Annotated in this window: 52 protein-coding genes and 2 pseudogenes; 7 read left to right on the top strand and 47 right to left on the bottom strand. The window is 42.9% G+C overall.

Annotation, left to right across the window (positions count from 1 at the left end; all coding sequences use genetic code 11):
* From KIO97_RS23730 to KIO97_RS23705, 6 genes and pseudogenes are all read right to left on the bottom strand, one after another.
* The coding region (locus KIO97_RS23730; RefSeq protein ID WP_285384116.1) for a type I restriction-modification system subunit M N-terminal domain-containing protein at window positions 1-602 on the bottom strand (602 nt) is incomplete at its 3' end.
* A gap of 160 nt (window positions 603-762) precedes the next feature.
* Window positions 763-974, bottom strand: a pseudogene (locus KIO97_RS23725) (hypothetical protein); the annotation flags it as partial.
* 165 nt (window positions 975-1,139) lie between these two features.
* Entirely contained in the window at window positions 1,140-1,478 is a 339-nt protein-coding gene (locus KIO97_RS23720; RefSeq protein WP_285384115.1) for a hypothetical protein, read from the bottom strand.
* Between the two features lie 2 nt (window positions 1,479-1,480).
* A complete protein-coding gene (locus KIO97_RS23715) occupies window positions 1,481-2,494 on the bottom strand; it encodes an integrase domain-containing protein (protein WP_285384114.1) in 1,014 nt (337 codons plus the stop codon).
* A 1,565-nt stretch (window positions 2,495-4,059) separates the two neighbouring features.
* On the bottom strand, window positions 4,060-5,292 hold the full coding sequence (locus KIO97_RS23710; protein ID WP_285384113.1) for a hypothetical protein: 1,233 nt from the start codon (window positions 5,290-5,292) through the stop codon (window positions 4,060-4,062).
* A 983-nt stretch (window positions 5,293-6,275) separates the two neighbouring features.
* Window positions 6,276-7,433: a hypothetical protein gene (locus KIO97_RS23705; RefSeq protein ID WP_285384112.1), complete on the bottom strand. Its 1,158-nt coding sequence runs from the start codon at window positions 7,431-7,433 to the stop codon at window positions 6,276-6,278.
* A 77-nt stretch (window positions 7,434-7,510) separates the two neighbouring features.
* On the opposite strand from KIO97_RS23705, the gene KIO97_RS27075 reads away from it, so the two are divergent.
* Window positions 7,511-7,744: a transposase gene (locus tag KIO97_RS27075; protein ID WP_373417338.1), complete on the top strand. Its 234-nt coding sequence runs from the start codon at window positions 7,511-7,513 to the stop codon at window positions 7,742-7,744.
* Between the two features lie 364 nt (window positions 7,745-8,108).
* Here KIO97_RS27075 and KIO97_RS23700 read toward each other — a convergent pair whose 3' ends face one another.
* Window positions 8,109-9,071: a hypothetical protein gene (locus tag KIO97_RS23700; RefSeq protein ID WP_285384111.1), complete on the bottom strand. Its 963-nt coding sequence runs from the start codon at window positions 9,069-9,071 to the stop codon at window positions 8,109-8,111.
* A gap of 616 nt (window positions 9,072-9,687) precedes the next feature.
* On the opposite strand from KIO97_RS23700, the gene KIO97_RS23695 reads away from it, so the two are divergent.
* Window positions 9,688-10,467, top strand: a complete 780-nt coding sequence (locus tag KIO97_RS23695; RefSeq protein ID WP_285384110.1) for a hypothetical protein — start codon at window positions 9,688-9,690, stop codon at window positions 10,465-10,467.
* Window positions 10,468-10,909: 442 nt separating this feature from the next.
* Window positions 10,910-11,347: a hypothetical protein gene (locus tag KIO97_RS23690; RefSeq protein WP_285384109.1), complete on the top strand. Its 438-nt coding sequence runs from the start codon at window positions 10,910-10,912 to the stop codon at window positions 11,345-11,347.
* A 200-nt stretch (window positions 11,348-11,547) separates the two neighbouring features.
* Here the strand turns inward: KIO97_RS23690 and KIO97_RS23685 are convergent, their stop codons facing one another.
* The 37 genes from KIO97_RS23685 to KIO97_RS23505 all read right to left on the bottom strand — a co-directional run bounded on the left by KIO97_RS23685 (window position 11,548) and on the right by KIO97_RS23505 (window position 41,944).
* On the bottom strand, window positions 11,548-12,021 hold the full coding sequence (locus KIO97_RS23685; protein WP_285384108.1) for a tetratricopeptide repeat protein: 474 nt from the start codon (window positions 12,019-12,021) through the stop codon (window positions 11,548-11,550).
* On the bottom strand, window positions 12,018-13,007 hold the full coding sequence (locus KIO97_RS23680) for a hypothetical protein (protein WP_285384107.1): 990 nt from the start codon (window positions 13,005-13,007) through the stop codon (window positions 12,018-12,020). The genes KIO97_RS23685 and KIO97_RS23680 overlap by 4 nt, the downstream gene beginning before the upstream one ends.
* Window positions 13,008-13,612: 605 nt before the next feature.
* Window positions 13,613-14,491 (bottom strand): hypothetical protein, encoded by an 879-nt coding sequence (locus KIO97_RS23675; RefSeq protein ID WP_285384106.1) that lies wholly within the window; start codon window positions 14,489-14,491, stop codon window positions 13,613-13,615.
* Window positions 14,492-14,920: 429 nt separating this feature from the next.
* Complete coding sequence (locus KIO97_RS23670) at window positions 14,921-15,988, bottom strand: hypothetical protein (RefSeq protein ID WP_285384105.1); 1,068 nt, start codon at window positions 15,986-15,988, stop codon at window positions 14,921-14,923.
* 118 nt (window positions 15,989-16,106) lie between these two features.
* The gene (locus KIO97_RS23665) at window positions 16,107-16,487 is read right to left on the bottom strand and encodes a hypothetical protein (protein WP_285384104.1); all 381 of its coding nucleotides are present in this window, start codon (window positions 16,485-16,487) and stop codon (window positions 16,107-16,109) included.
* A gap of 36 nt (window positions 16,488-16,523) precedes the next feature.
* Window positions 16,524-16,757, bottom strand: a complete 234-nt coding sequence (locus KIO97_RS23660; protein ID WP_285384103.1) for a flagellar biosynthetic protein FliQ — start codon at window positions 16,755-16,757, stop codon at window positions 16,524-16,526.
* A complete protein-coding gene (locus KIO97_RS23655; RefSeq protein ID WP_285384102.1) occupies window positions 16,744-17,370 on the bottom strand; it encodes a hypothetical protein in 627 nt (208 codons plus the stop codon). The genes KIO97_RS23660 and KIO97_RS23655 overlap by 14 nt, the downstream gene beginning before the upstream one ends.
* Window positions 17,370-17,771 (bottom strand): hypothetical protein, encoded by a 402-nt coding sequence (locus KIO97_RS23650; protein WP_285384101.1) that lies wholly within the window; start codon window positions 17,769-17,771, stop codon window positions 17,370-17,372. The genes KIO97_RS23655 and KIO97_RS23650 overlap by 1 nt, the downstream gene beginning before the upstream one ends.
* Window positions 17,725-18,987 carry a type III secretion system ATPase VscN2 gene (vscN2, locus tag KIO97_RS23645; protein ID WP_285384100.1) on the bottom strand — a complete coding sequence of 421 codons (1,263 nt, stop codon included), beginning with the start codon at window positions 18,985-18,987 and terminating at the stop codon, window positions 17,725-17,727. The genes KIO97_RS23650 and vscN2 overlap by 47 nt, the downstream gene beginning before the upstream one ends.
* Window positions 18,987-20,459: a secretin N-terminal domain-containing protein gene (locus KIO97_RS23640; protein WP_285384099.1), complete on the bottom strand. Its 1,473-nt coding sequence runs from the start codon at window positions 20,457-20,459 to the stop codon at window positions 18,987-18,989. The genes vscN2 and KIO97_RS23640 overlap by 1 nt, the downstream gene beginning before the upstream one ends.
* Entirely contained in the window at window positions 20,449-20,703 is a 255-nt protein-coding gene (locus KIO97_RS23635) for a hypothetical protein (protein WP_285384098.1), read from the bottom strand. Before KIO97_RS23635 ends, KIO97_RS23640 begins: the two co-directional genes overlap by 11 nt.
* A complete protein-coding gene (locus KIO97_RS23630; RefSeq protein WP_285384097.1) occupies window positions 20,696-21,379 on the bottom strand; it encodes a type III secretion system apparatus protein VscT2 in 684 nt (227 codons plus the stop codon). The genes KIO97_RS23635 and KIO97_RS23630 overlap by 8 nt, the downstream gene beginning before the upstream one ends.
* Window position 21,380: 1 nt before the next feature.
* A complete protein-coding gene (locus KIO97_RS23625; protein WP_306417233.1) occupies window positions 21,381-22,070 on the bottom strand; it encodes a flagellar type III secretion system pore protein FliP in 690 nt (229 codons plus the stop codon).
* A 340-nt stretch (window positions 22,071-22,410) separates the two neighbouring features.
* Window positions 22,411-22,677, bottom strand: a complete 267-nt coding sequence (locus tag KIO97_RS23620) for a hypothetical protein (protein ID WP_285384095.1) — start codon at window positions 22,675-22,677, stop codon at window positions 22,411-22,413.
* A gap of 624 nt (window positions 22,678-23,301) precedes the next feature.
* Complete coding sequence (locus tag KIO97_RS23615; RefSeq protein ID WP_285384094.1) at window positions 23,302-23,850, bottom strand: winged helix-turn-helix domain-containing protein; 549 nt, start codon at window positions 23,848-23,850, stop codon at window positions 23,302-23,304.
* A 284-nt stretch (window positions 23,851-24,134) separates the two neighbouring features.
* On the bottom strand, window positions 24,135-24,353 hold the full coding sequence (locus KIO97_RS23610) for a FliM/FliN family flagellar motor C-terminal domain-containing protein (protein ID WP_045373078.1): 219 nt from the start codon (window positions 24,351-24,353) through the stop codon (window positions 24,135-24,137).
* 3 nt (window positions 24,354-24,356) lie between these two features.
* A complete protein-coding gene (locus KIO97_RS23605; RefSeq protein ID WP_373417337.1) occupies window positions 24,357-25,016 on the bottom strand; it encodes a hypothetical protein in 660 nt (219 codons plus the stop codon).
* A gap of 10 nt (window positions 25,017-25,026) precedes the next feature.
* Window positions 25,027-26,028, bottom strand: coding sequence for a hypothetical protein (locus tag KIO97_RS23600; protein ID WP_285384093.1), 1,002 nt, complete (start codon window positions 26,026-26,028; stop codon window positions 25,027-25,029).
* Window positions 26,025-26,414 carry a hypothetical protein gene (locus tag KIO97_RS23595; RefSeq protein ID WP_285384092.1) on the bottom strand — a complete coding sequence of 130 codons (390 nt, stop codon included), beginning with the start codon at window positions 26,412-26,414 and terminating at the stop codon, window positions 26,025-26,027. Before KIO97_RS23595 ends, KIO97_RS23600 begins: the two co-directional genes overlap by 4 nt.
* Window positions 26,411-27,166 carry an OmpA family protein gene (locus tag KIO97_RS23590; protein WP_285384091.1) on the bottom strand — a complete coding sequence of 252 codons (756 nt, stop codon included), beginning with the start codon at window positions 27,164-27,166 and terminating at the stop codon, window positions 26,411-26,413. Before KIO97_RS23590 ends, KIO97_RS23595 begins: the two co-directional genes overlap by 4 nt.
* The gene (locus tag KIO97_RS23585; RefSeq protein WP_285384090.1) at window positions 27,156-28,193 is read right to left on the bottom strand and encodes a flagellar biosynthesis protein FlhB; all 1,038 of its coding nucleotides are present in this window, start codon (window positions 28,191-28,193) and stop codon (window positions 27,156-27,158) included. The genes KIO97_RS23590 and KIO97_RS23585 overlap by 11 nt, the downstream gene beginning before the upstream one ends.
* A gap of 8 nt (window positions 28,194-28,201) precedes the next feature.
* On the bottom strand, window positions 28,202-30,091 hold the full coding sequence (locus tag KIO97_RS23580; protein ID WP_050913584.1) for an FHIPEP family type III secretion protein: 1,890 nt from the start codon (window positions 30,089-30,091) through the stop codon (window positions 28,202-28,204).
* Window positions 30,088-30,684, bottom strand: coding sequence for a hypothetical protein (locus KIO97_RS23575; RefSeq protein ID WP_047478737.1), 597 nt, complete (start codon window positions 30,682-30,684; stop codon window positions 30,088-30,090). The genes KIO97_RS23580 and KIO97_RS23575 overlap by 4 nt, the downstream gene beginning before the upstream one ends.
* A 122-nt stretch (window positions 30,685-30,806) precedes the next feature.
* Window positions 30,807-32,465, bottom strand: coding sequence for a hypothetical protein (locus tag KIO97_RS23570; RefSeq protein ID WP_285384089.1), 1,659 nt, complete (start codon window positions 32,463-32,465; stop codon window positions 30,807-30,809).
* 481 nt (window positions 32,466-32,946) lie between these two features.
* Complete coding sequence (locus KIO97_RS23565) at window positions 32,947-33,516, bottom strand: hypothetical protein (RefSeq protein WP_285384088.1); 570 nt, start codon at window positions 33,514-33,516, stop codon at window positions 32,947-32,949.
* 6 nt (window positions 33,517-33,522) lie between these two features.
* Complete coding sequence (locus KIO97_RS23560; protein WP_285384087.1) at window positions 33,523-33,930, bottom strand: hypothetical protein; 408 nt, start codon at window positions 33,928-33,930, stop codon at window positions 33,523-33,525.
* Entirely contained in the window at window positions 33,923-34,474 is a 552-nt protein-coding gene (locus KIO97_RS23555) for a hypothetical protein (RefSeq protein ID WP_285384086.1), read from the bottom strand. The genes KIO97_RS23560 and KIO97_RS23555 overlap by 8 nt, the downstream gene beginning before the upstream one ends.
* 36 nt (window positions 34,475-34,510) lie before the next feature.
* Window positions 34,511-35,410 carry a type III secretion system protein gene (locus KIO97_RS23550; RefSeq protein ID WP_285384085.1) on the bottom strand — a complete coding sequence of 300 codons (900 nt, stop codon included), beginning with the start codon at window positions 35,408-35,410 and terminating at the stop codon, window positions 34,511-34,513.
* Between the two features lie 16 nt (window positions 35,411-35,426).
* A complete protein-coding gene (sctE, locus tag KIO97_RS23545; protein ID WP_285384084.1) occupies window positions 35,427-36,524 on the bottom strand; it encodes a type III secretion system translocon subunit SctE in 1,098 nt (365 codons plus the stop codon).
* 131 nt (window positions 36,525-36,655) lie between these two features.
* Window positions 36,656-37,801 (bottom strand): hypothetical protein, encoded by a 1,146-nt coding sequence (locus KIO97_RS23540; protein WP_285384083.1) that lies wholly within the window; start codon window positions 37,799-37,801, stop codon window positions 36,656-36,658.
* Between the two features lie 100 nt (window positions 37,802-37,901).
* Window positions 37,902-38,603, bottom strand: a complete 702-nt coding sequence (locus tag KIO97_RS23535; RefSeq protein ID WP_285384082.1) for a hypothetical protein — start codon at window positions 38,601-38,603, stop codon at window positions 37,902-37,904.
* A gap of 168 nt (window positions 38,604-38,771) precedes the next feature.
* Entirely contained in the window at window positions 38,772-39,092 is a 321-nt protein-coding gene (locus KIO97_RS23530) for a hypothetical protein (RefSeq protein WP_285384081.1), read from the bottom strand.
* A 189-nt stretch (window positions 39,093-39,281) separates the two neighbouring features.
* On the bottom strand, window positions 39,282-39,767 hold the full coding sequence (locus KIO97_RS23525) for a hypothetical protein (protein ID WP_047478725.1): 486 nt from the start codon (window positions 39,765-39,767) through the stop codon (window positions 39,282-39,284).
* 37 nt (window positions 39,768-39,804) lie between these two features.
* A complete protein-coding gene (locus KIO97_RS23520) occupies window positions 39,805-40,269 on the bottom strand; it encodes a hypothetical protein (RefSeq protein WP_285384080.1) in 465 nt (154 codons plus the stop codon).
* A complete protein-coding gene (locus tag KIO97_RS23515) occupies window positions 40,256-40,816 on the bottom strand; it encodes a type III secretion protein (RefSeq protein WP_285384079.1) in 561 nt (186 codons plus the stop codon). The genes KIO97_RS23520 and KIO97_RS23515 overlap by 14 nt, the downstream gene beginning before the upstream one ends.
* Complete coding sequence (locus KIO97_RS23510) at window positions 40,816-41,061, bottom strand: hypothetical protein (RefSeq protein ID WP_024703566.1); 246 nt, start codon at window positions 41,059-41,061, stop codon at window positions 40,816-40,818. The genes KIO97_RS23515 and KIO97_RS23510 overlap by 1 nt, the downstream gene beginning before the upstream one ends.
* A gap of 178 nt (window positions 41,062-41,239) precedes the next feature.
* On the bottom strand, window positions 41,240-41,944 hold the full coding sequence (locus KIO97_RS23505; RefSeq protein WP_285384078.1) for an EAL domain-containing protein: 705 nt from the start codon (window positions 41,942-41,944) through the stop codon (window positions 41,240-41,242).
* A gap of 914 nt (window positions 41,945-42,858) precedes the next feature.
* Between KIO97_RS23505 and KIO97_RS23500 the strand changes: the two genes are divergently transcribed.
* The 4 genes from KIO97_RS23500 to KIO97_RS23485 all read left to right on the top strand — a co-directional run bounded on the left by KIO97_RS23500 (window position 42,859) and on the right by KIO97_RS23485 (window position 46,130).
* On the top strand, window positions 42,859-43,170 hold the full coding sequence (locus tag KIO97_RS23500) for an IS66 family insertion sequence element accessory protein TnpB (protein ID WP_285384077.1): 312 nt from the start codon (window positions 42,859-42,861) through the stop codon (window positions 43,168-43,170).
* Complete coding sequence (tnpB, locus tag KIO97_RS23495; protein WP_285384076.1) at window positions 43,167-43,520, top strand: IS66 family insertion sequence element accessory protein TnpB; 354 nt, start codon at window positions 43,167-43,169, stop codon at window positions 43,518-43,520. Before KIO97_RS23500 ends, tnpB begins: the two co-directional genes overlap by 4 nt.
* A gap of 59 nt (window positions 43,521-43,579) precedes the next feature.
* On the top strand, window positions 43,580-45,109 hold the full coding sequence (locus KIO97_RS23490; protein WP_285384075.1) for an IS66 family transposase: 1,530 nt from the start codon (window positions 43,580-43,582) through the stop codon (window positions 45,107-45,109).
* A gap of 112 nt (window positions 45,110-45,221) precedes the next feature.
* On the top strand, window positions 45,222-46,130 hold the full coding sequence (locus tag KIO97_RS23485) for a hypothetical protein (RefSeq protein ID WP_285384074.1): 909 nt from the start codon (window positions 45,222-45,224) through the stop codon (window positions 46,128-46,130).
* 370 nt (window positions 46,131-46,500) lie between these two features.
* On the opposite strand, the gene KIO97_RS23480 is transcribed toward KIO97_RS23485, so the two are convergent.
* From KIO97_RS23480 to KIO97_RS23470, 3 genes and pseudogenes are all read right to left on the bottom strand, one after another.
* Complete coding sequence (locus KIO97_RS23480; RefSeq protein WP_285384073.1) at window positions 46,501-47,895, bottom strand: TcdA/TcdB catalytic glycosyltransferase domain-containing protein; 1,395 nt, start codon at window positions 47,893-47,895, stop codon at window positions 46,501-46,503.
* Between the two features lie 499 nt (window positions 47,896-48,394).
* Window positions 48,395-48,808 (bottom strand): annotated as a pseudogene (gene tnpA, locus KIO97_RS23475) (IS200/IS605 family transposase).
* Window positions 48,809-48,952: 144 nt separating this feature from the next.
* Entirely contained in the window at window positions 48,953-49,483 is a 531-nt protein-coding gene (locus KIO97_RS23470) for a winged helix-turn-helix domain-containing protein (RefSeq protein ID WP_050913596.1), read from the bottom strand.
* Window positions 49,484-49,610 lie beyond the last annotated feature (127 nt).

The following is a 49,610-nucleotide window of genomic DNA, read 5'->3' as shown; positions in this document are numbered from 1 at the left end:
GTAAAGTGCTCACCCGCCTCTTCATTATTCTCTTCGTTGAATTTACGGATCAACTCTTCAAAAACATAACCCATACCAAGGTTGCTAAGAGCTAGCAGTTTGTTGCCCTCAGGATCTTCTTTCACCTCTGGCGTTAAGTTGATGTATGGCGAGACGAATTTCTCTACCACATCTAACAAAACGTCTTTACCTGCCATGTGGCGGATTTGAGCTTTCAGGTTAAAACACTCAACAATCTCTTTTACGTTGTCACTAAAACCGTTGAGGTAATCTTCAAAGTTAGCCAGCAGAATCTGTTGATTATTGGTCGCTGTATTGAACAGCGTTTGCAGGGTCCACTTAGACGTGTTGTAGAAAACATAACCTGATGCAGCGCACAATGGTGCATCATCAAGCTCAGTTTCATTCATCTCTTCTGTTTGGAATTTAACTTCTTCCAATACCGCTTCCTTTGAAGGCTCTAAAAGTGTATCCAGACGGCGTAGCACCACCATAGGCAAGATAACGTCGCGGTATTTACCACGAACATAGACATCACGAAGACAGTCGTCGGCAATCGACCAAATAAATGAAACGAGTTTGTTATGTACTGAGTGGTCCATAATATTCTTCTTAAAACGATAGTTGCTTGAAATTCAAACAATAACAATAGGGATAATTGGGCAGGATTTTACTGACTTTTGGTGCTAGTAGCGAATAAAACATTGGTTTCTGCTCGCTACTAGCCTCTTGGTTTGATCTGCTATCAAGGTTTAAAACGCTCATCTCAACATACTCACTTAGATGCTTAAATGGATAAGGTGTTACGGTTGGTAGACGATGCCTTAAGTGATAAACGTCAAACAAGTTTTCCACCTCTTCAGGTAGTGCACCAAACGAATGTTTTATCAGGTATAAATGGCTAAAGTTTCTATCTTGCTCTGTGGGCTGCCTTTGCCACCAGCAAAGTACATCCCCTGTTCACGGTTATAGAAGTTAGGAGAGATTCAGAAACGAAAAAGCCCCAGCATTTCTGCTGGGGCTTTAGAATGTGGCGGTGAGTGAGGACTACAAACAAAAGTCTTAACCAAATGATTTAAAACAAAAAATCATCATTAATTAGATTTTTTATACATTAATTTATACGTTTTTGATTTTTGTTATTTAGATCTCATTTCATCGGATTTTTTCGGTGATTTAATGCTTCTTTTCTTCGGGATCGGCACTCTTACCTTCAAATCTGTATGCTCAAAAAACCATTTCAAAATTGCGTACTTTTCTTGACGAACTTGCTCGCTGTCTCCTTTACTTCGCTCCCAATACCCGATAATTTGTCGTCGACCTACTCGATTTAGTTGCTCTGCGACATAGGGCTCATGGCGAAAAATGTCATCAAATATCATCAACAAGCGCTTAACTTGCTTCGCTCTGTATGGGATCCCTCGCTTTTGGTACGGAGCCATTACAGACAAGATTTGGCGTTGAGTATGCTTATTCATTTTTACCCCAAATAGCTGTTAGTGATATTGATTCGGTGATGCCCTAATAACTTAGAAATCTTAAAACGAACAAGTTGATCGCGCTGTTTAGCCTCACTCTCAGTGATATTGAGTACTTGAGCGATGTATTGGTGATGGGCTTTACCATGAGCAATGCTAGCTTGAACCGGACAAGGTACATTCATTGCGTTAAAATACGTTTTGCAAGCCCAATACTTTCGCTCGCCATGGCTGGCATACTTTGCATCGACCAACTTAGTTTGACGCCACGCATAGCTTTGAAAGGCCTTTAACGACAAATGAGAAGGAACGAGAGAATCGTGATCCAAAGAATGTTGGAACTCTGCAACCCGCAGTAGTAATTGATATCTTTCATCAGAAATATCTGCCAAAGGTCTCGGCTGCCCTCCTTTAGTACCTTTCACCAACATAGGAACTGAGCCTTGATGTAATGCTTCGAGTACCTTTGTCGCATCAAGTAGCGCAGCTTCTCTAAACCTCAAGCCAAAAAGTCTCTGCAATTGCATCACAAAACCAACCTCCGGAGTCACATTAGCAAGCACTTTGGCATGAAGCTCTTCACTTACAGAGCGATCTTCGTTCGCAATCCCGGATTTAGGAGTAAAGCACAAGTCGCGCGTTGCATTAATCACACACTTTTCATCCCCCCTCGCTTGTGCGAGGGAGCGATTTACATGCGATAGATAATCACGAGCCGTTGCAGACGAGAATACTTCTTCTTGTACATTGTCTTTTAAAAACTCTCCAAAGGACTGAACATGTCGTTTTTCAACCTCGTTGAGACGTTTGATGCTTGTTGTACTTTTGATGAAGTCAATGAAGTGTTTGATTGCGGGCAACCTTGCCCTGTGGGTATTAGTAACTATGCCTCCTTGATTTTCAAAACTGGCATTGATCAATGCTTTTGCCATGTCCCTCGAGCCCAAGTTGAAGTTTGGCTTAGAGAAATCTCTCGGGGTGTTAGTTAAATGCCCAATATAGCTCTTTTTTTGCATTTTTTACTCCTCTTTAATGAGAAGTAAGCTCAGTATTGTCGATAAAAAGCGGGTGATGATTTTATCCTGAAGGAGAATAAATGCAGTAAACATTGCTTGGGTTAGCACCCGTTCAAGTCCAATTAGAAAACATGTTCAGAGAGTAGAAATATAGCGCATATGCTCAGCCATGGGCCGTTTCGATAAATGATGACGTCGATGGGTTTCGGTGTTCCCTCATAATGAGGTCAATGGGCTTATTGCATCCTCACCTTTAGAACGCTTTCCACACTTTGTGGACCTGAGGGCTTGTTGCATCCTCGTTCTAACTAGTGGCACAGTCGACAGCTGAGTTTGGCTTATTGCATCCTCCACTAGTGGCTATATTTTCTCATTCTCTTCACACTATGTATTGAGTTGGCAGTTAGGATAGTAGCGCCCAAATAGTCTTGCCTACTATCGTTCTCAATCACCAAATAGTGCGTGAACTTCTCAACACTTCTGCCAAGCAAGTTCGGTATCTCTTACCACACCAAGGATGTGGCGATGTTTCGTTCTTCGTCTAATTTCTCTAATTAAATTAGACGAAGCAAGTATCGTGGATTTAGTAACTGCGAATCATCTAAACACTCTATTTTCTCGGTCTCTTGGCAAGCACTTTGTGAGCCTCACTTTGAGTTAGGAATCCTTGAAGCCAATGTGAAAAATGTACAGTTTTCATATGTTCCTCCTTACATGCGTATATGCGATAGATTTAAACGACAATGCGTTCGTCATAAGAGTACTCACAAGTGAACTAGAGAAAAAAATGTCGGTTCAAAAATAGATCTTTCCCCATATCGCTGTAACTACATGCGTCCCACTTGTGTCAGCCACAAGTCTTATCGTTGTGACATTTATTTTCGCTAAGAATTGAAATCTTTTGAGGTTTTGGGGCTTGTGAGACTGAAGGTTTCGGTAAGCTTTGGATAAATCAAAACCGAGTAAGGAGCAAACATGAGCACACAAAAACCAAGAGAACGTAAGAGCATGGCAATTGTCTTCATTGAATGTATTGGGCTCACAGTCAAGGTGACATTTAAAATTTTGTTTTTCTTAGTGGGCGTGTCAGCGTCCGGTGATCGTACGAATGACAAGCAAAGCTATGACCGTGAAAGCCACTTGGGGATCTGTAGAAATTGCCATATGTATCACGAATACTGTTCGTGTTCGTACTTTTACCGTGATTGATACTAACAGAGAAGCCTTTACCGGATTTTAAAACTTACCAGTCAGTTTGCAATGAGCAGACATTCAGGAAGTAGAAAAGAGTCTACACATTGCTTCTGGCACAGATGTAACAGGAGATACCTGAATGAAATATAAAGAGGCTTACTTCACAGCTTACACAACACTTTTCTCAACCTACTATGACAGACAGAAATACGCTACATGGACACAATAAAAGACTTAAACTTTTGTACCTAGAAATTGGAGTCTCTTTCCCCCAAAAAATAAACTAAAATGACAAACATACTCGAATAGACTCCCTATAATTTAGGTAGCTTTTTAAAGGCAAGTGAGCTTAGAGTTTTCTGACCTTTAAACTAAAAACCGAAAATAGGGCTATATTCTGGCTTATAGCCTGCTAGTTCAATCTCACGATAAAACATCATCAGGCTATTCTTATCATGAAACTGTTGAGGTGGGTTATTTGGGATGATAAATATAGGCTTATCTAACGCATCAAACCCAGGTGTAAATGGATTCCCAGTTTCATCGTTATGCCAGAATAATCTCCCTCCAGAAAAGCCTTCTTGAGCAACATTGTTATTTAGGTCTTCGATAATCGTTTCAGCAAAAAAATGAATATTCCCTTTATCTCTTGACTCTTCTCCATATTTTTCGACTGGATTAGTTAGAGCTCTTATTTTGCTGTGAATATTTTGATTGTGAGAATCAACAGTTCTTAAAAATCGAGGACGACTTTCTAATGGTCTCTGATTTATACTCTGCTGCTTTCTAGGTATGATACAAAACAAGTCGTAATCTGCGGTAATCGCTTTTCCTTCTGAAGCTGCACCATCAGACTCTGGCGGATTAGTCATCACTTTTACTGCCCCTTTAGAATCAAAAGCCCTACCGTTAGGGTCAATATAAAAGCCCATATCTCTTCCTTGAAGGTGTACGGAATAAACGTTGGGACTTTCTGTTCCTTTTAAACTACCATGCTTTATAGCAAATTGAATTTGCTCTGCAGACAATACTAGGTCAATAGCTTTTGCCCCTTTTTGTTTTGCGTTTTCAATTGCTCGTTGTTGCTTATCTCTCTTTTCTAAAGGAACCTTTGATTTATCTGGGTCTTCATAAATAAACCCTAACGCACCTGACTTAGCTTTCATATGAAAGTTTTTTGTTGGACATCCTTGAAGAAGATTTATCTGTCCATCTGGGCTAGGAGATCGCAATCCAATAACAATACGATACTTATCCGCTGTCTTTTGAAGTGAGTTAAAAAACAGTAAACTCTCAGGGTCAAATCTAGAACCAATCTGAGAGATCGCATTTTTAATAGAAGCCTCTCTATTTACTCCCTTCTTAAGTAGGGGGCGGGCTATAAAACCATACTCTTTTTCAATGACTTTAGTGTCATTTTCTTGCTTTGACTTATGTATTCCGGACCTATACCGAGATGGAGGAGTAGCTTCCAATAAAACAGAAACATTCCGGATTGACTTGATGCCTAAGGAAGGCTGCTGTCCTTTTGGAGAGTTACTTGCCACTGAAACAGATTGAACAGAAGAGTCTGAAGGGGTTGTAGGAAAAGATATTTTCGGCATAAGTAACTCTCCATTTAATAAAGAGACCTTATCATCTAAGGTCAAACATTAACCTCAAGAGATTATTTCTGAAATATTCTGAAAAGTCTTATTTCATTATGTAAATATAAACTTTATACGTTTAACTATTATCTATCCGCTTACTATTCTCAGTGTTAACAGTGAGATAGGTTCAGAATTGACAAGCGCGCAGTCAGCAGAAATTAGATGTTAGCCAGCCTCACAACTGATCACATCCTTCAATCTACTCTCATCCGTTGACTCAAACTGACCATATTTGGGTTTATGTTCACACCACAATAGAGGTTTTATTGACCCCTCGTCGTATTTGATAAACCTTTGTTTCATAACTATTAGAAGCAACCATATACTGCCTCATTTCGCTGTTTAACTTTGTTCAGCCAAAGGTCTCAGAGGATTGTTGGAGGGCCTAAATATAATTTGAAAATCCCCCCCTCCTTACTCACCCAAGCTCTCGACAGCCCCATTTTTATTTCACTTTCCTTACTAGGAGTCAACCTAGCAAAGCTAGCCCAACTACAGGGCATACTTATCGATAGTATTGGCCACATTTCAAGAACAACTTCCACTCTTTATGCTTTAGCTGGCGCTAGTGAGTAATAAAAAGAGTGTTTTGATTAAGTTATCTGCGAAAGCTCCGCTACGAATTGGTCACTTCACGTTACATGACTACAGGCCAAAAAGTGGACATCTAGACAATATAGTGCCCACTTACCTATTAGTTTACCAATTGGAAGGTAAAAGCTAAATCTCAGCGTAGAAACTTTAAGTATAAAATCTATTCCATAACTAGAGCTAAACACACAAACAGAAACGAGATTAATCGACCTCAAACAGAACACTAACCGAGTAATGTAACCCCAAATACAGACCTATTTAGAATGATTGCGATCTTAATCTGGTTTATATTTTGTTTGTTGAGTTACTTTGCATAGATGAATAGATTTCGAACACAAAAGAGTTCAAACTGCCCCTTGTTTCTTGCAAGCCATAATTTGGTACTCCCTTGCATCGAGGATACGGCTCGTTTTAATGAGTGGTTGCACATATTCAGTTATGAACGCTTTTTGTTGCTTGTGAGACGGGATCTCAAGAGCAGCGCGAACAATGCTGTCTATTAGTTCATTTTCAAAATTCGTATATGGTCTAAAACGAGAAGGCAAGTTGTTTGCAATATAGGAACTCCCATTAGGATTTCGAGTCTCTCCCTTCTCCTTATTCTTGTAGCATAACTCTTTGCTTTCAATTCGGTTTGTTGCAGGGTTGAAAACAGAACACTCTTTTTTCTTCCAATCTGCTTCCTGTGGATACCAATACACATCTTTTTCTGCTAACGGGCTGCCCGCTATTAGCCTAAACTCCTTTTCAAGAGTGGCTAAGACATCCTCATCATCGGGCCTTTCAAGCTTATTCATTGCATCCCAAATCCGCTCTGCAATCTTCGAAACTTCTACAAGTTGAGGGTCACATCCCTTCGATTTAAACAGGTCGAGTACCTGACCATTACACATATCATCAGAACGGTACTTATTACTCGGCCCCATAACTATATTCCATTTAGGCCACAGCAATTTTCCAACGGCTGATTCGATTTTCTTCTGCTCCGCTGGCAAGTCTGGTTGACTCAGCATCTCACTGAGTGCTTCTGGGTTAACAGTGTTATTAGATAACATATCAGATTCAATAAGACGATCTCGTATGAGCTTCTCTTTTATACCAACAGCCTTCAAATATTCATCGGCGACTTGTCTACCTCGCTCAGTTTGAACAGCTTTACTCAAAAACTTGGTTAACATTGATTTACCAATAATATGATGGCCCGACATTGGGATTTCCTTCAGCCTATGTTCAACTTTGTATTCTTTAAGCTTTGGGTACATCTTTTTGATGGTGTCGGAGTCTTTGTCTATCCAAGCACGCTTTGTTTTTTGGGGAGCTGCATAGACACTATCCACCATTTTTTTTAATTGCTTCAAGGCGTCGAGCCTCTTTTTATCATTGCCCTGTTCATTAGTAATTCGTTTGATACTTAGTATCATAGCGTGGCGTTGAGATTCCGCACCACCAAATTGGTATGTTGGATACTGGATGCATTGCATCGTGTCATGAACGGATAGCATGTTGTGAAATTACCTTTTGTGTAAATAAAGAGTAAGAGGATAGGTAAAGCGAGCGAAAACAACAGTGAACATTAGTGATGAGTTATTGCATGCTAAACTGTGGCCAAATAGAGCTGATAAGACGGTTTTTGCAACACACTCCTGAGCATGGTTTTCGCATGACCCGCTATTTTGGTTTTCTGGCCAATAGTGTCGTGGGAGAGACGTTACCGGCAGTACAGTGCTCTGGGTATGGCGCGCCACCCAGAGCCTGTTCCCCCGATTCGATGCGGTCAGATGATCAAAAGTTTTTTAAGAGTGGTTCCCTTTGAGTGCATTCTATGTAGTTGCCGACTGCACGTTGCCGTTTTCCATTCTGGAATAGGCCGACAGCCGCTCGTTAATGAGGCACGGAGTAGGCGTGGCGAAGCCATCACGTGGGAGAGCTCTATCCGAAGTCTGATTTGTCGACAATATCAATAAAAAGACTCATTCCAACCATCAGTCTTATGGATAGATCAACCAATATACTCTACCGATGAAGCATACCCATCATCAAAAAACACCGTCTGGGATACTTTAAAATCGCTAAACATCAAGGGTGTCAGCGCTGGCGCAATCGTAGTGACACCAAACTACTCAACATAATGGCGGACCACATAATGCGCACTAAACTAACTTAAATATAGTGGTGCATTAAATAACGACATGGTCAGAATCACTCAACAGTACAACTAGCTGTTCGGCTTGTTCTTCATCTAATTTTCCAGCACCTGTACTGACTGTGGGTTCAAAGAACTCATCCATAACTACGTTGCCTTCACCAAATTTTTTTCCTTCTTCTAATAAAGATTCAACCTCTTCCTTCATCGTAGGATTTTTCTTTATAAGCTCCCGAGATAAATGTAATGATCCCGCTGTCTCTGAAATCATTTTAAAGTGGTTGTCTGGGTTCTCTGTTTGTGAGTTCTTTTGATAGATTACCCCCTCCACACCTTGAAATTTCTCATAACTTGACTTATTAATTTCCTTTAAGATTTTATTTTCACGGTGTGTCGCCAGTGTACTCGAATGGAACCCTTTTTCACCTCCCCATCGCTTAAAAACCACAGGGCCAGCAGTTAGCATATTACCTTTCGAAACGGTCAATTTTTTCGGCAATGGTTTTAATGGAGGATTATCTACATCGTTCCAAACTCCTCCTTTACGTGCAAGCAGTTCGGTTTTTATGATGTCAGCCCCCGAAGCTAAGTGGCTTCTTTCACCATTTTTTGACGCTTGGAATTGTTTGAAACGATCCGTTTGTTTAAATTGCGAAAACCACTTCTCTTTCGTTAAATCTTTGACTTCAACATGTGGTAACTTACTTTGGGCTAGCTTTAGGTCCTCTGCTCTTGTAGGTATAAGATGTAGTTGAGTTTTATACGATGGGTTTTTATTCGCTACTTTTTCTAAGTTTTCATAATGTTTTTTTAGGTTGCTAATATCCCCCTGCCAAAAATGGTGTATTCTTTGAGGAACCTGTTTTTCATTTTTACGAGAATTTAAACAAACATTTCTTACACTGCGGACACCAAAGGCGACCCTACTTTTAGTCCCTGACGAGGATTGAGTGTTGCCCACATTTGTGTTGAACAATGAGTTTATTCGATTAGGCATAAGTTTGAGTTTCCTATATTTATAGATTAATTTAAAAATAAAACAATCACATATTCAACAATTGCTTAACAGAAGTCTAATTGTGTTATTAATAAGTTTGATGAATTTATGTCTATCATCACTCTTGGCCACGATAACAATATAGTTTTTTTTAACCAATGAAATTTTTTGAATTATTAAGAACGCCAAAGCTGATGTTATTTTAGACAAACACCTCCATGAAAGTTAAGACTGAAACACCTAACTATCTAGCCACCAAAGAGGCACGATATTTCAGAAAATTCCACAAATAACCGTTGGAGTAAGCAAGAGAGCTAGGTCATGCTGTAATGATTAATTACCTAAACAGCACACTAGAAATTTGATAGTCAGACCGATGACAAAAGTTCAACTAACCTTCCCCAATACCTTGACTAAGTCAGAGAATTGCACTAGTCCTATACCACATAAGATCCACCTACTATGGTTCGCGGCTTCACCCGAAGCGATAGAACGCAACAGAATTGTCGAGTGGGCAAATAAAAACCCTACTGCTACGATCTATTTGTGGGTCGACTCTAAACACTTTGTTACTGACCACCAAAGTGAGAATAGGTCCGAGAAGAATGATAGCGCAATGAAGAAACATACGCGTATTGTCAAAAGAACACCGAATCTAATGCACATGCTCATGACATCAGAGTACCAACGAAAGAGAATGGACGCCGATACAACTTTAGCTCACTTTCCGCCCAAAATGGCAGCACAAGGTTACTATCGCTCTGGAGGCGTCATCAGTGATTTAAAACGTTTCAATGAGTTGGCTAACAATTTTAAGTCATTGAGTAATGTACAAGTGAAGGATGTTTCAAGTTGCCAAGATATAAGGATGATAAATTGGGATGTCTATCAATATCAGGTAATGAAAAAAGACTTAGAAGCTGCATTGGTCATTGTGAGAGACGAGATACTGTATTGGTACGGAGGTGTCTACGCAGATGCAACACTGACCTGTAAACAACCGTTAATGTTTGATGAACTAAAGTGTCATAAGAGATGGGCACTGCTCGGGGAGATAGCCAATCAAAGCATTGGTAGGCATGGGAAGGAGAACGGCTCTCTACCAGAGCCAGTTATAGCCTGCCATCCGAGAAACATTATGGTCAAAAAGCGCATTGATAACGTCAGAAGTGAATTCCAACATCTAAAGACAAATCAATTTTTAGGGGCTCGTTATTGGATTCACACAAGCCCCTCACTGAACAGAGTCAGGCCCCCCTTGCCGATCAAAAATTCAGTTATTGGTGCCCTAAAGGAATATATGATGGAACACGGCGTCGAGAACGATCACGCAAAAATTGCCAACACTTTCTCCGCGTATTGTACTTTTCCGCTCGGTTACATCGAATTGATATAGGTTAAATAGGCTGACAGACCGAGGAGTCTGGTTAATTGTTTCAGAAGACACCCTATTTTTCCATGTTTATTCATTTACCACTGGTGATTCCTTGAGATTTTATAGTACACACCAAATGGTCGCTTTTCATGAAACAGGCATCCACAACACGCTCGATGAACATGGGATGAGCTATCAACCTCATTCCTAAACGCCATGTAGGCAGCCCCTCCTGGCTTTCAGGATCAATGAATACCTCGATACCCTGATTAAATAAACGACTTAAAGTCAAGATTTTGATGCGGGAAGGTCGCAGGGCTTTCCCCCTGAGTATGCAATTGAAAAACAAGCTCGCGAAGACATCAACAGTACACAAAAAGGCGTTCGCAAGGAAGTCGTTCCGACCATAGGGAGTCATCCAACCACGCGCCTAAGTCATATTCCCAAAGAAGTTTACCATAGTGTGCGAGAGGCGCTCACCCATCACAATGAGATACCAACAGTTGTTCAACCTGAGCGTCACCAGTTACAACTGCACTTGCAACAAGAACAGCAATTTTATTCTTCACGCAAAGCGCAAAGTAATCAAGTATTTCCCCACTGCCTTAGGCAAGTGAATGACAACCTAATTTCTCATCAACACACTAGTTTTCCTATTCAAAAGGCCGAAGGTTACAAGCAGCTAGCAACAGAGGTTTATCGAGGAGATCGTTCCAATACCTCAGCATTTGCGGAGTCTTCTGCTCAGTGGCTAGATGCGTCCAAAAACGCATCTACACAAAGAGGTAAAATTGATTGCGCGGTAGGTGCGGGCATGAATTTGGGAGGAGCTCTATTCGTAGGTGTACTGGACAACAACGACTACAAAACGGGCAAAGCCTTACATCCTGCCAAAAAGTAATGCCTAACCTGTCTCTTTTATACAAATCCCCAGCTTTTGCTGGGGATTAATTATATGGTTCACATGACACCAAGCTCCTACAGGTAAACTCTGCGCTCAGAATAGAGTGAACCATATACCTCCTTAGATATCGACTAAGGTTCGTACAGTTTCCATACTATCGAAAAGGATCATCTTTGTAGCAATAGCTTAAACCATCCCTAGGAATGAGAGCGCTGCTGGAGTTTGATATGTACAAGCAGTTGCTGGGATAACGCCAATATTTCTTTATGTTCACGGTCCGTTTTTGAAAGTCTAATTGCCGTTTCTGTTGATTCAATAGCATCGTCATATTTGTTTAATGTTAAGTAACATTGTCCTAAACGAAAGCAAGGCGCTGGATTTGTCGCTTCAAAGACCCATGCAAGATTATAGAAATTAATCGCTTCATTCTCATCATGTAATGCATGATAAGTCATTGCTAACGCGAATAAATAAGTTGCATTAAACGGCAACTGCATTACCGAAGCAGTAAAAAAATCTAAAGCAACCTCATAATTCTTCTGAGCAAATGCTAGTACACCTTGCTGATAAGTTAAATTTGCAACATGCGTATCTTCATCCCGCTCTAAATCAGGCGAGGACGCCAAAGCATGTTTAACTTTGGCTAATGCTTCATGTAGGTTCAACATCATAGTGTCGTCGACTCCACTATCTCATTACCAAAATGTGCGTTATCTAGGTGTCCACTCACATTATGTTTTGACTCAGATTTCTGATGCTCAAATTTAGTAAGACATGCTTCTCCTAACAAGCTTGCTCCTTCAACGGTATGCGTCCAATGAGGAGCATATACCGCTGAGTGTTCCATGGCGGAAGCCCCAACAGCAGAATGTCCAGAGCTAGTTCCCGCCAGTGCCGAACTAGCTGTAAAACATATAAGTGAACCTGCAAATAAACCTATACGAAAACCAGAAGAAATTCCATTTGCTACCTTTCTGTGCCTATCACCACCGACTTTATTGATAAGATATCCTAGGCAGTCCTTAGAAAACGGTTCTTTGCGATGTCGAGTCTGATAGGCGCGTAAAGCATCACCTGCTGCGATAAAAGCTGATATACCAGCGATCACAGTCGCTGCGACAAAAGGGGCTGCCCCCCCGGTTGCAACACATGCAGCAGCTCCAGCAATGAATCCGGCGCTCCCGAGTGTACAGCCTATGATACTAGGCAAAACTCCGCCCGGTAAACGATTATATGCCTTCTTAATTGCCTCCCCAACGTTCCCTTTTTTAAGCTTATGCAAAAAGGTGGCACTCACATGAGTTGACTTATCTGGTCGGACACCGCAGTTTTCAACTGCCTCAAAGTCCTTTAAAGCTTGAACAATACTTTGATCAGAGGCCGCTTCATCTTTGGAACGTAATGGGGTAATGTCTTTAGTAGATTCGAAACTACTCACATCTGTGATTTTGTTGTAGTTAGGACTGAAGAAATTCTTGCTTTTGGAAATTTTTTGATCGGCAACTCTTATAGCTTGAGGAGGGGATTGAAGGCTATTTCGCCCAGCTACATTTACTCTTGTAACAAGAGCCCTTATTGATGGCTGAGTTTCGGCCTCTGAACAGCCATCATTAAAATTTAACGTTTTATAACTTAATGGATAAATATCTGCGTTCATGATTGTTCAAATCTCTGGTTGAGCGGCGTTAATAATGAAAGCTAAGTGTAAACATACCTATCTTAGCTGGGCTTACTAGCGACATAACTGATGAAAGTTTCGAAGAGGCCTTTACTTACCCTATCCTTAACTTCATTGAGCAGGTAATACCCTTTGCCTCATTAATCAGGGGCCTTGACAGCCGTTTTTCAAAACCCTGCTTAATTAAAAATGGGGACTGTGGGTATACCAATTATGGGAAAATGTTACCTTCGTTCAGCCATGCTGCGTTTATCACGTGACCACTTATTTTGTGAGCATTGTTCTAAATTAGTGGTTAAATAGTAAATCATCAATTACTGAGGGTCATTAGAATTAAGATGAAAAGAAATGAAACTAACCACCTCGAATTTTATTCGTATAAAATTTAACAAGTAACTTGGAAAAATTAGTATAACGATCAGCTTAGATTCCTACCCATTTAGGTAAACAAATTAGATTTCACTAATTTTAAAAAAATTAAAAACTAACTGAAAACACTCCATATTCATACCCCTTAGTAACAGCATAACTTAAAAGAAAAAACTTTTATTAACATTAAAAGATTAATAATGAAACAATTGGCCTCATGGGCGCCAGACATCAAGTCTTTCAATGCTTTTTGATATCGCTTGTTTTTTATCTATATCCATTAACATGACTAGTTGTTCTTCTTTTTCAACAGTAGATGATCTTAAAGTTCCCTTGTTATTTAATATTTGCCAAGCAGATACTAACGTTCCTGTCCTTCCTGCACCATAACCGCAATATACATAAGTATTCTTCCCTTTCATGGACGCTACCGCTTGTAATAATTGCTCTCTATTTGGGACTGAAAAATCATCTGTTTTTATGTGAATATATTCTATCCCTGACTTTGCCAAAGCACTCCTTTCTGCGTTACTGAGTTCAATCGAATTAAGACTTATAACTTGATTAAAACCTTGCCCCTTCAGAAAATTAATCGCGTCAGCAGACATTTTTTGGGAACTGTCGACTTTATTATAATGAGGAGCAGATCCTCTAGCTAAAACTCCAGGCTCTACTGACACGAAGTTTCTAAAGATCTTCTGTCTATTGAAATTGAAGTCACCCTTAAAACCTTTTACGGCGTTGAGTTTTGGAAGGTCCGCTAAGTTTGGTTGCTTTAACTTTATCGCCTCTTCAATTAATGGAAGATCTTCCATCCATTTTGCAACACGTTTCCCTGTAGACTTAGACAATACCCCAACCTCCGCGACCGAAGTTAAATGAGCAATTTTATGATCAGGACATGTTGAAGGTAAAGTGCGCGGTATAAGCAAGTCAATATTACTTTTTAGAAGAAAGGTAACTTTTTCTCTAGCTTGTTTGCCTTGTATCTTCTTGGCAACATCAAAAGCAGATTTTAGGGCTGCCAGTTTTTCTTGTGGGTCAGATACATTAGCTATTTTTTTAACCATTTTTTTTATGGTTTTTTCAGACACCGTTCTATTATTTAATTTGCATATCACAGCTTCATCTAATGAATGATGAGTCGTAATTCTATTCGAGATACCCATTTAGTATTAATGCCCAACTTAGAGCATCCTCCGTTACAGTGAGTAAATTAAGGTTCAAATTTTTCGCTCATGAATAACAGGATAAAAAGCATATCAATATAGGTCTACAAAGCTTTTTACAGCACATAAGCTTATATTTCTTTCACTCCCGCCAGATTAATAGTTATTAAAGTGTGGTGATACTCTCAGGACACTCGTTCAAGCTTGGCCTAAAAATTATCTACCAAGTGATTGAGAAACAGTTTCTCTTAACTGTTTCAAAAACATTCCCTCACAACTCGTTGTTGCTGTGCATATCGCCAAATTTACTATTCCCGACACAGGGTATTAAATTATAAAAATTGAGTGTCTCCCTTATTTATTTTTACTCTCGAATAGTTTTCTTAATTCATCATTAATGCTATCCATTTCTTTCGTTCTATGTTCGTCGATATATTTCTTTGCAGATACCACATGATTTTTTTTGTTTCCTGATGGCGTTTCTCCAACATCAACTGGTGCCCAAACATTTTTTGTCCACACTTTATTCGGGCCTGACAGAAGACCTAGGGGCGGCGGCGGCGGCGGCGGCGGGATCACACCAGGTTTCAACGACACTTGGAGTGTAGTTGGTGACGGCGCATCAGGTACACTCGTCTTAGGGGGCGATGTTTTCTTATTTCGTGTTTCCTTTTGTTGTTTAATCGACGCCTCTGCAGGAGTCTTTGGACCGTTCTTCAGTTTACGTTCTACAAGTTTTTGTTTTTCCTTAAAGGACAAAGATAAACCTTCAATATTGGCTTCTTTTGACACGACACTTGTTTCGATTAACGGTTGGCTTGAAGAAACCTGACTATTTTCTAGCGATGCGTTAGCCTTACATTTGGTCTCGTTAGTCTGAACCTCTGCGGGCTCATCTGGCGACACTTTGTGATGTACAGTTTTCTCAACGTCAAATCCAAACTGACGTATCAAATTTGACGTTTTAGTAGCCGAATGGCTTATAGGTGATGGCATGGTGTTGCTCTCAACACGCCCAGAGCTCTCAGGTGATAAATGAGCTATTGTGTTTTTCTTGGATAAAACTTTCGAGGGCAAATGTTCTGCAATAGCTGACGCTGATGACCGCTGCAACTGTACAACACCAGAAGACTCTTTCATGCTTTCTTGACGCGGTTTGCTGTTACGCTCTGACGGCACTCGGACTATTTCACTGCTATTGCATTCATTTATTGAAGAGTAGTTTACGTTAGTAGCCACTGACACCTTATTAAGTTTACTGGTGGCCTTTTTTTCAGAACGCAGCCCAATAAAATTTAAGATAGCGTTGACTTTCTGTTTCGCTTTGGTTGACAATCGTATCGTTTTAACGTCAAAACTTAGTTGGGTGCTGGGGCGATGGTCACGAATCGGTTTAGTGTCTATGGGGTGATTAATCCTCAAAATAGGTACCTTTGTTTAATCATTACGATGTGCGTGATCATTATTGGCAAGCCCTCTCTGCCCTACGAATAACTGGGTTAAACCTTACTCGTATCAGCGGAAAGACTCACCAATAAATCTACATTCTCAACTGATGCGCTAACTTATTGAATGTCTCTAGTTTCTCAGACAATCGACGCTCAAGGTGCATCATGTCTGCGCCTAATTCAGCAAAGACAACGACCTTATCTTGCTGAACATTCATAAATAGCTGCTCATCATTTGTCAGTGCTTCCATGAATTTTGAGGCCTTCAGAGGAAGGACCCTGCGGTCTTTCAAGGGCATCTCAATATAGGTCTGTAACGTTTTTTCCTGAAAATACACATAAATATCGTCTCCCCCTTCCAGTTCGATGACGATGGGATCATTGCCTTGAACCCGAGACAGTAACGCAGGCTCTACTCCTAAATTGTCTACCAATGATTTAAAGACGATCTCTCTTAGCTGTTTCAAAAACATTTCCTCTCTACTCCCAAACGCACATTGTTCCAACATTCATAACTGCCGGAACAACATATGAAATTGTTCATAGATGTTGCCGCCCATCTGAGTCAACAACACCATGAATACCACCAGTTTTGATGCCATCGGTAAACCGGGGTCCTGCACACTGAACACCGTTTGCAACATCCCGACCAGCACCCCTGTCACCACAAAACTGAGTGAAAAAATAATGATCGCGCCTTTCACAATATCTAAACAAGCAGCGGTTACATCAAGCACGGTCATGATCGATCTCGCAATACTCTTTCATATCTTCCCCTTCAAATTCAAACAGGTAATACTTGCCTTGATGTAACACGCGATAACTTTTGAGCTTCTGGCCCTGATGAAACAGCAGAGCACTTAATGTAAAATGTGGTATCACTGGAAGATAGCTAGTGGCCTGCTGTACTTCAACTCGCCACGTCTGCATACGTTCCATTAAGGTCACAGTTGGCGGTTTCATTCCTGTAGTGGCTACTGGGCTAGTCTCCTTGGCGACCGCGTCGACATCGATCATCCCCGGCATGAGTGTCTGTATGAAGGCAAGGTTGTAAACCGAGGACGGGTTGTGTCGCTCGCCCGCATCAGCTTGACATCGAAGAGGTTTCGTGGCTTCAAGCTTGCGTGGCGACTGCAGCGAGATGCGCCTCTTCTGCTGATGGCGGCCAAACGTTTGTGCTCTTGCAACTTCTTTGACTAGGCGCTGTCTTTCCACTAGTCGGTTGACCTTATCGTCATCGCGGCATGGCTCCTCGGTCTCGCCATCTGTGGAGTCAGTTATCGCATCTATTTCTGCTTCAAAGTCATCACGTTCGGCGAACGTGTTCAGCGGCAAATTTGCTTGTATAACTTCCATTATGGCTCCTCATCTCTGATCAGCTCACGCAGCTCTCCTAGTGCATCTTTTCGCTTCTCCAGCAGCTTTTTCTTCGCCTCGGTGGTTTCTATTTCCAGCGTTAATGTTTCGACTTTTTGTTGCTTTATCGAAACATCAAAAAAGAACGACTCAATGTGAGACTTACAATCTTCTCGACGTAAGAACAGGCGTTGCAATGCGTCATTTTCATCTCGTAAACCAAGGGTCTTCAGTACGATTTGCTCTTGCTCAATCTTATCCCACAGCGTTTGGATTTGAGCCACTAGCGCTTGTTTTTCTTTTTTGAGTTTGACGAGCTTGCGCTGCTGCTTGCCTATACGAATATCAATAATATCAATGAGCTGACCAAATTCGCCCCATTGCTTCGAGGGTTTCTTCATATTCCACTCCGTCAAATCCCTGCTTCAGAAATTCAATGATGTGGGGATATCGTTCAATCGCCTCATCGGTTTCTAAATCATTGCCCTTTTCGTACTCCCCTACCCGAATCAAGAGCTCAACATTAAAATACCGATATACCATGTCTTTGATGGCTTCTGACATGCGAACATACTCATTGTCCTGGACTTTGTTTTGCAAACGACTTTTGCTTTTCAATACATCAATTGCCGGATAACGGCCTGTTGACGCTATGGTTGTTGAATAAACCAAGTGTCCATCAATCAATGACTTCACTTCATGGGCAATCGGATCATTATCAATTTCCTTTTCAATCAAGACGGTGAAAATACCGGTTACAGAGCCTCGTATGGAGTTACCACAGCTCTCAACTAAACGCGACAAGGCTAAAGACACCCCAATAGGAATACCGCCTTCAATCGGCGTTCCATCGAGCATTGCCTGCGCTCGAGCAAAACGTGTCAATGAGTCAAAGTACAGGACGACTTTTTTCCCTTGCTCCATGAAATGTCGCGCGATCGAGACCGCTACCAGTCCGGAACGAACTTTTTCTAGAGGGTTTGCTTCAGACGTCGAGACAATAGTGATGGATTTTTGGATCACCTCTGGCCCTATTTCCCCTTCAAGAAACTCCACGACTTCACGAGCCCGTTCGCCAATCATTGCAAAGATAACCACATCAGCGTCCATATTGTTGGCCATGATGGACACTGTGGTTGTTTTCCCCGCACCTGCAGGGGCGAATAGTCCTAGGCGCTGGCCTTCACCGATAGTGAACAGGCCATCTATGATCTTCAGTTTTGTTGGGAATACATCCTCTATTGGTGCTCGCATCGCCAATGGGATAGGCTCAACGGCAATTGGTAAGTCCAGATAGTTTCCCGGTTGGTCTAGATAATCTTCACCATAAAGCGTTTGTCCATAACAGTTGATCACTTTGCCGACCAACGCTTGCTCGTTGAGTGGGAAACAAAATCGGTTTGGCGTGATCTCAATTTTGCCGCCCCGTTTTATAGCGCCCGGCTGTAGGAGCTTAATTTCCACTCGACTTCCGACTACCTTGACGACTTCCCCGCGAACACGTTGTCCGTCGACTGTATGTATGAAACATTCTTGACCGACAAAGGTATTGATCGCGGCTTGGCAGGTCACCGTATCTTGGCAAGACTCTTTGACTTTAAAGTAATACTGGAACATCACTCAATCACCTGAAAAGAAATGGATATGTATCGCTTATACTTCCGCTTGGTTTCATGGGTGTTCTTGAACAGCAAGCCCAACAAAGGAATGCTAGATAAAACGGGGACACCCACTTCAGTAGACTGTGTCACTGTATTATCAAACCCGCCTAAAATTACCGTTTGATCGGGTTGAATGTAGACTTCCGACTCTAAGGATTGAGAGCTAACCTTTGGGGGCTCAACCGACTGACTAGATGCGTCATCATCATCATCATCAAGGCTTTCTTCTTTATATTCTACCTTTGCCTGAACTCGGCCAGAAGGAAGTAAACGGCCCGTAACATAGACACCATTGTCCGCTTCGATCTTTTGCGTTTCTACCTGTTTTTCCGAGATCAAGCTGATGGTAGCCGTTTCCTTACGACCGAAATGACCTTGTTGGTTTTCCAACACTAATAAGTTCGTCTCATACACACCACGAGCCATACCGTTGGAGGTTGTCGCTTGGAACCCTTTCAAGAACGTTTTGGTGTCACTGAACGGAAGAGAAAGCACATCGTAGATTCCTTGGGAGCCGTTAAGAAATGCACTGTCAGGACCTAGCGTTTCATCTCTGTCTACCGCAACGTCATACACCTTGAGAGAAAAAAGCAGTTGCTGGCTCTTGATGTCTATGAGGGCTGCAATGCGTTTTGCCAGTTTCACTTCCGCGGGAGTCCCACGGATTAAGAGCGCGTTAATAGAAGGGAGCACCTGAACTTTCGAAGTTTTTTCCTCCTCCTCGAGAGCCTGCTTTTCTCCGTCACTGAGCTTGACCTTATAGGCTTTTTCTAACAGCTGTTGATCGCTAACGTTTTTAAACTGGCCAATGTTCGTGATGGCCGCAGCTATGAGCGACTGCGCACCCGGAAAGTTAACGGCCCCATTAAAGGTTTCAATGCTTCGGTCAACCACTGACAAGTAATCAAAATTGATCCGAGCCAGTTCAAGATTATTTTCATTTTCCAGAAATTGGTTTTTGTCTACCATAGCCGCATAACTGACCGCGTCATTCACAAATTCCCGGGGGCCGGAAAACAGCACTGAGTGCCCCCGTTCGACGCTGGCCATTTTGACTGTCGTACTAGTGACAAATGTGCTTTTTAACTCAACAAGCAAGGCGCTAGGTTGAATATTCTTTGGACGATAAGAATAGTTAATGTACGCTTGGTCATACTGCACGCGCAGTGTACTGCCATAGATGTACCAATCAAAATCATAGACTTGCGACAATTCTAACAGTAACTCTTTGCCTTCCCCCGACAGAGGGCGTGAAATCACCTGCTTTTCGGCCTCGCTTCCTAATTGGTCCACTAGCTTCAGGTTCATGTCTTTCGCGATGGCGGCCAACGCTTGGCCGACATTCATGTCTTGCTGCTTGATAAAAACGTTGGCGTGGACAGGGCCTGCCAGTATGCACAACGCACACAACCATATTTTAAGTTTCATCGAAAATCTCTTCTAATCGTTGCTCGTCTTGTTTCATTTGACGAATGATTTGATTGATGATGGTCGGTTCCAGAATGATTTCTTCTAATTCCTCGTCACTGAGAACCTCATCTGAATTATCTGTTTCATCACCCTCTGAGATGTCTGCAATTTGAGCGACTTCATGTATCATCGCCTCAAAGTCAGAGGTTTCTTCCAACACGCTGCTTGATTGACGAAGGCCTTGCGTTTGTATGTTATTCATACCCTACCTTTTGCATTAACTGTTTAAAAACGTAGAACTGGTCGTTTAAAAACCAGAGGTTTAACAAAATCACCACCAGCACTGCTTTGACATTGGGCGTCACAAACTGGGACAAGGATGCCTTTTTAAAAAACAAGTCGACATACCCGCAACACACAGTGGTCACGATCATGAGTACAATGTATTTACCCGACACAACGACCAACATGCCTAAGCTATCTGTGATAAAAAAAAACAACTGAGCAAAATCAGTTTGCAACGCGATGGAGCTTGGCGCATTCAACAATTGCAGCAGCGGCCAAAATAAAGTCCCGTCATTTAAGGCGTAATACACCATCAACAAACTGCTGATCTTTGCCAAAGATTCAGATTCATCCGTAAAACGTTTGTCTTGCACCGATTGTTCATTCAGTAGCAGCAACTGCTGGATGACACTGCCTACCATGCCCCCTAACAGATAGGGAACCGACATCAATAAGGCAAACATCACCACTGCAACCACCCACCCCAAGTGAAGCTCATTAAACACCAATTGATGGTCCACAAACATCGCGCAGGTGATGGCAATAGCCAAACAACAGGTATTGTCTAAGTAGAGTCGGGTCGGCTCGTACACTTTCAAAAACAGGAACAATCCCGCAAACAACGTCCAGTTGGGAAATAATAGGGCCTCCATGCTAACCCAACGCCCTAAACAACATGGTCCAACTGTCAGAAAAATAAAAAATAGCTAGTTTGATCGGAGTCGAAATAACGGTTGGAGAAAGCATCGTCATCCCTACGCCGCTCAATACCACCGCGATTAAAAAGTCGATGCTGACAAATACCATGTAGAGCTTTAGGCCCATTTCAAAACCTTGATACAGATCCAAAATCAAATTACCGAGAAAGTACTTAAACGTATCGGCACTGCTGTCAAAGTTGAGGGGTAGCTCTATCATATCCGTCAACGTCTCTGTGTTGTGTTTTGCCCGCTCTAGCAACTCAGGAAAGTACTCAAATATGTGAGAGACCAAGTAGTACATGGTAATATTTTGAGGCTGGTCTTTGTTTTGTATTTCCTGAATGTCCAAGGGGAAAGCTTGCTCCTCTTGTTGTTTAGAGAAATAAGGTTTAATTCTCTCTAAGCCCGGAGTAATGTCAGGCCAAATGCTGTTCAAAGCCATCAATGCGGCCAGCAAATTCACAACCATGGAAGGCGGTATTTGTTGTGTCCCCACCGCGTTTTTGATGATGTTCAGAACAATGTTGTATTTCACAAACCCTGAAAAACAAATAAACAATACGGTCGACACCAAAACTAAAGCCAATAAAACAATTAAATTGGCCCCAGAAAAGGCATTGTCTGGATTCAAGATATCTATCATGGTCACACCGAATGGGTCGCAGGGCACTAGCCCTGCGACAGTTAAATGTTGCGAGCCACAGCCGTATAGAGTCTTTACCCCTTTTAGAGTGGACGTCCCCGTTTGCGCTGCAATACTTTGGTCGGCCATCAACTGTTGAAGCTCCAACGATTGAGATGCTGACATTTCCAGTACACCATCTGCATTGGTATTGTCCGCAATGAACTTCTCAACATCTTCATCAGCCGTGGAATAAAGCCTTCAAAAGAATCGGCGACATCCGCCGTAGTTAGCCCTCCGATATATAAAGGACCAACATCGATATCAATACCTTACATAATTATCACCTTTGTAATTAAAACTAGATGTTACGAGCCGCAGCCGCAATGGAGTCTTTCACCCCTTTAAGGGTTGACGTTCCCGCTTGCGCCGCGATGCTTTGGTTGGCCATCAGTTTTTGAAGCTCCAACGATTCAGGTGCTGTTATTTCCAGTTGACCATCTTTAGTATGCTTCGCAAGGAAGTCGTTAATATCTCCATCAGCCTTGGAAATAAAGCCTTCAAAAGAATTTGCAACATCGTCTATGCTGAGATGATTATCGATTGGTTCTGGGCCTACGTGTATCATGATATTTCTCCTTAGTGTGTATATCAGATAATCAAATGAACAATTACAGCTCTACGTGCTGTGTTCTGCGTCAAACACAATTCAACCCCATCCCACCAACAAGATAAAGTGAACAAATGTGATAAATTCCGACTTTGCCAAATTTTCACAACTTTTCACGTGACGGTTCTTTCCGGTGAAGGCTAGCTTACATTAGGAATTTCTCTGGCAGACACGCCTAGTCATTCGCCCAAGCATTTGTCTGCTTTTTCAACATGCCATACAAGCTCGACCATCTATTGAGCGCCCCCACACGTTAAGGGAAAGCCTTCCAAGCCTTTTACCGTGCACGCGGCCACCTTGGAAGGCATTGTGATTTGACCGATGCCTTCGATGGTATCTGCTTATGAAGGAGTATAAGGTTGGAGAATAAAGGCGGTTCTCGTCTATTACGATAGTCCGCATCAAAGTCTGACCCACAATGAGAAAATAAAGGAAGTACGTCGAGGAAACTCAACCGGATTGGATAGCGATGAATTCCTTTCATCGCTCAGACTGGCTTAGATGCTGGCAAATAAATCAGCCATTGTAATGGCCCCCGCAATGCGACGTGATGAAAACATTAACTTCACTGACGCCGCTGTACTATTTGAGCAATAAAAGGATCACCCCCGTCATGAGAGAGGCTAAGAGTGACGAAGCAAAAAGGGTCATAAAATGTCGTCGAGTGACCGCGGAGTAATGTGCTGTGGGTAACGTAGGCTCAAGAGCGTTACTGTACTGACAGGACACCCGCTTCGTGCGCTCAAGTGATGCTTTCTCATTGTTTATCTGTTTAATGTTAAACGCTGGCGTCTTTTCTCCAGAGGCTTCAAACACGCTGCCACTTTCACAGATCAGCATGTAGCCTTCTTTAGGGATAGTTTTGATCTCACACGATAAAGACTCTAATCGAGCCAAAGATTTCCTCAGGTTAGAGATGGCTTTAGTGAGAGATGTTTCACTGACTAACACTTTACCCCACACCTTTCGGTGCATGTGTTCTTTACTTATCACCTCGTTGGTGTGCATGCAGAGCAATTTCAGGATTTCAGCTTCACGTCCTCCAAGCGTAAGCGTCTGCGCAGGTGAGGCCACTTCCCGTTTAAGCACGTCAAAAACTATCTGGTTTCCTAGTACATAATTTCTAACCATAAATTTCACTTCTTACCGTCATTACATTGTCGATGTGCAGTCATGTGTTTGAACCCAGCGTCCCATATTGCCTTTGATGAGAGATGAGAGCGTCTGTTTTCACGACAAAACCACTGCGTGATGTGTCTGCAACCAGATCACGATATGATGCTGTTCATATTGCATGATTTGTCATAAAAAGAGATGAGAAAATTATGAGAAAGATTATGAAACCTCCTTCTAAAAGAATGTAAAACCCTCAAAAAACAAAAAGAGGCAGCGCCTAAGCCCTACCTCTCTATCGATTATCCATGGACTAGCGGGTTAATTTCTTCTATCAACACACCATAACCTTCATCGACTTTGATCAGGGTCCCTGTGGCGATAAGTTCGTTCCCACTTTTCAGCATGACCGAAGACTGAACAAAATCTGTCAACGGCTTCACCTGGCCCTTGTGCAACTGATTTAGTTGTTCGAGTGTTAACGAGGTGTGACCGATCACCACATCGATAGCAATTTTCATGATTTACCCCTGTGTAATGGCGACAATCGCTCTACGAACATCCCGAATTTCCTCTTGGGCCGAAGATATTTCGGTCATAACATTCTTAAATTCTTGCTGCTTGGTGTCCAAATCCACTTGGATGGTGTCGCAGTATGCCGTCATGGTTGCGTTCATTTCTTGAAGCTCTCCATAACTCACCGACATATTTTTGGTGTTCTCTAAGTTACTTCCCGTAATGACCGAAATCCCTCGAGAATCACCCAAATCATTTTTAATATAACTGTCTATTTGTTCTAGGTAATCATCACCAAGAAGTGGTGTTTTATCACTGCTGTTGGGGTCAGTATTTGGCAGAGTTTCCTGCATTACCAGTCCCCATAGTCGATTGATTTCAGCAACCGCATTAGACATCACCTCAATCTCTTGTGCCATCGCATCCGCATGGGAAGTTTGCGTTTCAATATACTGAGATAAAATCTGGTCAATCAGATCTAAAGGATCGACAGCCCCCGGGGTGAATAGAGACACCGATTGTGAACCACTGTTACTACTCTGGTTAGCGTCCACCATTTTCTGCACAGACGGCTGATCTAAGATCATGGTTTCCAGTGTTGCATAGGACGCTTTCTTAGAGAAGATCGACTCTAAATCAGAAAAGTTTACGATCTGCGACATTGACATATTTGTTCTCCTATTGTTTTGGGATGTCATAAATTCGGGTTTTAGAACCATCTTTAAAAATCACCTTTTCACGCGTGATGGCCTGTATGACACCGAGCTCAGGAACGAAGCTTCCTTCCCAATACCGATTACTTGCATCATAGATGTAACGTACTGACTGAGTAGAAAAGAAAATTGCGTATGGGAAGGAATTAGAATCAATACGCTCGTGACTATCGTTACAGGCCGTCAGGTGTTTGGTGATACTATCTAGCCCATGCGCCTTGAGTACTCTCGCAGCTAACTCGGGGTCTGACACGCACCAAGTTTGTCCTTTTTTAACAAAACTCACTCCAGATTTCCCCAATAGCGACATGACTTGGTTGTCAACTTCCCCGGTGTGCACACGAATTTGATCGCGCCCTTTTTTGGTTGTGATAGAACTGGAGAGAGGCTGACCAGTTTCAGAGGACACCACTTCCACAGACAACTGTGACGTTGGTAAGTACGTCGATGGTTCAATTACAGTCATATTCGCACTCAAGTATTCAGGCAAGCCGTCAAGTGCCGCTGGATCGAACACGTATAGATGATCACCTTTGATGTAGCCAGACTCGATCTGTGTCCAATACTTCGCAATTAACGCAGTCTGATGAGACTGCCACCACATGATCCCCCCAGAGGTTAGGAAGGCATTAAGCACCAGAGCCATCACGATAAGAGGTTGGTATTGCTTGAGGCGATATCGACGCAGTCTTGGCGCGCGCAGCCCTTGGGGGTATAAAAAGAAAACGAGCCCTTGATGTTGATAAACACTGTTTGCTACGAGCTCCTTACGTTTTCCTTTGCGATGAAAGCCTTGTGCATACAGTTGCTCTCCTTCGACCTCAAGGGTCAACGATGTGTCTTTTGACCAATACTCCGGAAGCGCCAACACATCCGGCTGATCAGACTCAGTGGCCCCAGTCAAACACAACGAACGCTCTAAAGGGATCGTCACACCATTGAGGTGCCCTGTGAGAAATTCGATCAACCACATAATCTTTGCAGTTCTTCTTTGAGTTGATGCACGACACTGATTGTTTGGCTCAGCACATCGAGTACTTGTTGTGGATGAGTCGGCATGGGCGTATGGCGAACATAGAATCGCTCGTTGTCCGTTAGCATCGCAATGTACCCGTCCAACGTCAGCCCAAAGTGACCATTCATTTTTAGGGCGTGCTGTTCGTCGATAGCAGAGTCTAATTTGACTAGTACAATGATCTGCCCTGTCAGTCCAATCACGGCACCGTTTTCAATTCGACATGACCATTCACCATAAGTGCAAACTAATGAATCTCTGTCTCGAACGGGTAAGGTCTCCCCATTCACCAGTTGGGCCACTTCACTAATTAATAACGAAAATTGCTGATTCTTCATTGTGTGTCTAACTTCATTTCAATCATAAAACGCCGCTGAGCGATACGCTCTTCGGCACTGGGTAATCCGTTCTCTACACTGCCGCGCAACGAAATAGGGATTTGATGCACGCCTTCTTCCCTTAAAAAATCTTTTACGATCTGAGCACGCGCCCTCGCTAAAAACTGGTTATGCGCATAGTCCCCTGACGAGTCCGCGACACCGTAGATACGAATGTGTTTCACAGGCCATTGCCGGGCTCGCTCGACGACGTTAAGCAAGGTGACTTTGCCTTGTTCGGTCAATTCAGATTCGTTCACTGGAAACAAACTGGTGAAGGTGAATCGATACAACCCGCTGTCAAGTGACGTCTCACTCACCCCATCAACACTTAACCACGGCTCCTTGTCAAAACGTCGATAATGGTTAGGCGACACCAAATTGGAAAATGCCGCATAGTCCCCTTCACAGCTGTAGACTTCCAGCACCCCGTAGGTGTTCAGGTTCGCCAGATAGAATCGATTGTCCTTTCCGGGCTGGCCAACTTCCACACACGCCTTTTGGTGAGGTGCACCCTCCGTAAAGCTTGGGGGACGACGCACCCAGAGCCGAAGATTATCGACATCACCCACTGTGGCATACATCATGTTGTAGACGTCCGCTTCCCACTCAAAGTCTAATATCGAATGCGTATCTAGAATGACTGGCGTGCTGCAGGCACAAAGATTCATTATCATCAGGCTGGCTATCGTCGCTCTCAATTTACTTACCACGCTTTTTATCCTTTCTTAACGTTGAGATGATCACCGCGACATCTCGATAAAACTCTTTCGGTATATGGGCCTCGCCTATTTTCATCGTCTTATACAAGGCTCTGGCCAGCGGTTTGTTCTCGATCACAGGCACATTCAAGGCAGCCAATCGCTGACGTTCTTCTTTGGCGAAACTGTTGGTGCGAATGGTCAAGACCACTGGCGCTTTATCAATACCAGGCTCATAGCAAATAGGGACTAAGATGTGCGTCGGATTGGCGATCGCAAACGTGGGTTTACGCCCTATCGTCATTGGGCTCTCCATTACTTCGCGCATCCGCCGCCTGCGTTCAGACTTGATCTCCGGAGCGCCTTCAGTTTCTTTCATCTCATTTTTCATTTCGGTAAATGTCATGCGGTTTTTTTTATGAAAATGGAAACGTTCGACCAAATAGTCAACGCTACCTACACACAAGCCAAACACAACAAACACAGCAGAACACAATCCAATAAACATCATCAGGTGATAGATAAAATAGCTCTGATTGTTCATTTCCCACAGTGATGTCAAATCTCCCCCAATCACGTCAAAGATGTATTTCAACAAAAAAAGCAGAAATAGCAGCTCCAGCACTTTACGCAACGCCCGAGACATGGCTTCAAGGCCAAATATATTTTTAAACCCATTAACCGGGTTGATTTTCTCTATTTTGAAGCCGAGTGCTTCGGTGTTCACCACGGTTTTATTGAGGACCACCCAATTCAATAGGGTAACCACCAGCTTCAAGCCAACTAGCCCAGCAATCGCCCACCAAAGCTGCGCCATCATTGACGACAAGCCAATACTCACATCGGCATAAAGCATCATTTCAATCCATTGATTGATGTGCTCAAACGCCAGATAAAGGGCGGCAATAAAAACCAGCGTAAACACCACCAATTCCAGCGTAGGTTGCGCCAGCTCCGTTTTCGGGAACTGGCCTTTTTTCTTTAAGTCTCGGAGCTTTTTAGCCGTCGGAGGGTACTTTTTGGGTTCTGAGGATTCCATTTAGCCTCCTATGGCGCGATCTGTATCACGTCCGACGTGGCCACGCAGCTAGAGTCAGCAATGTCACCATGGCTGCAAACCGGTAAAGTCGATACGATTTGATAGAAGAATGACTTCACCATATTGACCTCCGAATCATTGACCACCAAGGTAGGTAGGCAACGGTGCAATGCCGTCAAGCGAAGCAGCTCTTGTCGAAGCCCTTGCTGGACTGCAATCATCTGGTTGATGTCTTCAACTTCCCCGGAGACAAACCACTCGATTTGCTCGGTGATCTCTGGTGGCAGTAACACCACATGAATTTGATTAGCCGAGTTCATGAGTCGAGACGTGATCTCATATCTTGCCTGAGCGCGAATGCGGTTTAGCCAATTCTTGGGGTCACTTTCTATTCTTGACCAATAAATCAGCGCCTCAAAAAAGCTAATTCGGTCTAAAAAGAACTCAGGAGCTCGAAGCATCTCCTTGAGAACATCGTGAACGCGGTTCAGTCCAATGGCTGAATCGATCTCGCCTTTCATAACTTCGCTTTGTTGCGCTAATCCTTCAATCACATTGCTGGTGAACTGCAGATTGTATTTCTCTATCAGACGCCTTCTTAAGAAGTAAGACACCACTTGGGACAGGTTTTCAGCCAGACTGTCATGCCGGATGAAGAAACCATCGTTCATGATCTCCACGACCTCGCCCGCGGTCTCATGGCGAAATCGATACATACAAATGTCAGCTATATACACTTCGAGATCGTAACCAGACGCCTCATCTACGATCATCGCAGGCGCACCCAGAGCCTGTCCCCACAACGCCTCTTCCAACGATTTCAAACGCTGGTAAATGACACCTTGATGATGGTCTTCACGAACCACAAATTTCAGTGATTCAAACAATCCACTGCCTTTAGCCTCAAAGCTGGTTAGGCCTTCGGGCACCAATTGCTGTCGTCTCAGTACATACGCCAACAAAGCGCAGATCGCCGCTAATGGGAGACAAACATATAACAATTCCACATTCAGCATGCCTAGCATAAATACGACACACGCAATCATCAGAAGACTTTTCCAGAACGCGCCTATTTGTGTCATCAACTGCGAAATAAACGGTTTCGACTCTTCTTCTGCGCCTTTGATCCGGGTCAAATAAACACCGCAAGCCATGGACAACAACAAACTGGGTATTTGCGATACCAACCCGTCACCAATGGTCAACACGGAGAATCGGCTAATACTTTCTGACAGTGATAATTCAAATTGGTTGATGCCCACGTAGATACCACCAAACAAGTTGACCAGACTGATCAAGATCCCGGCAATCGAGTCCCCTTTGACGAACTTCATAGCGCCATCGAGCGATCCAAACAATTTGTTTTCCGTACTGAGGTTTGCTCGCAGTGTTTGCGCCTGTTCTCCAGTGATCAAACCACTTTTCAAATCACCATCTATCGTCATTTGACGCCCTGGCAACGCATCCAGTGAAAAACGCGCGCCAACCTCCGCAACACGTTCGCCGCCTTTGGTAACAACAAGGAATTGGACAATAGTAATGATGACAAAAATTAGTAGCCCCGATACTAAATTACCCCCCATAACAAACTGACCGACAGTTTCGATCACATCACCGACATCTTCATTGGCGATGATGTTCCGTGTTGTCGCTATCGACAACAACAATCGAAACGTTGTTAGCAACAGAACAACGGTGGGAAGAAACGTCACTTTTAACGGTTCGTCGTTCTCTAGCATAATGATCATGAGCAATGCTGAGCTGATAAAACTCAATAGAATAAATGCATCAATCACTTCACCTGGCAGCGTGAATAAAATAATGGTGGGCAATAGCAGCGCCAAGACAACACTACTTGGATTGAACAAGAAAGCTCGGGGCTTTAAGGACTTCATCATAAGGTGTCTAAGCCCTCTCTTAGCTGAGCGATCAATTCAGACGTGTTAATACAAATGACTCGTTCGTCGTCTTCGACCGACAAAATCACGCCAGTATCTGAGAAGTTACTCTCCACCTTCAAGCAACGGCTAGCATCGTCTATTCGTGAGTGCAGGACATCCACCAAATAGCTGATTAACGTTTCGTCCTGACTGACGCTGGCCAATTGCGCCTGAGTCAACTTCACCACGGTACGCTTCAATTCTTCTTTCAACCCCAGAAGCTGTTGTCTCTGCTCAATTAACAGTGCAGACAGTTTGTCCTCCGCTTCAGCGAGCCATTGGTTTTGTTTGGTATTCCAACTCTCCACCGTGTCGCCAAATACCTGTTCTATGTGGGCATTTAATGTCTGCTCTTTCTCCTCGATCAGCCTCAACACCTCTTGTTCCAAGATGCACTGATACTCGTCAACACGCCCCTTCAAGCTGTCTAACAACGTTTGAGCATCCTCGTACAGACGTAATTCAGACTGCTTGATTACATTTGTCCCACGGTCTCGTTTAAAACTAATTTGAGGAATTGCACGCTGTGCTGATTCAATTTCAATATACACGGTTCACCTCATCTCTTGAGCGAGCCGTACTCTAGCCGCCCTCTCCCATTGGGCTCTACGGAAAAAAAAAGACTAAATCTGAAGGGCTAAGATTTAGTCTTACCAATTGTGAAGATATGTTCCTATTCCCCCCCCGTCGTCGACTCAAAAACCAGTTCGGCCGGGTCTGGCTGAGGAAACGGTCTATGCCCAAATAGTTTGAGCGGACGGGCACTCCGAAGTAGTTGATTGTTATTGGCATTTTCACGTATTTTCAGGGTAATCGGTGACATATTATTAAACAGCCCAACCGTTCGGTTACTGTGGAAGCCAGAAATGGCTTGTGCAGACCCAGGACTCAAAATGACCTGCGCTCCTCCCTCACATTGTCCCTTAGTGTCTCGTTTCCATTGGCTTCCGTCACGAACCCAACGGTTGTACTGAAACTCAGCCTTCGTAGCATGACTTTCCGACGCCTGACCTGTCGGTAGAATAGGTCGGCGGATCTCTACGCTGTTTGCCCCCTTATCTGTCCTTTGCTCTGTACTTGTCGAATTTTCGAGGATGGTTCTATTTAGCCCCCCAACGCTATCGGAGATAGCAGAGAGGTAGCCAGAAGTTTTTTCATTGTCAGGTTTTGTCTCGCTGGAATAATCCTCTCTGATACCTTGCGAGTTATTGTTCACAATGGGCGTTGTCTGCGTGATGGAAGCTTTAGTCTCAAGATTGGCCGAGTACTCCTCTGGTTTATTGTCCGTCTCACTAGACATTGCGATGTGAGAAACCGTTGGTTTCGAGCGCATCGAAGGTTCGCGGTCACGTTTTTTTACATCGTCCTTGTCTTGATCACTTAGAGGCTTGAGCGACCATTGCCCGTTATCACCGCACTGCCACGAATGAGTGATCCCCACTTTAATATCAGAATGTTTCGCTTTCTCTTTTGCATAAGAGGTCTGTGACTGAGTCACACTGGCTTCGTTAAATGAAGTGAATCCTTTACCTCGATGATGCACAGGTGACATAGGGGCTGGCAGGCCCGTTACGATAGTCTGGGCGCCATCACTGAAACTAAATTGGTGTGCATTCAGTTCTCCCGACGTCAAAGTCTGTAAGATAGAATCGGTCGTATCTACTGCTTTAGAGACTTGCTCAGGAGTTAGCTTCGAAATGCGCGTGACACGAACTTGTTCACTGTGACAAGAAGTGGAGACATCACGTGATTTAGCTGTTTGTGTCAAATCCTCTTTCGCTGAGGTTGCTTGCGACGGCATCGCCGTCTCACCGGCTTGCATGAAGTAGATATTGCCGTTAATCGTTATGTTGGGCGCTTCATTAATTGTGATGTTCGGTGCATAGACTGGTGCAAAGGTAAAGTTTCCACCTTTGCCATGGGGTGGAAACGGATCTGGTGGGGTATCGTTGTTATGAGGATCCTCTTCTTCCTCATTCTCTGGACCAACCGGCTGATCGGAACTAAGGGGAGTGTGACTGGCAGAAGTGGATTGTTCAGGTTCTGGATTCGCAGTCTCAGACTCAGTCTGGTGAGGGGGAGTCTCCCCAATCAAAAATTCATGGCCTCCATACATAGCCATGCAGATAGCATTTAGGTACGCAGGTGCAAAAACCAACCCTACAGGTCCAGCGAGAACACCAAAGGTTAGAGCCCCGATGGAACAGGCACCGAAGTGTACCTTGGCTTTCGTTTTGTTGCTGTACTGATTCGACGCAGAACGGGTCGATTGGATACGCTCACTATCAGCAGACGTCCCTCTCTGTTCAGTCTCATCCTCGGTCTTATTCAACAGAGACGGCTCTGCCGACACAGAATCGGGATGTACCGTTGACTCTGAACGAAGAGCCTGAGAATGGGATGTCCTCAGCTCAGATGGGGCTGTCTTAAGCGACGTTATGTTACCATTATTCGATAACGGCGATGTCGCACTCGTTGAGCTCGTCGCGGGTGTTGTCACTAGGCTGTTTATACACATGTTAATATCTCATGGACTCGATTAATTGGAGTGTCCAACGTCGCAGATCTTCTTTCTGAAGGTTCGTTCCATCTGCTGCTAAGGTAACAAAGCCGTCGAGCCGGATCAGAAACTGCCCTTTTCCCTGTTCAAAAAGGCTTAATTGTTTCAGAACGAGCTCTATGTCCTCGACATGGACCAATTGGAAAAATGGAATGATGGGCAACAAAAGATGGTCAGGATGATGAGTAAACACCTCATGTTCATTCCGCTCTAGTTTCAATAGAAACCGTTCTATGTTATTGAGTACTGACATTTACTTGGGAAACACAAGCACCAAATCCTGCGCCGTAAGCGCAGTGATTTCTTCAGCGTGCAATGCCGTTTCAAACGGTGCCCAACTGACCGACAACTTTAGCTGGTCGGAAAGTATTTGTTTTTTGGGACTCAAGAAGTCATCTTCAATAAACAGAGTTGGCACACTTAGAGCTCCCTTCACGGTGGTTTCCCCTAAACGAAAAGAAGCGTTAATCAGAGGTTGTGGAGTGGACACGGGGGGCTCTTCATAGCGAATACTACTGATCCCATACTTTGCGCCTTGCTGAGCCAAAAGATAAAACACGTACTCCGGTTCTAGATACTGTACTTCCACCGCCAACAACCGCTGAACGGTTTCAACCGTTATGACACCTTGAACCTCAATGCCTTGATGACTCAGCTGAAACATGACTCTGTTTTTTGTGGGCTGAACATCGGCGTGTACGCCATGAAAGTCAATCTCAATGGCACCGTTGTCAAATACTTGGCCCGCAACACGGTTGATGCTCTCCATCGACGCACGGGACAAGGCCACGTTAGCTTCTATTGTTGCGATCTGAATGTTCATTTTTGTTTACCTATTGCGAGACAGTAGCGCCAACACATCTCTGCTCATTAGAAAGTCTTTGTCGTCGATCCACTCACGGATGCCTGTCGGTGTTTGCGAAACAAACTCATAAAGCATCTGATACGCTTGCTTGGATGCGACGACTTTGAAATCGTCCTTCTGCACTAAGCTGAGAATGAAGGTGATGTTGTGAAATTCATTGTTTAATATTCCGTCGATCAGGATAGCTTGCACCGTTTGTTCCGAGTACGTTCTAAGCAACCCGAACCATTCCACTACTTCTTTTTTGCTCAGCAGTACTTCGGTGTCACCGGTTTGATTCCAGCTCAATCGCTGTGATTTGCTGGCTATCAACGCATAGGGGTCGAATGAGATGTTGCGCAAATGGCAATGGGCAATACGCTGCTTAGTCATTGTTGCCCTCCTGATGGTCATCGTTGCCGCATTGCGGCTTTTTGTTGGCTTGGTCATATCGCCGACACAGTACCAAAAGTGACAACAATCCCTCCAAGTAATGATCGTAGGCAACTAACTGCTGCAGCGTTTCACTACTGGGCTCATTGTCATCGTTTAACTTAGCTAACTGCTTACTGTATTTTCCAAGACTCTTCTTCACCGAAGCCGGATACAAATGTTGACTATGCTGCACCGCCTGCAAGATGAAAACTTGGGCGTCATTGAGCGACTCCGCGTCTGGCAATGACTCAAAAAAACCTTGCCAGTCGCGCAGTGCTCTAAGCTGATAGCTATTGAGCAATTTGACAAACTGTCGCTGGTTTTGTGGCGTCATTACTTTACGTCGAACACGAAAAATGCGCGGATATTTCCGTTGGTGTTTTTCAATGTATTTGACATCGCGGACTCGCTTGAATTTTCGGTCATCCCGTGCTTTCTTAACTGTTGATATATCTGAGACGCGTTCCGCACGTTGGGGGATTGAAATTGAAATATTACGCATTATCTAAAATGAGCGGGCATACCCGCTCATACCTTATTAGCGGTTGGTGGCTAGGCTTGCTTTCGCAATAGAGTCCAAGATCTCATTGAGTTTAGCCGTCTCTTGAGTCAGATTTTGAATGTATTCGGTTAACTGATCGTCAAACTTCGCTTTCATCTCTTTATCGGCCTGCGTCTCTTCCTGATTTCGGATCTGAGCCGCATTTTGCATTTCATTGACATTCCCTACGACGCCTTGCGCCATTTCAGCCCCTTGCGACACCCCTCGGTACTTACCGGTACGTGCATCCTGAAGGCGCGCTGAATAATCATTACGTGTCTTGGCATCGAGCGATTTAACTGTCACACTCTCATCACCAGACATGCTACGAATGTGTTTATCTTGCAGTGTTTTTGGCTGAGCCATACGCACCGTTGCAAACGTCGACACGCCCATCGTGATTAATGACGCCGCGAGGGTAATAGCAAACTTCGTCTGCGCGTCATGGCACTTGTCCGCCGCCAATGCCACTGCCAAGTCGCAAGTCGCGGACGCTTCATAGATTCGGTTTTGCATCACTTGTGAGCGAAGCTCATGCGAAGATTCGATGATTTCGGTCATCAGTGCCAGTAACTCGGCCATGGTGACGCTACTGTGGCTTCCTCCTGTCTGTTCCGTCGCTGTGGATGTTTCGCCAGTCGACTTCGAAGGAGCGCTGAGTTGCGTTAGATGCTCAATGACGGTTGAGAAATCCCCTCTTGCCACAGCCATAGATACCTTGACCAATTCATCCATCTGATGATCAGTCAAAACGAACTGGTCTGCGCCTTTGAACGTTTGGGAGACCACGAGCAATTGGTTTTGCAACTCCTGTGATGGGCCAGCTACTGGAGATGATATGCTGATACCCTGCGCGTCAATCAATGCGGACGGCATATTTACGTTATTTGTAGCCATATAATGATCCTATTAGTTACATATGGATGGAAATCATCTTTGCGTTGAAATCACGGTGGTCAGTGTTCGTTTTGAACATTGATTCAAATGCGTGTGAAATCGCGCGCATCGCTTGATTCAGCATATTGATGATTTGTTGAATCCGAGTTTCCAATTCCTCTTGTTTCGCCTGATTAATCTCGAGATGTTTCATAATGTCTGCCGACTTAATTCCATATCCAGCACTCACAACTGAAGCCGTTGTTGAACCGACTTCTGCCACTTGACTCATTCGAGATGCTCGAAGAGAAGCCTTGTCACTATTAACCATAAAGTCCTTAAGCTTTTCTGCGATATCGTCAAGCATCTTGCTGGCTTTTTGCGTCATTTTACATAGAGGACGCATGGCCTTCATAGACATCACAATGTTCTTCAGTTCGCCTATTTTTGACGCCATCGATGTCACCGAACTCACTGGAGCTTTACTAGCAATATTAGCAGCGGTACTGGCCACTTTAGATGCCATCTTTGAGGTTGCTTGTCCGAGCTTGGTGACAATTTTGCCAGGGTTGAAGCTGAGCACCATACTAGCCAGACCAATCGCTAACTGAAGGCCCATGGTAACCTTAGCACGCGTCTCTTCAGGCACACCTGCCGCCTTCATGATTTCATCCGCAACTTTAGGAACCACAATACTAGCTACCATCGTCACTACCATGACTGCCGCCATCGCAGGATTAAAAGGGGCGACGACGATCGCAGCAATAAACCCCAGAGCCATTGCAAACTTACCCCAGAAACCTTTCTTTTTCTGAGCTTTTTGTTGCTCATTGATGTCGTTTTCGCGCTCCTCAAGCTGACTGATTTGCGATTGTTTTTGCAATTCAATGAGTGACTTTTTGGCTTCCGAGTTTTCCTTTCCCGTGCCAGACACTGCGTTTGCGACTTCTTTCATTTGATCTTCGACCAAGCGCCAAAGTCCACTTAGCGACACTGAGCTTCCCGGAAGGGGTTGCCCAGGTACAACCGTATCTGAAGACGCACTTTGAGTCGCCTGACTAGCGGCCTTCGACGGTTCTTCATCGACAGCATTCACATACGAAGTGGCTGCGATGGTATTCATGAATGTACTCATTGTTTTCTCTTCATATTATTGGCCAGGAATGAGCAGGTACTCGACCTGTCTGTAGACTCTGAGAGAGCGGCATGTCCCCGGCAATGTCATACCTTTTTAACCTAAAAATGCCGTGTGTATCACATCAACTTTTAGATGTTTTGCGCCATTGCCATTTGCTCATCACGGCAGGTTTTCAACCAATATTGAAGCGTTTGCTGAAGCATTTTCACTTGATCGCCAATACGGTTTACTTCTTCAATTTCTTCTTCTGTGAGTTCTCTACCTGGAAAATCATCGAATAATGATTCCAAATAAGAAAAATTAATTCCAGTTCCAGGGAAGTTCCACCACACTTGCCCATCACCATCAACACCATCCTTCCCATGACCTTGCCAGCTTTCGGCACCATCTACATTGCCGTTAATCCATTCAGTCATATTTTGATCGGCAGGTACACCAAGAATTTGTTTTACTTCATCAACAGTTTCTGCCTGAGCTAAAACCTCATAATTTTCTGCACTTAGTTCCCCTTGAGAGGATGCTGTACCTATAATGACAAGCTTCAAAAAGGGACTGATGCGAGTTGACGCTCCTACAGGCTCGTAACCCATATCATCATCACCGTTAAATCCATCAATGAAACCTTCAGGGTTTTTCCAATAGGTTTCAGCAAACTGATCTTGATATTTATAAAAACTATCATGATCAATCTGCTTTGCGACTTGATAAGCTAGACGATCAGGGGGAAGAGTTGACGAGTATTCATAGACATCAGCCATAAATCCTTCTAAATCCCCCGCACTCATTGCATACATAGGACTGTGAGCTCCTGAACCTGCAGATTCTAAGAAGTATCCAGCCTTCTTTTTCCACTTAGCCGGCAGATCACCATGGACCATCATATCCATAATCATTATCTGAACGAGATCTTCATACTCGGAGCCCTCAACACCATCGCTAAAGATTTGTTCTGCCATTTCAGTTAGTAGAGGCCCGATAACGGCTGCTCCTCCTTCTGTCCATGCATTAATTGCTTCTAGCTGCTTGCCATAAGCTTCAATACTAGCTGCAAGTGCAAGTGCAATAGAGTCTTCCGGGTTTGAGCTCATCATTTGCGCTACAATCTGCTTTTGGTGCAGCGAAGCAGCCATCAAGGCTTCCGTCGCCCCTTTTGGAGTAGCAAATTCTGTTTGTAACTCCAATGTGCTTGCAACATTTTCAGATTCATTCGCAAGGTTGTCTATGTTACCTTTTATTGTATCTGTTATTTGACTCTCAGGCTTATGGCTTCGCATACCGTTACCCGAATACGGTAAATTAATATTTATCACTTTTAAAACCTCAGGATAATTAAAATAACTTTGATATAATCAATTAATTACTCATGAATGGATGTTATATATTTCTAGGCATTGCCATTTGCTCATCACGGCAGATTTTTAACCAATACAGAAGCGTTTTAACTTGATCGCCAATACGGTTTACTTCTTCGATTTCCTCTTCGGTCAGCTCCCTTGGTGGGAAATCACCGAATATCTCATTTAAATACTCAGGGGTTATACCTACCGACCCAGAAAAGTCAAACGAACCATCATCCTGTATTCGCCAATGGTCTGGATCCTTTGCAACCAAATATTCGTAGATGTTGTCATATTCATTATTAGTGTCTAATATTTCATCCATAGATTCCAAATTACATTCGAGAATAGCATCCCATTCTTCGGCGGACGCTTCACCATCTACAGCCGCATAGCTAAGAACAACCAAAGTGTTCGATGGCGAGAGATATTCAGCCTCAACGCTCACATCGTCACCCCAGTAATTGGTGCCAATAGCCCATCCCTCACCATTCGTCACATAAGGGTCGTAAGACATACCCTCCTCCAGTTTTTTCTCTCCTCCATTTTGCTCTATTACAGACAAGCATTTATAGGCAAAAGTGCCTTCGGCAGGAATTCCGTTAGCTTTAAAGGAATCGTATATGTACTCGTAAGAATCTGCTAAACCAGGAGGCGGGATATCCGATTTCTTGTGACTGCCACTACCTGTAAACTCGAGAATACGCCCTGCATGCATCATAAATTCGTCATCTTGCATAAGCAGTTCCATTCCAGGATAATCGTCTGGGTTACACATCATGGATAACAGGGCTAACTGAAACAAATCCTCCAGCTCACAATTCGAAAAACCATCTTCCCCTCTAACAATCAGGTTCTCAAACATTTCATCGAGGCAAGCATTGATAACCGCACTTCCACCTTGAGTTCATGCATTGATGTTTTCTAACTGCTGCCCATACGCTTCAATACTGGCCGCCAATGAAAGAGCGATAGCATCTTCAGGGTTTGAGCTCACCATTTGTACAACTATTTGCTTTTGGTATACCGAAGCAGCCATCAGGGCTTCAGTCACTTCTTTTGTTGTAGTCAAGGAAGCTGGTGTATCCAATGTCGCCACATTTTTTTCTACCTGCGTTATCCACTGTTCGATTTTACTGAACTCACTCTCTAAAGCTTGTCTTTTAGAAGCGGTATGCTCACTAATAAGTTCGCGATTATTATTTGAATAAAACAATATTTCCGCCATAATTTTAAACCTTAATTCATATAGAGATTAAATCTATATAAAATACAATTCTTTTATATTGAAGCTTTGAAACAGACTAGAAATTTTAAAGCAACGTAAACGTTCAAGCGTTAAAATCGATTAACAACCTTTATTTGTGCTATTTGAAAGTGCATTGACAAATTAAGGTTGTATATTAGTTCCTTTTCATTATAAATATGGACTAAGTTGTTGCTTGAGGTAGCTGTACCGCTGACCATAATACTCGTTAAGGCTATCCAGCCGAACGATCAGCAACATCGATGCAGCTTCCAACTTTTGATCTAACTTGTAATGACACAGTGCGATATTTAGAATCGTCTCATCCAGATGATTACTGGGAAACGTTTTGAGTATATTCAACATATCCAGCGCTTTTTGAAACTGTTTCTTTTCTAGGTAAATCGCGGCTAAGCACCCAACACCACGATGATCATAAGGGTTTAGCGCACTATAGGCAGCGAATACGATTTCTGCTTCCTTAAACTGAAATTGGTTGTAAAAGTCCACACCTATGTCAAAGATCTCTTTGAGTTTGGGGAGCGACACTTTGCTCGACCGACGTATTGCTGCGATATCCTGCTCTATCATGCCCCTCTCAAGCAACGTGTAAAACTCTTCGCCTGGTTCGCCCAAGTGGATTGATTTTGACTTCATAGTTAAATCCTGATCATGCTTTTTGTGATTCTTTGGTTCACATATCTCTATTTGAAACGCGTGACACCAAATTGCGGATTCGCCAGGGGCTTTTGACTGATAAAGAATCTCTGGGAAGTACCATATCCAGCCGAAGCGCCCATATGGCAGCCTGACGCGGCTCCTGCTGTTTAATGACCAACAAGCCTAACTCAATCCGGTTCAGTGACTTACACGAGGATTCGAATCCCACCGTGTCAGACCATAGAGACAACTCCTGACCCAACGCTCGACGTAAAGAACACATCTTGGACACGCACGTTCCCCGTTTGGCGGCTTGATACTCGACGATCATTCCGAGTGTTTCTGCGATTGAATGTATCTCTCGCAGCTTACTCGCGAACCATTCGCTTACTTCCTCATCTGTCAGCTTGGTGATCAACAAAAACACCTCTTGAGAAACCTGCTTGCTTGATAAACAACGATGCAGTAACACTTGATGCCGACGTTTAGTCTTGTCCATCTTTATCACTTCTTTCACTGCCTCTTTCCACAAAATAGCTCACGGTGAGTTTATCCCTCTCGTCAACCACTCCTTTTAAAAAGCGCTCAATGTTGTGTTTGTTGGTGGACCTGATTTCTTTGAGACTCATTACCAGCACGGAGATACGCTTATTTTTATCACCGGTGACTACTACGTTGGCCCTCATTATCCCTGGAATCACACTGAGCTTGTTGTAAATTTCGCGACTCTCTAGCAAATTACCTTTGACCATTTCTAACTTACTCAAGCTCGCAAATTTGGACTCCAGCAGTTCATTCAAGTCCTCTTTCTGAAAATAAGCGTTAAACTGTGTCAATATTTCACGCGCTTTAGCTTCCATATTATCGTCGACGCTAACAAGATAACTGTCCTTCTCCGAGCTCAACACCGCTTTTACTTTGTAATGCGCAAGCAAAACAATGACTTTATTAGCCATATCAGAAGATTCAAACTTCCCGATTTGTGTTCTACCTTGTTCGCTACAACCAGCTAGCAAGACAATTAATATGCAGACCCACTTTCTCATCACTGTGCCTTCATCACTTCATTGATAGCATTAGCCGACTTGGAAGTAACTTTAGTCACTATTTCTTGGAACATGGTGTAATGAAACATTGATTGCTGTAAGGCCAATGTATCCACAGTGGTAATAGTTTGATTACTATTAATACGCTCCATCTGATCGAGGATTTCTTGAAACCCTTCACCTACATTATTGAACGTATCTTCCATAACTGATGGTGGAATTTGTTCAATGCCAAAACTCTGCATCGGAATACCCTTTTAATACCTTGTGAATAACTGGGCTTTGAAAGCTAAGTTAGTTACAGCCAAAAATCTAATGTTTAAAGTTGAAGATTTTTGAATTTCAGAATTAAGGAACAAATTATGTCAATGCTCCATACCTGAATTATTGTGATATTCGGTTGTTAGAATCACTATCGAATAATCAGTTAATTAGAAAAGGCTTCCCTAAATGATACCCTTGGAAAAGGTCAGCCCCAGCTAACAAACATGACTCTAATTCAGCTTGAGATTCGATACCTTCGACTACCACTTTTACGTCATAGCAACGTAAGCTTTTAACTAACCCTTGGAGCGTTAGAATAGCTTGTTTCGAAGCATATATTTTGCGAAACAAAAGCATATCGAGTTTGAGATAGTTGACCTGTTCTAATGCGAGTAAATCAAAGTTAAAATGACCTGAACCAAAATCATCCAAAGCAACTTGGATACCACTTGCCGACAAAGCTTCTAAAGCCTTGGTAGTGTTTTTGTCGACAAAGATTGGAGACTGCTCAACCAACTCTATAACATCGCCATTTCGTAAGGTTTGGCATAGCTCTTCGACAAAACATAGGTCTTCCAATTGACAACCAAACAGATTTAGACTGATGGGCTTCTCTATCTTTTGAGTTACCAGCTTAGCCAGTATGAGTGTATGCCGATTCTTCTCTCGTCTACTCATAGAAGAGAGTATTGAAGGTGGAGGCAAAGGGCTTCCTAAAGAGTCAGAAAAATAACTGAGCACTTCATAACACACGATCTCTCCATTGGAATTACTTACAGGTTGTAGTCTTGCCTTAACGCCTGAATTTAGCACTATTTGATTTGAGTTAAGAGCTAGGGGAATATCACCGGCCGCTGATAACATATTGTGGTTCCTCTTCGGTTTACCAAAACATTAACGGCAGCATGGCTAAGCTTAAAGTGAATAAATGCGGTATATTATGAATGACAATTCGCATGGTATAGAAAATAAAAGCAAATAGTTGTATTTTTCGCTACGCCTCCCCATCAAAAACTATCCATTTTTTTCAGTTTTTTACCATAGAAAATTCGTATTCCACTCAAAAAACTCGATAACCTTTAAACATGAACTAATCCAAATCAGATGGAATACCATCTGATAGTTTAATATTCCCTCAATAAGTCATGCTTAACGGCTACGTTCTTACCACCTCTGGAGCCCTCCAATTCAAAGAAACGAAAACTGCCCATAGAGTGACACACTTTGTCAAAAATCACTCAAGTACACCAGCATCGCTATCAACGAAGGGTAGTAATTTGCTAGGTGAGCACCGCAAATATTCATCACATTGAGTTATCTCTAATATCACTCTCTTTTTAATACCATTTCTCGCTTCAAAGTTATCGAACCGTGCGTTAGTTCTCAGAGTAGGAGTTCTTTTCTAATTGACAGTAAAGGAAAGAGTGCTGGCCCGAAACTCGTTGTTCATCAGGTTGATAAAGCCCCTCACATAAGAACAGATTTGATTCGGATAGCCTCTACTGAGGAGCCTTAAGAAGGTACCAACATCAAAAAGAACTTAAGAAAATCTCACGAAAATGGACAACGCAACTCCTTAATGAAAACATTAAAACGAAAGGCTTAAATGAAAAAGAATAGATATCAGCTCGACAAAGACAAAATACTAATCAAAGAACGCCGATATATAATGCAACACAATTAACTGATAGAATTCATGTAAGCGCGTCATAAACCCCGCATTCTAATCGCCTAGCGCGAAGAATAAGATCAAGTCTCCAACCATCAGGAGATTTGAAATGGGAAAACGACACACTAATCAAGAATGGCAAACGCTCATCGAGCAGTCTGAATCGAGTTCATTGTCAACGCTTGCATTTTGTAAGCTTAATGAACTCAATCCCTCGACATTCTATGCTAAGCGCCAGCAACTCAAAAAAGCGGATGTCTCTCAAGGCTTTGTACGAGCAGAGGTCGTCGAAAAGACAACGAAATATCAAGCTCAAATAGCCACCGCGAACATGACACTTCTCATCAATAATGTGGAGCTGAGCATTCCGCAAGGCACGCCCGCTGCCTATCTGGCAGAACTCATTGGAGCGTTGTCATGAAAGCTATGCTCAATCCTACAGAGATTTATCTGTATCGTGAAAGCGTCGATTTTAGAAAGTCCATCAACGGCCTGGCTGCGATTATCGAAAGTGACACCGATTTACCTTTAGGAAGTGGCGCACTGTTCCTGTTCACCAACAAACAGCGCGACAAAATCAAAGTATTATACTGGGATAAAACAGGCTTTGCTCTATGGTATAAGCGCCTCGAAAAAGCCAAGTTCAAGTGGCCTACAAAAGAGAAAAATGAGGTGTTTACCCTGACTCAATTTGAACTTGATAGACTGCTTTCAGGCTTCACAATTATCGGCCACAAACCCGTTCAAATAAACGATTTTACAATGACTTAAGCGATAATAAAGGCTTATGTACCAAGCGTTAACGGTATGATTTTAGTATAATAAATGCCATGAAAAAGACGCCAAATATCAACCCAGACAGTCAAGATGTTGCCGAGCTACAAGCGATGGTGAAAGCGCTAATGGCGTCAGAAAGCCGATTGAAACAAGAGCGCCAGTCGCTACTCGAACAGCTCAAACTGGCCTTCGACCGTCAGTTCGCGAAACGCTCGGAGGCGTTGAAGCCTTACGATGAATCTCAAGGTGACCTCTTCAACGAAGTGGAATGTGAAGCTGCTAAGGAAGAAGAGGTTGAGGTCACGACGACCACCACAACGAAAAAGCGCGGTAAACGTAAGCCACTTCCAAAGACGTTGCCTCGTGAGGTTATCGAACTCGATTTAGATGACAACGAAAAGCAATGTGCGTGCTGTAAACATAGTCTGCATAAAATCGGTGAAGACCGCAGTGAGAAACTTGAGTTCTCACCAGCCGTGCTCAAAGTGCTGGAATATGTTCGTCCTAAATATGCTTGTCGTCAGTGCGAGCAAGCTGAAGACAATAGCCGTATCGTTCAAAAGCCAGCGCCCCAGAGCATTATCCCTAAAAGCTTTGCCACAGAAAGTTTGCTGGCCAACATCATCCTTGGCAAATACCAATACGCAATGCCACTGTACCGCCAAGAGTCGTTGTTTACCCAGTCGGGTATCGAGCTATCACGAACCACGATGGCAAGGTGGGTTATCCAAGTCAGTGAGAAGTTCGCACCGCTTTATGCGGCCTTGAAAACGCACCTACTTGAGCAAGTGGTGGTTCAGGCGGATGAAACGCCGCTCAATGTCCTCAAAGAAGATAAGCAGTGTTATATGTGGCTCTACTGCTCGGGCGCAGACTCGCCCGACGCTGCACTTCCTAACGTGAAAAATATCGCCTTGTACGACTATCAAAACAGTCGTGCGAGGGCATGCCCTGTTGCCTTCTTGGGGAATTACAGTGGTTATCTGCAAACCGATGGCTATGGTGCCTATGATGGTCTTCATCAAGTCACCAATGTTGGCTGCTTGGCGCATGCACGACGTAAGTTCATGGATGCTAAGAAGCTTCAAGGTAAAGGTAAGTCAGGCAAAGCAGATAAAGCGCTGGCTAAAATCCAGAAGCTCTATGGGATAGAATCCCGCTTAAAAGGAGCGTCTGTCGAGACACGAAAAGTAGAACGTCAACAGCATGCCAAGCCGATATTGGATGAGTTGTATGAGTGGATGACCACTCAACAAGTGCTAGCGTCTAGCCCGCTGGGCAAGGCGATAAAATACACGCTTGGCCAATGGCCGAAACTTATCCGCTATATCGATGACGGTCATTTATCTATCGATAATAATCGCGCTGAACGCGCAATTAAACCGCTGGTCATTGGCAGAAAAAATTGGCTTTTCTCAAATACGCCAAATGGTGCTGACGCGAGTGCGATGCTTTACAGCATCGTCGAGACTGCGAAAGCCAACGGCCTTATCCTCTACGACTACATGATCAAGTGTATGAAAGAGTTAGCGAAAGCTGAGCCTGATATCGATGCACTCCTGCCTTGGAACTTCAAACACTAACAATATCGCCCTATGGGTTCATGGGGCGGATACGAATTCATACACTAACAACATTGATTCAAGAGCACAAACGGCCTACAATAAGCTGAAAAAACGCGGAATTAACTGAAGAATGAGTGGCTTTGATAAATTTTTACAAAACAAAATATTAATAACTACTCCCAAGAAAGAGTTATTGATTAAGCTTCAATTGGAGCATGAAGAGTTTTATGGTTTGGATTCCGTCAAGCTAGCTAATTGGGTTAAAGGTCGCTCCACTCCAACTCTTTACAAGCAATTATTAATCGCTCAAACATGTCAATGCCTCCCTGCTTATTTAGACAATTTCATAGAAGCTAAAGTCAGTAGTTCCGATGAACGTACTTTTATGCGGTTCATAAACCGGATTGACTCCCCCTATCATCAGATTTTAGCTTCCGATAATGAAACTTACCTATTCCATCAAAAAGGCAAGTACGATGAACTTTACCCATATGTAAAACCCTTTTCAGATAAGATAGTTAATTTAAAGAAAATTGCCGAACAAATTCGTCACAGAGACATCTATGCTGAACTCTTAGCAATTGGAACGAAAGACAATAAGAGAAGCGAATCCTTCATTTGGATGCTACATGGATTTGACGCATATTTGGATTGTATGGCCCATCCAGGAGACAAGAATGAGTATTCTCCGCAAAACTGTTTAGCAGTGACGTTGGCATACCACCGCTCATCTGAGCATTTTTTCTTGCTATGTGGAATATTTGCGAATTTAGTGCTTGAACGCTACTCATACAAAAAAAAATTGGTCATGAGCTTTCGCGGTCTTGAAGGGCTTATGCTATCGGAAGCACTAGGGGGCCAACTAATTAAGTCTATTCCAGATTCAAAGTACGGTAATTGGTATATTCAAGAGTTTGATCTTATCAGGCTGTTTTCTAACCCATTATTGCTAAACATTGCCAAGGACTACTTCCACATTTATCACAATAACTTTAATCGCTTAATCCGTTCCCCCATAAAGACAAGCAATCTATTGTAGTTAATAGCTAGAAAATGGGCTGTGCTCCACTAAATGACTCCGGTCATAAATCAAACTGATACGCTTGTCACAACTTGAAAAAGCCAGACTTCATCCTTGTAGTTTTTTTCCTTTTTTTGTGAGTATTCCGCCACCATAACCTGCGGCAGCGGAATTTTTAAATAGCAAAGGGAGAACCTCGTAGGTCATTGAAAACATCATAGCAGGACGATACGATATACCCACAAATCATTTCCAGCGTAATGGTTCGAAAAGCATCAGCTTACCCGATGTGGAAAGGTCGAGCGACCATACTACCTTTGGCAACCTGATGATGCATTCGCCGATACTTCTTCCTCCAAGAATGACTCTAGTCAATCAGTATATAAACTTATGTTAGTTCAGACATCGCCTTAGTGGCGCTTTCAGCTTGCTCTGGAGTTTCAAACTCAACTAATCCTTCAGGAAAAGTAAAGTGAGAGTCAATGGCTTGCCATATGTCATTATTGATTTGTTGAGCCTTATCCCAAACCATCATTGACTTTGAGATAATATCCGTTTGGGGTCGATTAAGTGTCACAGATACCTGCTGCCTTACTTTATTTGGCCCAGTTATTTCAATCGTTGCTTTATTGGGTCGAGCAAAATATCTTGTTCCTGAAAAGTCATTTCCTTTGATGGAATCGTATTCTTCTTTGATGTCTCCGATAAGATCACTAATAAATTTACTGCCTTGATGTGATGCAATCAAAGCATTGGCAAAGTACGGAGTCACACTTCCAGCCTCTCCTTTTTTATTAGCCATCATACCAACAAGAACAAGATCTGGGTGGCTCTTGAGCTTGTCAAAAGCTAACGTTTGCTTGCACTCTAGATCAACATCAGTATAGATACCACCATGTTGATGCAATATCTCATAACGAGCAATATCTGATGCAGCAGGATAAGCCCCTCCACGACCAATCATTTCATGTTGATAAGCGTCTTCATTTTCAAGCTTGATGTCTTCGGAATTCGATAAGTCTCTTACATATATGTTGCAAAGGTCTGAGCTTTCGAGACCACTACGTACCTCTTCTAAGCGTTTAACATCTCTATTTAACCCTCCTTTGTACTGATCCCATGCTTGAACAGTATGGTTTAACATTTTAGCGTCAGCCTCTAGGAACTTCTCTTTGTTTTTTTCTAGTAATTTGTTTAGTCGAAAGATTATCTCCTTATGATTTGATTTCGTTACTAGCTCATACCGCCCTAAGACTTGTCCCCGGAAAGCTTTACATTCTCCCTTTAGTGCCTTGTTTAGCTCAGATATAGAGAGCGTAAGTGCTTCATCATTATTTTGAGACACAATCAATTGCTGTGAAAGATTTCTAAGTTGCAACTCTGTACCTAATGGTGCAATGCTACTTCGAGCTGCAGTATTCGCACTCTTATTTTTTTGATAGGTATCAAAGTGGCGCGAATCGACCCAAAGGTTAATCGCGGCCTGAGGGTTTTTCTTAGCCCAATCTCTCACATACTTAATTTGTTTTTCTTGAGGTAGGGATGCTACCCAAATCATATGGATTTGTTTAGGAATAGGTTTGAATTCACTTTCTGGATAACAGAGTTTTGTCGCCTCTACTAAGTTAAGTGGTTGATGATTTAGCTTTGAAAAGTCAGGGATTCTATTGCTACACGCTGCAGCACCCTGTGTTATTTTATTAGCAGAGAGTCGACTTAATGAGCTCGAGTTATCCGAATTGAGTGCTTGTGTTGTGTTTAGCGAAAAAGCATCTGTTCTCATACTATATCCTGAATAGTTGATTGATGTTATATCGAAGGAGGTTTTCCCTTTGTTAGTATTCAGTCTTATTCAACAACATTATTTCCTTCAAATGAAAGTTTGACACTTTTTGTCCATAAATGTAGTAAAAAGCTCGTCGAACATTGTTGAGGATTTTGTATGGCATAGCGATTACATTTTATCTACTCAAAAAGCATTTCATCACAATTTATCAGAGCTTCCGCCCCTACACTTTCTTGTTTATCAACTTAAAAATATTGATTGAATTTATTTTTAAATAAAAACCTAGATAGAGAATTTATTATTTACTTCAAGCGACTTAGTAAGAAATTAGGTGATTAATCTAAAAAACTATCCACCGGCATAGCCGGTGGTTTTTCATATGCGCCTATAAAGCTCTCTTACTAGCAGCGCCCTAGCAGGCACGTAGTGATCTGACATTTGCATATGACTATTTCCTGCGGCCCGTAAACGGGCTACCTGATTAAGGGCTCGACCATTACTCTCCCATTTTATCCTGCTACAGTTGGTGCTTTATGTAAGCTTGTATCTTGCCGATGTTTTTTCCTACCGTATCGACATAATACCCTCGACACTAAAATTCTCGATTCCTGTACTTAAACTTCAAATCTCTAAATAGCTCGTAGAGCATCAGGCTACTTTTTCCTTTCAAATACCTCATAAACGAGGAAACACTCATACTAGGTGGGATCTCTAAAAGCATATAACTATGATCTGCGCAGCATTCCGCTTCAACAATATTCACATTTTTCCATTCACATAGTTTTCTAAGTATCTCGCCTACTGCCCGTAGTTTCTCACCATAGAGCACCAGCCTTCGGTGCTTAGGAGCAAAAACCACATGATATTTATAGTTTCATCACGTATGCGCTAAGCTCTTTTCTTCTCCCATTGAGACCCCTTTCAATTCTTAATTAACTCTCGCAATTGCCAGACCACAAGACGTTTTTATCAAAATTGAAAGGGGTTATATAACTGACTTATAGCTGTAAGCTTTACCGCCCCAGTCTAGCCGGGGAACTCTATACAAAAAACGCTAAAATAAGTGTAACTTAAATGCAATTAGCTCTGCCGTCACTGTAATAATCGAAGTTGAAAACGCTATCAATGTCATCTGAAAAAAATTTGTGGACCAAAAAGAAAATGTATGATGTTCGCTGTTAGCACTTCTCAACTTTTGAGCAGAAGAGTTCTCCATTAGAGAATTGTTTTTTTTGAATTCTGATTCGTTAGTTTGATCATTGGCCTCTTTGAGATCATTTTCCATTACTAACACATAACCCTGCTTTGAAAAAGTCTTTAACTCACAACTAATTTTTGAATATTTAGACAACGCTTTTCTAATATTAGAAATAGCTTTAGTAAGTGAAGTTTCGGCAACTAGTACATCCCCCCATACCCTTTCGTTAATAAAAGATTTAGACAAAACTACATTAGGAAACTCTAACAACAACAAAAGTATATCAGCCTCCCGCCCCCCTAACCTAGTCACGTCAGAGTCTATCTGTATTTCACGCCTTTGATAACAAAATTTAACATTTTCCCCAAGAGTATAATATATTTTCACAATGTAACCCCATTGATAAGCATTTATTATGAGAAAGATAAGTTAGCCGTGATAATAGAAAAACTTGTTGTAGGAAATATTATTTTACTAACGCTATTGACAATTACACCCCCTTGTAGTGGCATAG

This window comes from Vibrio sp. B181a, assembly GCF_030248375.1.
In the GTDB taxonomy this organism is placed as follows: Bacteria; Pseudomonadota; Gammaproteobacteria; order Enterobacterales; family Vibrionaceae; genus Vibrio; species Vibrio campbellii.
The sequence above is the reverse complement of the archived record's forward strand: the minus strand, read 5'-3'. Positions and strand labels throughout refer to the sequence as shown.

Bases quoted from the DNA above. Each gene is read 5' to 3' on its own strand.
- KIO97_RS23720 (WP_285384115.1), bottom strand. From the start codon at position 1,478: ATGAATAAGCATACTCAACGCCAAATCTTGTCTGTAATGGCTCCGTAC.
- KIO97_RS23715 (WP_285384114.1), bottom strand. From the start codon at position 2,494: ATGCAAAAAAAGAGCTATATTGGGCATTTAACTAACACCCCGAGAGAT.
- KIO97_RS23710 (WP_285384113.1), bottom strand. From the start codon at position 5,292: ATGCCGAAAATATCTTTTCCTACAACCCCTTCAGACTCTTCTGTTCAA.
- KIO97_RS23705 (WP_285384112.1), bottom strand. From the start codon at position 7,433: ATGCTATCCGTTCATGACACGATGCAATGCATCCAGTATCCAACATAC.
- KIO97_RS27075 (WP_373417338.1), top strand. From the start codon at position 7,511: ATGAGTTATTGCATGCTAAACTGTGGCCAAATAGAGCTGATAAGACGG.
- KIO97_RS23700 (WP_285384111.1), bottom strand. From the start codon at position 9,071: ATGCCTAATCGAATAAACTCATTGTTCAACACAAATGTGGGCAACACT.
- KIO97_RS23695 (WP_285384110.1), top strand. From the start codon at position 9,688: ATGAAGAAACATACGCGTATTGTCAAAAGAACACCGAATCTAATGCAC.
- KIO97_RS23685 (WP_285384108.1), bottom strand. From the start codon at position 12,021: ATGATGTTGAACCTACATGAAGCATTAGCCAAAGTTAAACATGCTTTG.
- KIO97_RS23680 (WP_285384107.1), bottom strand. From the start codon at position 13,007: ATGAACGCAGATATTTATCCATTAAGTTATAAAACGTTAAATTTTAAT.
- KIO97_RS23665 (WP_285384104.1), bottom strand. From the start codon at position 16,487: ATGTTTTTGAAACAGCTAAGAGAGATCGTCTTTAAATCATTGGTAGAC.
- KIO97_RS23660 (WP_285384103.1), bottom strand. From the start codon at position 16,757: ATGACCGTGCTTGATGTAACCGCTGCTTGTTTAGATATTGTGAAAGGC.
- KIO97_RS23655 (WP_285384102.1), bottom strand. From the start codon at position 17,370: ATGGAAGTTATACAAGCAAATTTGCCGCTGAACACGTTCGCCGAACGT.
- KIO97_RS23650 (WP_285384101.1), bottom strand. From the start codon at position 17,771: ATGAAGAAACCCTCGAAGCAATGGGGCGAATTTGGTCAGCTCATTGAT.
- vscN2 (WP_285384100.1), bottom strand. From the start codon at position 18,987: ATGTTCCAGTATTACTTTAAAGTCAAAGAGTCTTGCCAAGATACGGTG.
- KIO97_RS23640 (WP_285384099.1), bottom strand. From the start codon at position 20,459: ATGAAACTTAAAATATGGTTGTGTGCGTTGTGCATACTGGCAGGCCCT.
- KIO97_RS23635 (WP_285384098.1), bottom strand. From the start codon at position 20,703: ATGAATAACATACAAACGCAAGGCCTTCGTCAATCAAGCAGCGTGTTG.
- KIO97_RS23630 (WP_285384097.1), bottom strand. From the start codon at position 21,379: ATGGAGGCCCTATTATTTCCCAACTGGACGTTGTTTGCGGGATTGTTC.
- KIO97_RS23625 (WP_306417233.1), bottom strand. From the start codon at position 22,070: ATGATAGATATCTTGAATCCAGACAATGCCTTTTCTGGGGCCAATTTA.
- KIO97_RS23620 (WP_285384095.1), bottom strand. From the start codon at position 22,677: ATGATACACGTAGGCCCAGAACCAATCGATAATCATCTCAGCATAGAC.
- KIO97_RS23615 (WP_285384094.1), bottom strand. From the start codon at position 23,850: ATGGTTAGAAATTATGTACTAGGAAACCAGATAGTTTTTGACGTGCTT.
- KIO97_RS23610 (WP_045373078.1), bottom strand. From the start codon at position 24,353: ATGAAAATTGCTATCGATGTGGTGATCGGTCACACCTCGTTAACACTC.
- KIO97_RS23605 (WP_373417337.1), bottom strand. From the start codon at position 25,016: ATGTCAATGTCGCAGATCGTAAACTTTTCTGATTTAGAGTCGATCTTC.
- KIO97_RS23595 (WP_285384092.1), bottom strand. From the start codon at position 26,414: ATGAAGAATCAGCAATTTTCGTTATTAATTAGTGAAGTGGCCCAACTG.
- KIO97_RS23585 (WP_285384090.1), bottom strand. From the start codon at position 28,193: ATGGAATCCTCAGAACCCAAAAAGTACCCTCCGACGGCTAAAAAGCTC.
- KIO97_RS23580 (WP_050913584.1), bottom strand. From the start codon at position 30,091: ATGATGAAGTCCTTAAAGCCCCGAGCTTTCTTGTTCAATCCAAGTAGT.
- KIO97_RS23565 (WP_285384088.1), bottom strand. From the start codon at position 33,516: ATGAACATTCAGATCGCAACAATAGAAGCTAACGTGGCCTTGTCCCGT.
- KIO97_RS23560 (WP_285384087.1), bottom strand. From the start codon at position 33,930: ATGACTAAGCAGCGTATTGCCCATTGCCATTTGCGCAACATCTCATTC.
- KIO97_RS23555 (WP_285384086.1), bottom strand. From the start codon at position 34,474: ATGCGTAATATTTCAATTTCAATCCCCCAACGTGCGGAACGCGTCTCA.
- KIO97_RS23550 (WP_285384085.1), bottom strand. From the start codon at position 35,410: ATGGCTACAAATAACGTAAATATGCCGTCCGCATTGATTGACGCGCAG.
- sctE (WP_285384084.1), bottom strand. From the start codon at position 36,524: ATGAGTACATTCATGAATACCATCGCAGCCACTTCGTATGTGAATGCT.
- KIO97_RS23540 (WP_285384083.1), bottom strand. From the start codon at position 37,801: ATGCGAAGCCATAAGCCTGAGAGTCAAATAACAGATACAATAAAAGGT.
- KIO97_RS23535 (WP_285384082.1), bottom strand. From the start codon at position 38,603: ATGCAAGATGACGAATTTATGATGCATGCAGGGCGTATTCTCGAGTTT.
- KIO97_RS23530 (WP_285384081.1), bottom strand. From the start codon at position 39,092: ATGGCGGAAATATTGTTTTATTCAAATAATAATCGCGAACTTATTAGT.
- KIO97_RS23525 (WP_047478725.1), bottom strand. From the start codon at position 39,767: ATGAAGTCAAAATCAATCCACTTGGGCGAACCAGGCGAAGAGTTTTAC.
- KIO97_RS23520 (WP_285384080.1), bottom strand. From the start codon at position 40,269: ATGGACAAGACTAAACGTCGGCATCAAGTGTTACTGCATCGTTGTTTA.
- KIO97_RS23515 (WP_285384079.1), bottom strand. From the start codon at position 40,816: ATGAGAAAGTGGGTCTGCATATTAATTGTCTTGCTAGCTGGTTGTAGC.
- KIO97_RS23510 (WP_024703566.1), bottom strand. From the start codon at position 41,061: ATGCAGAGTTTTGGCATTGAACAAATTCCACCATCAGTTATGGAAGAT.
- KIO97_RS23505 (WP_285384078.1), bottom strand. From the start codon at position 41,944: ATGTTATCAGCGGCCGGTGATATTCCCCTAGCTCTTAACTCAAATCAA.
- KIO97_RS23500 (WP_285384077.1), top strand. From the start codon at position 42,859: ATGGGAAAACGACACACTAATCAAGAATGGCAAACGCTCATCGAGCAG.
- tnpB (WP_285384076.1), top strand. From the start codon at position 43,167: ATGAAAGCTATGCTCAATCCTACAGAGATTTATCTGTATCGTGAAAGC.
- KIO97_RS23490 (WP_285384075.1), top strand. From the start codon at position 43,580: ATGAAAAAGACGCCAAATATCAACCCAGACAGTCAAGATGTTGCCGAG.
- KIO97_RS23485 (WP_285384074.1), top strand. From the start codon at position 45,222: ATGAGTGGCTTTGATAAATTTTTACAAAACAAAATATTAATAACTACT.
- KIO97_RS23480 (WP_285384073.1), bottom strand. From the start codon at position 47,895: ATGAGAACAGATGCTTTTTCGCTAAACACAACACAAGCACTCAATTCG.